Below are 57,671 nucleotides of genomic sequence, written 5' to 3' on the forward strand. Positions count from 1 at the left end.
AATTTCAACACTGTGATAGGCTTCCAATTCTTTCTCTGTTAGTTCTTTTGCGAACAAGCTCGAAAACCACCAGTAAATTTCAGCGCGTTTTTCATTAAAAGCTTTCACTTCTTGCATTTTGGGCTCCTGAATGATGCTTCAAGTCATGCATCACAAAGTCAATTAGGGATATCCCCTAAGTGTAATCAATTAAAATGAATAGCAGTAACTATAATTGTTATGTTTTATGGTCAAAAATGACCGTTTATTAATAGCAATGGGTAAGCTTGTTTTGAATCAATAAAAACGCTAAATCTTGCGTTTTAATGTATCTATGACTAGAAATGTTACTAGTTATGAATAGAATACGTCTTGGATAATAAGAAGACAGAAAAGTGGTGTAAATGAGCTATCACGTATTAGTCGTAGAAGATGATGTTGTAACTCGTAGTAAGCTTGCGGGATATTTCCAAAATGAGGGCTACCAAGTCAGCGAAGCAGAGAGTGGCGCAGAAATGCGTGAAGTTTTGCAAGCGGGCGATGTAGACCTGATCATGCTGGATATTAACCTGCCTGGTGAAGACGGCCTGATGCTTACTCGTGAGTTACGTAGCCAATCGGATATTGGTATCATATTAGTAACAGGACGCACGGATAGCATTGATAAAATCGTAGGCCTAGAAATGGGTGCTGACGATTATGTGACAAAACCTTTTGAACTGAGAGAGCTGTTAGTTCGCGTGAAAAACTTGCTGTGGCGTATTTCAGCAGCGCGCAGTGGCAGCTCGAAAGCGAATGAAACCAGTGAAGAGCACATTGTGCGCTTTGGGGAGTGGACATTCGACATTCAACGTCGCGCACTTAGCCGCAACGGTGAGCCAGTAAAACTAACTAAAGCAGAGTATGAACTTTTGGTGGCATTATCGTCTTACCCTAACCAGGTGTTAAGTCGTGAGCGTATTTTGAACATGATCAGCCATCGAGTGGATGCGCCGAATGACCGCACCATTGATGTTCTTATTCGACGTATGCGCGCAAAAATGGAGTTCGATCCTAAGAACCCACAGATTTTTGTAACGGTGCACGGCGAAGGCTATATGTTTGCTGGTGACTAGTTGGAACATAACTCAATCGTAAAAAGAAAAGGAGAGCTTCGGCTCTCCTTTTTTGTGGCTTCAAGATAATACTAGTTTGCTTCAACCATTGGTGTTTGGCCGACAGTATCACGCAACCTTTGCCAAATACTGCCCAAGTACTCATGCCAATAAAGCTCTGTTTGTTCTAAGTAACGCGCTTTAGGTGAGTATTTATCCCAAGGTTGACTTATCTCGCTAATAGCTAAGAAGTTGGTCGGGGCTGGGATTGGTTTAATGCCTGCTGCGTTGAACTCATACAATGCACGGCTCATGTGACTCGCGGAAGTGACTAACACAATCTCCTTTTGTTGAACGAATGCAGCCGCTTGACGCGCCTCTTCCCACGTATCTTTCGCATCTTCTAATAAAATGATATCGGATTTCGCGACTCCCAACGCAAGGGCAACGTTCGCCATCATTCGCGCGTGGCTAATTTCAGATCCGCCAGCATAGCCGGATAAGATTAATTTCGCGCCTGGATACATTCTTAAAATACGAATGCCCTCAGTTAAGCGCATTAATGCTGCACGGCTTAACTGCGAGGTGGGTGGAATTTCGTCATCGATAACATGACCATTCCCTAAAACCATCACGTAGTCGATGGTGCCAGAAACTGGCAAAAAGGCTTTATGCTCTCGCTCTAACGGCATAAGAAGCTTGGTTGAAACAGGTTGGAAGGCAACAAGAAAAATGCCAACAAAAGAGAATAGAACAACGAAGCAGCCAGTTTTACGTTTTGTAGTAAAACTAATGAGAGCAAGACCCAACAAGCCTATCAGCAGCAATGCCGGAAGGGGCATAAGCATGGCTGACACTACTTTTTTCAGCTCAAACATACATAAATAGTCCGAAAAAACATCAATTGATAATAAAAATGAGGGTATCCCTCTTTATTCCTGCTTTCCTTGTGCCAGAATAGCGGCACAATCCGTTATGATAACTCAGCAGAAGTGACAGAAGACCGCAATTTCGACGATATCGCCCACAAATTTGCAAAAAATATTTACGGCTCCGATAAAGGGGAGATCCGCCAAATCATTGTGTGGGAAGATTTTCTACAGATTCTAAGTGAATTAGATGCTGACCAGCAACCCCTAGAAGTGTTAGACGCTGGTGGTGGTTTGGCACAAATGTCGCAAAAGCTTGCTAAGCTCGGACATCGAATCGCTTTATGTGATCTATCTTCGGAAATGCTGCAGTTGGCTAAGCAGGATATTGAAAAAAACGGTTTGCTTGAGCAGTATCGCCTGATTCATTCGCCTGTCCAATCCATCGGTGAACATATGGATGGACAGGTCGATCTGGTTATGTTCCACGCTGTGATGGAGTGGCTGGTTGATCCTAAGGCCGCACTTGAAACAGTTCTAGAACAAGTAAAACCGGGAGGCATCGCATCAGTCATGTTCTACAACCACCACGGTTTAGTCTATAAAAACGTAGTTTGTGGCAACATTCCTCATATATTAGACGGCATGCCTCACCGAAAAAGATTTAAACTACAGCCGCAAAAAGGCTTAAAACCTGAAGAAGTCTACCAGTGGATAGAAAATTCAGGTTTTAATATTTGTGGCAAATCTGGTATTCGCTCATTTAGTGATTACATAGGCAATATGGAATACATGGGTGATTACGAGTTTGAAGATGTGTTGGCGCTAGAAAAACAACTTTGTCGACAAGAGCCATACCTCTCATTAGGCCGCTACATTCATGTGTGGGCTAAAAAGAACGATAAACAGGAATAACAATGAGTGAGATGACTCTCAATGCTGCAGAGCAACCAATCGATGAGCTGGTTGGCTGGGTTAAGCAGCACGATTTCTCGTTGAACCTGACCACAGAGCGATTGGCATTTTTGATAGCCATTGCCGTACTGAGTAATGAAAGGTTCGATGAAGAACTGGGTGAAGGTGAACTGCATGATGCATTTGCCATCGTCACTCGACTATTTGATGAGACCGGCGAAGCCTCCGCTTTTCGTGCGAACAATGCGATCAACGAGATGGTTAAGCAGCGTCTTATGAGCCGTTTTGTCAGTGAAATTACTGACGGAGCGAGCATTTACCGCTTGTCGCCATTAGCGATAGGAATAACCGACTACTACGTGCGTCATCGTGAGTTCTCAAAACTGCGTCTATCTATCCAGCTATCCATGGTAGCGGATGAAATGGCGAAAGCGATTGAGGCAGCACAAAAAGGTGGCACACCGGGTCACTGGAAGAAAAACGTATACGGTGTTTTAAAATATTCTGTAGGCGAAATTTTCGATCAAATTGACCTCAACCAACGTGTTATGGATGAGCAGCAACAGTCAGTGAAACAACAGATTGCTGACCTGCTTAACAAAGACTGGCGCGAAGCGATCAACAACTGTGAAGCACTTCTGTCAGAAACATCAAGCACGTTGCGTGAACTTCAAGATACGCTGCAAGCCGCCAGTGATGAACTGCAAACTCAGATCCTCGATATTCAAGAAATTGTTTACGGTGACCCTGAGCTGGAGTTTATCGAAGAAGCCTTGTTTGGTCTGCAAATGAAGCTGGACCGAATCACAAGCTGGGGCCAGCAAGCGATCGACCTTTGGATTGGTTACGACCGACACGTGCACAAGTTTATTCGTACTGCAATCGATATGGATAAGAACCGTGCGTTTAGCTCGCGTCTGCGTCAATCCGTCAAAGATTACTTCGATGCGCCTTGGTATCTGACTTATGCAGATGCGGAGAGGCTTTCTGACCTTCGTGATGAGGCCCTAGTACTGCGTGATGACGAGGTCACGGGTCAAGTTCCGATGGAAGTAGAATACGAAGAGTTTCAACAAGTCAATGATGAGCTGTCTGAACGAATTGGTGACATGCTAAAAGCGCATAAAGATCAAGGCACACCAATCGATTTGAGTGTGGTACTGCGAGATTACCTTGCACAGCACCCTTACACTCATCATTTTGATTTAGCTCGCATTATCGTCGATCAAGCTGTACGTCTAGGGTATTCAGAATCGGATTACCAAGCGATTCAACCAGACTGGAAAGCAATCAACGAATTTGGGGCAAAGGTACAAGCGAATGTCATCGACCGATACTAATGAATACATGTCAGAGAATCTGGCAAAAGCAATTTCTAACCCTCTGTTCCCAGCGCTAGACAGCATGCTTCGAGCAGGGCGTCATATCTCAAGTGAAGATCTAGACAATCACGCGTTGTTGTCGGATTTCGAACTTGAGCTTTCTTCTTTCTACCAACGCTACAACACCGAATTGGTGAAAGCGCCAGAAGGTTTCTTCTACCTTCGTCCACGTTCAACGTCTCTGATTGGCCGTAGTGTTCTTTCTGAACTGGATATGCTGGTGGGTAAGGTACTGTGTTTCCTTTATCTAAGCCCAGAGCGTCTTGCGCACGAAGGCATCTTCACTAACCAAGAGCTGTACGACGAACTGCTTGCTCTAGCAGATGAAAACAAGCTGATGAAGCTAGTGACGAACCGTGCGACTGGTTCTGACCTCGATAAAGAAAAGCTGTTTGAAAAAGTACGTACGTCACTTCGTCGTCTGCGTCGCCTAGGCATGATCATCAACATCGGTGAAACCGGTAAATTCAGCATCAGTGAAGCGGTATTCCGCTTTGGTGCCGATGTACGTATTGGCGATGACATGCGTGAAGCGCAGCTGCGTCTGATCCGTGATGGTGAAGCAGTAGTGCACACCAAAGAGCCAAGCCAAGGCAGCTTATTGTCTGAAGAAGATCAAGACGATCAAGCCCAAGAAGAAACAACAGAAGAGGGTGAAGTATGAGCATGATTGAACGCGGTAAATACCAATCGCTGACCATGGTCAACTGGAACGGCTTCTTTGCCCGTACGTTTGACATCGATGGTCTGGTCACCACGCTATCAGGTGGTAACGGTGCAGGTAAATCAACCACAATGGCGGCGTTCATCACCGCATTGATTCCTGACCAAACGCTGCTGCACTTCCGTAACACGACAGAAGCAGGCAGCAGCCAATCGTCTCGCGACAAAGGTTTGTACGGTAAGCTACAGCCGGGCGCATGTTATGCGGCGCTAGACGTGGTGAACTCACGTAACCAACGCCTGTTGTTTGCAGTAAAACTGCAGCAAGTTGCGGGTCGTGATAAGAAGGTAGACATCAAACCGTTTGTTATCCAAGGTCTTCCAAGCCATGTGAAACCAACGGATATCTTGGTTGAAAGCGTATCTGCGACTCAAGCTCGTGTACGTCAAATCAACGAAGTAAAAGAATCGATCGTGGAATTTGAAGGTGTTCAGTTCAAAGCGTTCTCTTCTATCGTGGATTACCACGCGCAAATGTTTGAATTCGGTGTGATTCCGAAGAAACTGCGTAACTCTGGTGACCGTTCTAAATTCTACCGCCTGATTGAAGCATCGCTTTACGGTGGTATCTCAAGTGCGATTACACGCTCGCTACGTGACTACCTTTTGCCACAAAACGGTGGCGTGAAGAAAGCGTTCCAAGATATGGAATCGGCACTGCGTGAAAACCGCATGACGCTAGAAGCGATCAAAACCACGCAAGCAGACCGTGACTTGTTCAAACACTTGATTACAGAGTCGACCAACTACGTGGCGGCGGACTATATGCGCCATGCCAACGAGCGCCGTAAAAAACTAGAACAGACATTGTCTTTGCGTTCAGAGTTATTTGGTTCTCGCGAGACCTTGATTGAGCAAAACAATCTGCTTAACCGCGTTCAAGAAGAGCTGGAACTGCTGATCGAGTCAGAATCTTCTTTAGAGCAAGACTACCAAGCGGCTTCTGATCACTTGCAACTTGTGCAAAACGCGCTGCGTCAGCAAGAGAAGATCGAACGCTACCAAGAAGATCTTGAAGAGCTGAGCGAGCGTCTTGAAGAACAAATGATGGTAGTCGAAGAAGCGCAAGAACGCGTGATGATGGCTGAAGAGCAAGCTACCGTTGCAGAAGAAGAGGTGGATAGCCTTAAGACGCAACTTGCTGATTACCAGCAAGCTCTTGACGTTCAGCAAACTCGCGCCCTTCAATATCAACAAGCAGTTCAAGCGCTGGAGAAAGCGAAGCAGCTACTTGGCGATGACAGCCTAACGGCGGAATCGGCTCAAGCGCTTGTCTCTGAGCTTAAGAGTAAAGAATCAGAAAGCACCAATGCGTTGCTATCGGTTAAGCACAAACTGGACATGTCTTCTGCAGCGGCAGAGCAGTTTGAAACCGCGCTTAAACTGGTACAAAGCATCGTTGGTCAAGTTGAGCGCAAAGACGCGTCTGAACATGCGAAAACCGCAATTGCGAAAGCGCGTGAGTCACAACAAATCGCACAAAACGAACAGCAATGGCGAGCACAACACCGTGATCTCGAACGCAGCCTTAACCAGCAGCGTCAAGCACGTGAACTGGTTGCTGAATACAAAAAGCAATATCACGTTGAACTAACCGATGAGATTACGTTTGAACAAGAACGTGAACGTCATGCGACGCAAATCGAATCACTAGAGATAGCTCAAGAAGAAGTTCGTGATCAGCGTGGTGAACAGCGCCGTCTAGAGCAAAACGCGGTGGCAGAAATCAGTAAGCTTGAAGCAATAGCACCAGCTTGGATTGCGGCGAACGATGCGCTAGAGAAACTGAGAGAGCAGAGCGGTGAAGAGCTTGAGGATCGCCATGCGGTAATGAACCACATGCAAGTTGTCCTTGAACAAGAAAGGGAGCTGTCTTTAGCTAAAGATAAGCTCGCTGAGCGCCGTAGCCAGCTAGACGCTGAGATTGAGCGCCTAGCTTCTCCTGGTGGTTCAAACGACCCTCGCCTGAAAGGTTTGGCAGATACGCTGGGCGGTGTATTGCTGTCTGAGATCTACGATGACATCACGATTGATGACGCGCCTTACTTCAGTGCGATGTACGGTCCGGCTCGTCACGCTATCGTTGTTTCTGACTTGTCAGGCATCGAAGAGAAACTGGTAGAGCTAGACGACTGTCCAGAAGACTTGTACATCATTGAAGGTGACATCGATGCCTTTGATGACAGCTCGTTCGATGCAGAAGAGTTAGAGGGCGCGGTTTGCGTTCGTATGAACGATCGCCAAATGCGTTACTCTCGCTTGCCTGAGATCCCATTGTTTGGCCGCGCGGCACGTGAGCAGCGTCTAGAGTTGCTGCGTAACGAACGAGAAGAAGTGGTAGAGAAACACGCAAAAGCGGCGTTTGATTCTCAGAAAATGCAGCGCTTGTACCAAGCGTTTAACCTATTTGTGTCTAACCACATTCAGGTTGCTTTTGACGCCGATCCAGAACAAGCACTGGCAACTATTCGTGATAAGCGTAACCAAATTGCTCGCGTGTTGGCGGATCTGGATGCGAAAGAGCAACAACAACGTTCTCAGCTTCAAACCAGCAAGCAAGCGTTGTCTTCTCTGGACAAGCTAGCGTCACACATGGTGCTTGTTGAAGATGAGTCATTGCAAGCGCGTTTTGATGAGCTAGAAGAGAAAATCGCTCAGCTTGCAGAGGCAAAAAACTTCTTAAACAACCATGCAAAAGCCGTCACGCAATTAGAGAATATTGCGTCTGCGCTTGATGCTGACCCAGAGCAATTCGATGCACTAGAAGCAGAATACAAAGCGGCAGACGAGCGGCTACAAGATCTTAAGAAGCAAATCTTTGCACTCTCGGATCTCGTTGAACGTCGTCACTACTTCGCTTACTCAGATTCAGTAGACCTACTGAACAAGAGTAGCGAACTGAGTGAGCAGCTAAAAGCTAAACTGGTTCAAGCTGAACAAATGCGTACTCGCTCTCGTGAAGAGTTGAAGCAATCGCAGGGTCAAATGAACCAATACAACCAAGTATTGGCATCATTGAAGAGTTCACACCAAGCGAAACTGGAAACGGTTCAAGAGTTCAAACAAGAACTTCAAGAGTTTGGTGTTAATGCGGACGAAGGTGCGGAAGAACGTGCAATGCGTCGTCGTGACGAACTGCACGAGCGTCTACACACGTCTCGCAGTCGTAAGAGCGAATACGAGCGCACGATCACCTCTACTGAACTAGAGATGAAAGGCTTGGCGAAACGTCTGAAGAAAGTTCAGAAAGAATACGTTGAGCTACGTACCTTCGTGGTTGCAGCGAAAGCTGGCTGGTGTTCAGTACTTCGTCTGGCGCGTGAGAACGATGTTGAGCGTCGTCTACACAAGCGTGAACTGGCTTATATGTCAGCGGATGAACTGCGTTCAATGTCGGATAAATCATTGGGTGCGCTGCGTCTCGCGGTTGCGAACAATGACGACCTGCGTGATGCGCTGCGTCTATCAGAAGACAACGCTCGCCCAGAGCGTAAAGTTCTGTTCTACATTGCGGTTTACCAACATCTTCGTGAGCGTATTCGTCAGGATATCATCCGTACTGATGATCCTGTAGAAGCGATCGAAGAGATGGAAGTAGAGCTGGCGCGTCTAACGGAAGAGCTAACGCAACGTGAAAACCGCTTAGCGATCAGCTCTGAGTCAGTAGCGAGCATCATCAAGAAGACGATTCAGCGTGAGCAAAACCGTATTCGTATGCTGAACCAAGGCCTGTCGAACATCTCGTTTGGTCAGGTGAAGGGCGTACGTCTAAACGTGAAGATCCGCGAAAGTCACGAAGTGCTACTGAACGGTCTAGCGACACAGCAAGAGCAGCACAAAGACCTGTTTGAATCGACTCGCTTTACCTTCTCCGAAGCAATGGCGAAGCTGTTCCAACGTGTGAACCCACATATTGATATGGGTCAACGTTCTCCTCAGGTTCTGGGTGAAGAGCTACTGGATTACCGTAACTACCTAGAGCTAAGTGTAGAAGTGAACCGTGGTACAGATGGTTGGCTACAGGCTGAGTCTGGCGCACTATCAACAGGTGAAGCGATCGGTACTGGTCAGTCAATCCTATTGATGGTAGTACAAAGCTGGGAAGAAGAGTCTCGTCGTCTACGCAGCAAAGACATTGTGCCTTGTCGTTTGCTTTTCTTGGATGAAGCCGCGCGTCTGGATGCGAAATCGATCGCGACATTGTTCGAATTGTGTGACCGTCTGGATATGCAGCTTCTTATCGCAGCGCCTGAAAACATCAGCCCAGAGAAGGGGACTACCTACAAACTGGTGCGTAAGGTGTTTAAAGATCACGAACACGTACACGTGGTTGGTCTGCGTGGTTTTGGTCAAACGGATAAGCCTAAGACTGAAGCACAAGAGATGATTGAAGAGTTTGAATCGTAAACTGCGAATCTAACAAAACGCCCGCAATGAACGCGGGCGTTTTTGTATCTATTTACGAGGTAGGCTTCGAACAACATAAGACAAGCCGAGACTGTAGGACGGCAGTCTCGGCTTATTAACGGAACTTAATGAGGAAGCGATGTTTATTCCTCTGGAATATCGTCCCTGACTTCGATCATTTCAGCAAGCTCTTCAAGTGCTTGGACAGAAAGCTCAGACAAGCGTTGTAGGTGTTGGTCTAAGCTCTCTTGTTCTTCAAGCTCTGGTTCATCATTATTTGTTTCTTTTATTAGCATTTCCCAACCTCTCAAGTTGAGTAAGGGGAGCTCTCATCATACTCAAAAGGCAAAGTAGAAAAGAAACGATCTATGTTGATTTTGTTAGCTCGATCATTGATTCAACTTATATATGAGAAGGATGTGTTTAATAAGGAGAGCAAGTGCAAGGTTTTTGGATGCGGGAACAAAAACGCCAGTAATCATGACAATTACTGGCGAGTAATAACGAACATTAGGTCGGAGGGTTAGAACAACGGCTTCACACCGAACTGCTCTGCTGCGTAAGCGACGCGTTCAATCGGTTTTGGATACTCAGCAGGTGTGCCAAGGCTCTCTATGTGTTTCAAACGAGGAAGCAAGCCTGCACCATTAGCGATTTGGATTGCCAGACCAGGGCGAGCGTTAAGCTCTAAAACCATAGGTCCTTCATCTTTATCCAGCACCATATCCGTACCCATGTATCCCAAACCTGTCATTTCCCAGGCACTTGACGCAAGCTCCAGCAAGCGCTCCCAATGCGGTACTTGAAGGGTCGAAAGGTCTTTACCTGTATCAGGGTGATGAGTAACTGGATGATCGAACTGCACCGCTCTGACGGCTTTACCTGTCGCGATGTCAATGCCTACTCCTACGGCACCTTGGTGAAGGTTTGCTTTGCCGTCGGAAGCCGCTGTAGAACAGCGCATCATCGCCATAACTGGATAACCTTTAAATACGATGATCCGAACATCTGGTACGCCTTCATAACTGAAGCCATCAAAACAGTCATCAAACTTGATTAAGTTTTCAACCACAGCAACGTCATTTTTACCACCAAGAGAGAAAAGGCCAGCAAGCGCATTACTAATGTGACGCTCGACCTCATCCCTACCAATTGTAGAGCCGGAGGGTTTGGTATATACCCCGTTTTTGTGAGACGTAACAACCAGAATGCCTTTACCGCCACTACCTTGTGCAGGTTTGATTACAAAACCAGGCCAGTTCTCAACCATTTTGTGGATAGTCTTAACTTCAGCTTGGTTATGAATGACACCGATCAGGGCAGGAACTGTTGCTCCTGCTGCCTGTGCAATAATTTTGGTCTTTAGCTTGTCATCGACAAGTGGGTATTTAGAACGATCATTGTAACGGCCAATATAGCTGTGGTTACGCTTGTTCATCCCCATAATGCCTTTATGGCGAAGCTTAGACGGCGAAGTAAAACTTTCGAACATCGTTTAGTCCTCCGCTAGTGGTTTGAAGCGTCGTAGCTCAGTGAGGCGGTAACCTGTGTAAGTACCTAGTAATAGAATACCGGCCAGAACAATCAACTGTAGACCAATGAAGTTAAAGGTTAAGTGTTGAATGTATGAGTTCGTCATTGCAAGGTAAACTAATACCGCTGTCAGCAATGAACCACCACCTTGCAGAGCAACTTCCTTCGCACCTTCTTCTTCCCATAGGATTGACATACGTTCAATCGTCCAAGACAAGATGATCATAGGGAAGAAGGTAATTGTTAGGCCTTCCGTTAAGCCCATCTTAAACGCAACAACGGTGAACACCGAGATGATCATAATAACGGTAATAATGACCGCAGATATCCTTGCTACCAGCAATAAGTTCAACCTAGACAAATAGCTTCGAATAATCAGGCCTGTACCTACAATTAGCAAGAAACCGACAATACCCGTTAATAGTTGAGTTTGAACAAAAGCAACGGCAATCAACACAGGCATGAAGGTACCGGATGTTTTCAGGCCGATAATCACACGCAAGAACACAACGATCAGAGCACCAATAGGGATGAGCATGATGGTTTTGAACATCGCTTGCTCTTCCAAAGGTAAGCTATGAATTGAAATATTCAGTAATCCATCTGCTTCTATTTTGTTGTTTGTAGCTTGTTGTGGTGTCATTTCTTGCTTAATCATCGAGAAATGCACTTGGCTATTTTTACCACCAACAAGGTCAAGTAAGGATACGTTTGATTCATCCCACACTAACAAGTTGGGTTTCACTGCTTTTTGTTCGGATTTTGGTGAAAACAGTACCCAATCTTTACCTGACCAAACCTGAACCATTGGTTGAATTGTTTGGCGTCGACGACCATCTTCTAGTTCGATAACACCGACGGTTTTGCTTTGTATACCTGCGGTAAGCAAAATATTATGCAGTGCATCAGTACGGCTGAAATCGTTCAGTAGTAGCGACGAGTTTTGGCTATCTGGGTCATTAAGTGCTTTGATAAGCTCACGAGTAAACGTCACATTATCGGCTGAGCGACTCATCGCACGTTCGATAAGGGCATTTGCCGCTGCTGCTTGTGGTGCTGATAGCGTTGGTGGAGTAATGTCTTCCGTTGGCGGTAACGGAGTGACTTTAGCCTGAGGGTCTACTAAGAACTGGGCTTTGTAGTATATGGTTTGTGGCCCTTGAGCTTGGCGAATTGACCATTCTGCACGACGGCCTGAATCGTCATTGATGTAGGAAACGCCATAACCTGATGAGGAAGCAGATTCACCGATAAGTGTGTAACCACTTTGTGTATGAGGTGCTGCAAGTGACGCTTTTACTTCGTTGCCGTTAGCATTGAACTCAATACGAGCTTCTACATCCCATACCTGGCGAGTTTCGCCTGGCGTCCAAGGCACGCCGTAGTTTTCATGTCTGAAAACACTCAGAGCAATGCCCGCAATCACCAATAAGATGATAGAAAGGTAAAACGGTATTTTTGACGTCATAATCTACCTTATTATTTTTTATCTTCGTCCGTTTGGATATAGGTACGACTTACATCGACAAGTGCTATGTCGCGCATAAATTCTCTACCCAGTAAAATAGGATGGTTCATATGTGAGCGATCTGCCAACGTAAATTGCGCTTTTTCATGAATTTTTCCAACGCGCACCCAAAGTTCTACCACAGCGCGGCGTTCTAACTCTTCACTGGTAACCTGGCGGATTTTGACGTAGCGAATGACAGGAGCTTCGATCCAAGTACTTTTCTCTTCTTCGGATTTACTGGTGTCTGCTAAGTGGAATCGGACCCATTTTTTGCCATTTCTTTCGAACTCTTCAATATCAACGGCATTTAAAGACGACGTCGCGGCACCAGTGTCGATACGTGCATCAAAAGTTTGCTTAATCGACTCTACAGTGACCTTTTCGATAGAGCCAAGGACAATATCGTGAGTTGGGGTTGGTTCCACAGGTGCGGGAGATTGGACAATAATCGGCTCTTTCGGTTTTTTTACTTCTGCCATTGCTTCATCGCGAAATGTAAGAAGTTCAACCTGTAGTTTATCGACTTGTTCTTCAAGGCTGTCGATATAGTCCGATTGGTTGCTGAGCTGCAGCTCTAGGTTGGTAATGCGATTATTGACATTCGCTTCTGAATTTTGAATCGCCGCTAACGTTTCTTGGTGGTACTGTTCGCCTTTGGTTAATGAGCATCCAGATAGTAAGGCGATGGCAACAATCGGGGTCAATCGTAATAACATTGAAAACCTTGGGATTGGATTAAGTTGTTTATTTTTTAGGAGTTTAGCTTATATCGATAAAGCCTCACAAGTAAGAATGTTTCTCTATTACTTATTGTTTGAGGAATAGTGATGAAAAGCCAAAAATCAAGGACATAAAAGCGCATCCTTATTTAGAGCGTGCTTATATTTTGACGTGAAAAATGGATTCAAAAAACAAACTCGCTCATTACGAGGAAAGAGGGTAATGTCTTAACTCGTAAAATGAGTTAAGACAATGTCAGGAATCTCAGCGAATTATGATTTGCGAGCGACAAGAACCGCGCGGCGAGGGGCAGGATAGCCTTCTACAGTTTTGCTTGGGTCGTTCGGATCTAAGTAGTCAGGTAGAGAGTTATGCGTCATCCAATCTGTGGTACGTTGTTCGTCTACGGACGTGATGTTTTCATCAACGATACGAACATCTTCAAAACCGACCAATTCTAGCCACACTTTTAGGGCTTTTGCTGAAGGGAAGAAATAGACATTACGCATTTGCGCGTAACGAGAAGTCGGGACCAGTACTGCATTCTCATCACCTTCAATCACGAGTGTTTCCAATACGAGTTCACCTCCAGATACCAATTGATCTTTTAGTTGCACTAAATGATCGAGAGGCGAGCGGCGATGGTAAAGCACGCCCATGCTGAATACCGTATCGAACGCTTCCAACTTAGGTAGTTGTTCAATGCCCAATGGCAGTAGGTGTGCACGTTGGTCATCGCCCATTAGTTTACGAATTGCTTCGAACTGAATCAGGAACAGGTGAGATGGATCGATACCGACAGTTAAGCGTGCACCTTCGCCTAGCATGCGCCACATGTGGTAGCCGTTACCACAACCTACATCGAGTACGCTGCGATTCTTTAATGGAGAAATATGTGGAAGCACGCGGTCCCATTTCCAATCACTGCGCCACTCAGTATCAATATGGATGCCGTGTACGTGGTATGGGCCTTTGCGCCAAGGATGGAATGTACGAAGTAAGCTTTCTAGCTTTTTAAGTTCCCCTTGAGGCATCGGCTCATTGTTTGAAATCGTGACAGAATCAACAATGTCGATGCTGTCCGGTCTACCCGCTGGGATTTTGTTCAGGGCTTTCAACCAGCGACCAAAGTCACCGTGCTCTGCATTTTGCCAATCCGTTAGCTGTTGTGGAAGCACATTAAGCCAAGGTTGAAGACGGGTGTCTTGGGCAATCAATTGGTAGAAATTTGCAAAGTTAAACATAGTTAGTTAATCGCTGAGTTGATGGGTATAAATTATTAACAAAAGCCGAAATCGGTATGGTTCAGGCTTTGTATGCATGGTCTATTTAATCGCGAACATGGAGCCGAAGTTAAAGCATTGGAACCAAACATCGTAGCTAGAAAAGCCAATTTTAGCGAAACGCTCTTTATGTTCTTTCTTTGAATCTGGGCGCATTACGTTTTCTATCGCGCTGCGCTTTTGGCTGATTTCTAGTTCGCTATAACCATTCGCACGTTTAAAGTCGTGGTGAAGGTCAATTAACAGTTCGTTCGAAACTTCATCTTCGAAGACGAACTTCTCCGATAGAATCAAAATGCCGCCTGGACGCAGGCCTGCGTAAATTTTCTCGAGCAAGGAGTAACGATCTTCTGGAGAGAGGAATTGCAAAGTGAAGTTCAACACCACCACTGACGCGTTTTCAATTTCGATATTGCGAATGTCTGCTTCTACTACATCCACAGGAGTGTCACTGCGGTAAGCGTTGACGTGAAGTTTACAACGCTCAACCATCGCAGGAGAGTTGTCCACTGCGATGATTTGGCAACCTTCTTGTTTGATATGGCGACGCATAGACAATGTTGCAGCACCCAAAGAACAGCCAAGGTCATAGATGTTTGAGTGAGGTTTTACAAAACGCTCTGCCAGCATACCGATTGCAGAAATGATATTGCTGTAACCCGGTACCGATCGTTGAATCATGTCAGGAAATACTTCCGCTACGCGTTCATCGAACGTGAAATCCCCAATTTTATCGATTGGAGCCGAAAAAATAGTATCTGGATTGCTCTTAGGGTTCATAACTAAGTCTCTGCATACAAGCCGCCTGAAAATGTCAGGCACCAAAAAAGGCGCGTATTTTATGGGAATTTCGCGCCTCTGTCATGTGTTGCGTTAGAACATCTGTAACTGCGAGTTGCCATCGTCAGCTGGGAAAGGTGATAACTCAGGGAGTGTGATACGCTTTTGTATGTCTTTATATAGGTTTGCGGCCAACTCTGGCGCAATTATATTGTCTGCGGTATGGATCATGACATATGGCTGTTTACCTTCGGCAATCCATTGTGGCAACTTGTTGAGCCATGGTTTAAAAAACTCGTAATTTTGCTGTTCTTCTGGATGACCAATAAAGCGAATCAAAGGGTGTGAAGCGGTAGCAATGGCGTGAACAGGGACTCGTGGTTTTTTCATTTGTGCATCAATAATCGCCTCATTGTCGGGCTTAGCGGCAAAGACTGGGCGGCTATCCATAATAATGCGGTCAATATTATTCTCTACTAACCATTGGTTAAGTGCTCGCTCTTCTTCGCCTTTGGAGAAAAATGCCATATGGCGAACCTCAACACCGAGAGGGAAGTTAGGTGGAAAGTTCGCACAGAACTTTTTCAGCCGATCAAGGTGCTCAGGACCAAATGCGGCTGGTAATTGAATTGTCCATTGGCCCACACGGTCATGCAAAGGCTCCATGACTTTCATGAAGTCTCTCAGTTGTTCGCTGCAACCTCTTAGCATTTGCTCATGAGTGATGGCTTTAGGAAGTTTGAAAGTAAAGCGAAAATCATCGTGGGTTGCGGCTCTCCAGTTTTGCACTGTATTGAGCGTCGGTGTGGCATAAAATGTCGTGTTGCCTTCCACGGTATGAAACACTTGCGTATACCTTTCTAAACGTTCAGCGGGCTTTGTCCCGCTGCCGTAAAAACTTTGTTGCCATTGATTGTGCGACCACATCGTCAATCCAAGTCGAAGAGGTAAGTTATCCATTATTCTTTACTGCTTGCTACTCGTGTGAATACTTTACGAGAGTTTTGCTGAAATAGGTAATTTCACGCTATAATCCTCCCCAATTTTTTCGCTTTGGTGCGCTTTTGAACATTTGTTGTACTAAAAAGCACCAGTGAATGATAAAACACACGTAATTGTATGTTGAGTAGTCGATTTTCGTGGACATTCAGCGTATAACTGAATCTTTACTCTGCTTAGCAATGAGGCTGACAGAGCGTAGTTAACAACATTTGAGAGATTGGGAATTTCATTATGCGTACCCATTACTGTGGTCACCTGAACAAGTCCCTTGCAGGACAAACTGTAGAACTTTGCGGCTGGGTTAACCGTCGTCGTGATTTAGGCGGTCTTATTTTTATTGATATGCGAGATCGCGAAGGTATCGTTCAGGTAGTTGTTGATCCAGATATGGCGGATGCGTATGAAGTGGCGAACACACTTCGTAATGAATTCTGTATCAAACTAACGGGTGAAGTGCGCGTTCGCCCAGAGAGCCAAGCAAACAAAGACATGGCAACAGGTGAAGTTGAGATCCTTGCGAAAGGTCTTGAAATCATCAACCGTTCTGATGTTCTGCCTCTAGACTTCAACCAAAAGAACTCTGAAGAGCAGCGCCTGAAGTACCGTTACCTAGATCTACGTCGTCCAGAAATGAGCGACCGCATCAAGCTACGAGCTAAAGCGTCTAGCTTTGTTCGTCGTTTCCTAGATGACAACGGTTTCCTAGACATCGAAACGCCAGTACTAACAAAAGCGACTCCAGAAGGCGCTCGTGACTACCTAGTACCTAGCCGTGTTCACAAAGGCAGCTTCTACGCGCTTCCTCAGTCTCCACAGCTATTCAAACAGCTTCTAATGATGTCTGGTTTTGACCGTTACTACCAAATCGTTAAGTGTTTCCGTGATGAAGACTTGCGTGCTGACCGTCAACCAGAATTCACTCAGATCGATATCGAAACGTCATTCATGACGGCTGACCAAGTTCGTGCAACGACTGAGAAAATGGTTCGTGAAATGTGGCAAGAGCTACTAAACGTTGACCTAGGTGAATTCCCAGTAATGCCGTTCAGCGAAGCGATTCGTCGTTTCGGTTCTGACAAGCCAGACCTACGTAACCCACTGGAACTAGTAGACGTTGCTGACCTAGTGAAAGACGTTGAGTTCAAAGTATTCTCAGGTCCAGCAAACGACGAAAAAGGCCGAGTTGCCGTTATTCGCGTTCCAGGTGGCGCTTCTCTGACTCGTAAGCAAATTGATGGCTACGGTGAATTCGTTGGTATCTACGGTGCGAAAGGTCTAGCTTGGATGAAGGTTAACGACCGTGCAGCGGGCATGGAAGGTATCCAATCTCCAGTCGCTAAGTTCCTAAATGAAGACGTGATCAACGGCATTCTAGATCGTACTCAAGCGGAATCTGGTGACATTATCCTATTTGGCGCTGATAAAGCGGGCATCGTTGCAGAAGCAATGGGTGCGCTACGTTTGAAACTAGGTAAAGACCTAGAGCTAACGGATGAGTCTGCATGGGCTCCACTATGGGTTGTTGACTTCCCAATGTTCGAAGAAGATGACGAAGGCAACCTACACGCGATGCACCACCCATTCACATCGCCTCTAGGTGTGACTGCAGAAGAGCTAAAAGCAAACCCTGCTGCGGCAAATTCTAACGCTTACGATATGGTTCTAAATGGCTACGAAGTGGGCGGCGGCTCTGTTCGTATCCACAACGCAGATATGCAAGAAGCCGTATTTGATATTCTAGGTATCACACCTGAAGAGCAACAGCTTAAGTTCGGTTTCCTGCTTGATGCGCTGAAATTCGGTACGCCTCCACATGCTGGTCTTGCATTTGGTCTAGACCGTCTAGTAATGCTGCTATGTGGTACAGAGAACATCCGTGATGTTATCGCGTTCCCTAAAACAACAGCAGCGGCGTGTCTACTAACAGACGCACCAAGTATTGCGAACCCAGCAGCGCTAGAAGAGCTAGCAATCGCAGTAACTGCAGCGAAAGAAAAAGACGCAGAATAAGCGCACAACATTTGAAGAAAACTCCCGCAACTGCGGGAGTTTTTGTTTAAATAAACCCAAGAAACTTCCAAAGCAATTTCCCAAGCAACGCTTTTTAGAACATGTTTTGTTATTAAGCGTCAAAATACATTAAAAGGTGAATTATGGCTGGTCATAGTAAGTGGGCGAATATTCGTCACCGTAAAGCAGCGCAAGATGCGAAGCGCGGCAAAATCTTTACTAAATTAATTCGTGAAATCGTTGTTGCGGCAAAAGAGGGGGGCGGTGAGCCAGAAAATAACCCACGTTTGCGAGCAGCAATTGATAAAGCACTGTCTAACAACATGACACGTGACACTGTCAACCGCGCTGTCAGCCGAGGTGCTGGTGGTGAAGGCGACGACAACATGGAAACCGTGATCTATGAAGGTTATGGTCCAGGTGGTACGGCGGTCATGGTCGAATGTATGACGGATAACCGAAATCGTACGGTATCTGGCGTACGCCATGCATTCTCAAAGTCAGGCGGTAATCTGGGGACGGATGGTAGCGTCAACTATCTTTTCGACAAGAAAGGCGTGATTTCATATGGCCCAGGTTTAGATGAGGATGCGGTAATGGAAGTGGCATTAGAAAGTGGTGCTGATGACATTGAAACGGCAGAAGATGGCTCGATTGATGTCTACACGGCCCCAGGTGACTTTGGACTCGTAAAAGATGCCCTTGATGCCGCAGGTTTTGAGGCAGAGAACGCGGAGGTGTCGCTGATCCCATCTACGAAAGCAGATTTGGACGCGGATACTGCGCCAAAACTACTTCGTTTGATTGACGCTTTGGAAGATCTGGACGACGTTCAAGAGGTTTATCACAATGGTGATATCTCTGACGACGTTGCGGCTACGCTAGATTAAACTCAAGGTGTCGGGAGCGGTATTTGCTCCGAAGTTAGCAAGTAATAATAAAAAGACTGAGGCCGAATTAGGCCTCATTTTTAGGAACATTCATGTCAATTATTTTGGGCATTGACCCAGGTTCGCGCATTACCGGCTATGGGGTCATTCGTCAAAATGGACGCCACTTGCAATACCTTGGTAGTGGCTGCATTCGTACTTCAGAAAAAGAACTTCCGGGTCGGCTTAAACAGATTTATGCAGGCGTCACGGAAATCATTACCCAGTTTCAACCGGACGTTTTCGCGATCGAGCAAGTGTTTATGGCCAAAAACGCGGATTCAGCGCTAAAACTTGGCCAAGCTCGTGGCAGTGCAATTGTTGCTGCGGTGAATGCGGAGTTGCCGGTATTTGAATACGCGGCTCGTCTTATTAAGCAAGCTGTCGTAGGCACTGGTGGCGCGGACAAAGCGCAAGTTCAGCATATGGTTCAGCAGATGCTTAAATTGCCCGCCAAGCCTCAAGCGGATGCGGCCGATGCTTTAGGTGTGGCGATTTGTCATGCCAATACTAACAAGACTCTCGTTGCCTTAGCGGGCAAAGCAACCAGTGCCAGAAAAGGGCGCTATCGATAAAATTAACTGGATGTCTATCCAGTTCTTTATTATCCTGTCGCAAATTCATTTCCAAAGAGTATTTATAGTGATTGGACGTCTTCGTGGCATACTGATTGAAAAGCAACCACCTGAAGTATTAATTGAAGTTAATGGCATTGGCTATGAAGTCCAGATGCCAATGAGCTGTTTTTACGAACTGCCAAATGTTGGCGAAGAAGCCATTATTTATACTCACTTTGTTGTCCGTGAAGATGCGCAATTGCTATATGGTTTCAACACGGTAAAAGAACGAGCACTTTTCCGTGAAGTGATCAAAGCCAATGGCGTTGGTCCTAAACTCGGTCTTGGTATTCTCTCTGGTATGACAGCAACGCAATTTGTTACTTGTGTGGAACATGAAGACGTTTCTACGCTGGTTAAGCTTCCAGGCGTTGGCAAGAAAACCGCAGAGCGATTGGTTGTTGAAATGAAAGACCGCTTGAAAGGGTGGGGCGCAGGCGATCTATTTACACCATTTACGGATGCTGCTCCTGCGGATTCTAGTGCGACATCCAACAACGCGGAAGAAGAGGCAATCAGTGCGCTTCTAGCTCTAGGTTACAAGCCGACTCAAGCGTCGAAAGTGGTATCTCAGATCGCTAAACCGGACATGAGCAGTGAGCAAATGATCCGTGAAGCTCTAAAATCAATGGTGTAACGCTGGTTGCACAGTGAACATTTGTTCAAGATAACTCATTCTCTAAGGTTAATGCCAATCGCTTAACGATGTTTTTTTGTGTCATTTCAGCGAGCCTGGCGAGACTGGGAATCTAATAGCAGCACGCTGAGCGGTTAATGAAACAATTTGACCATAAATCGCTCGGATAGAAGATCCTGTATCACGCTCCTTCGTCGCTGTACAGGATGACGAGATATAGAAATATGCCACTTGCTGTTAAACGAGCGGCATTATTCTCTCAGGTAACCATTTTTCAAGGTAAAAAGATGATTGAAGCCGATCGTTTAATCGCGCCAGAAAACCCTGCCTTTCGTGATGAAGATGTCATTGATCGTGCTATTCGGCCAAAAAAATTAGCGGATTACCAAGGTCAGGACCATGTCCGTGACCAAATGGAGATCTTCATTAAAGCTGCTCAGTTACGTAGCGAAGCACTTGATCACCTTTTGATTTTTGGTCCCCCAGGTTTGGGTAAAACCACACTTGCGAATATCGTTGCCAATGAAATGGAAGTGAACATTCGCACTACTTCAGGCCCTGTACTTGAGAAAGCAGGCGATTTGGCCGCGCTGTTAACCAACCTTGAAGAAAACGATGTGTTGTTCATCGATGAGATTCACCGCTTGAGTCCGATGGTTGAAGAGGTGCTGTATCCGGCGATGGAAGATTATCAACTGGATATTATGATCGGTGAAGGTCCGGCCGCTCGTTCTATTAAGATCGATTTACCACCGTTTACGTTAATTGGTGCGACGACCCGAGCGGGCTCTTTAACGTCACCATTGCGCGACCGCTTTGGTATTACTCAGCGCCTTGAGTTTTATAAGATAAAAGACCTCCAAGATATCGTGCAGCGAAGCGCGGATTGTTTAGGTTTATCAATGGAACCTGAAGGTGCATTGGAAGTGGCAAGACGTGCGCGTGGCACACCACGTATTGCTAACCGTTTGCTACGTCGTGTTCGTGATTATGCGGAAGTAAAAGGCAATGGTCACATTTGTGCCGATGTTGCCGATAAGGCGTTGAATATGCTTGATGTGGACGCCGAAGGCTTCGATTACATGGACCGTAAGCTACTACTCGCGATTATGGAAAAATTTGGTGGTGGTCCGGTCGGGCTCGACAACATGGCAGCGGCGATAGGTGAAGAAAAGGACACTATTGAAGACGTTCTTGAACCTTATCTTATTCAGCAAGGTTATTTACAACGCACTCCGCGTGGAAGAATCGCGACAGATCGTGCGTATTTGCATTTCGGAATTGAAAAATAAGATTCCCTCGCTGGGCCTTTGTTGCCCAGCGCTTCATTAAAGTTGACCAAACTCACATTTTTTGAATTTTTTCTCATACTGGTTTAGTAAGTAAAAAGCATTGATTGTTAACTCGATGTTTGCTTGCAACTGGTTAATTTCTCTCCTGATTACTCTCTCTTAACATCCGTATCCAATACTGGTTGATCTAGATCAATGTGATGGATTTTTGTGCAAATTCCGCGCATAAACATTGATGTATATCAAAGCGCGTTACGGCTATAAACCTTTTGAAACAATCTGTTTTTACAAGTAATATTAGCCCCAGCTATATTAGCTGATGCTTAACAATTAACTAACCAATGAAGCACATTTTTGCAACAATGAGTTGTGATAATTCAACATTTTTCAAGTGTAAATAACACCTGAATATGGATTGCAATATGTAGAGAGTGTCATTCAGCCGACACATAGGAGTTACCATGATTGACGTAGTTGATCTATCGCGGTTGCAGTTTGCACTGACAGCGATGTATCACTTCCTATTCGTACCATTGACCCTTGGTATGGCCTTCCTTCTGGCCATTATGGAATCGATGTACGTAATGACGAACAAGCAAATCTATAAGGACATGACCAAGTTCTGGGGTAAGCTATTCGGTATTAACTTTGCACTTGGTGTGGCGACAGGCCTTACCATGGAGTTCCAGTTTGGTACGAACTGGTCTTACTACTCCCACTATGTAGGTGATATCTTCGGTGCACCGCTAGCGATCGAAGCACTTGTCGCATTCTTCCTGGAGTCAACTTTTGTTGGTCTATTCTTCTTCGGGTGGGATCGTCTATCTAAACGCCAACACTTAGCGGTTACCTGGCTTGTGGCACTAGGCTCTAACTTCTCTGCTCTTTGGATTCTTATCGCAAACGGCTGGATGCAAAACCCAGTAGGCGCAGATTTCAACTTCGAAACCATGCGAATGGAAATGGTGAGCTTCTCTGAGGTTGTACTAAACCCAGTTGCTCAGGTTAAGTTCGTGCATACGGTTGCTTCTGGTTACACTTGTGGCGCAATGTTTATTCTAGGCATCAGTTCATACTACCTATTAAAAGGTCGTGACATTGCGTTTGCTCGTCGTTCGTTTGCTATTGCTGCTTCTTTCGGTATTGCAGCTATCTTATCTACCATCGTTCTTGGTGACGAATCTGGCTACGAGCTTGGTGAAGTTCAAAAAGTGAAACTCGCTGCAATTGAAGCAGAGTGGCACACTGAACCTGCACCTGCCGCATTTACGTTATTTGGTGTTCCTAACCAGGAAACGATGCATACCGATTACGCAATTAAGATCCCTTACGTAATGGGTATTATCGCGACACGCTCTTTTGATGAGCAAGTAACAGGTCTTCGTGATTTACGTGATGAACACGTCGATCGTATTCGTGACGGCATGTACGCTTATGAACTTCTAGAGAAGCTTCGTGCGGGCGACAAGTCAGAAGAAAACATGACTGCGTTTGATGAAGTGAAAGGTGACCTAGGTTACGGTCTACTTCTAAAACGCTACACAGACAATGTTGTTGATGCAACAGAAGAGCAAATCCAAGCTGCTGCGGACGACTCAATCCCAACAGTATGGCCGCTATTCTGGTCATTCCGTATCATGGTTGCTTGTGGCTTCATCATGTTGTTTGTCTTTGGTGCGGCGTTTATCCAAACGTGTCGTCAGAAGATTGAGCAGAAACCATGGATTCTAAAAGCTGCACTATTTAGCATTCCACTACCTTGGATTGCAATTGAAGCGGGTTGGTTCGTCGCTGAGTACGGCCGTCAACCTTGGGCTGTAGGTGAAATTTTACCAGTGCATGTTGCAGCTTCTGCACTAACTGCAGGTGAAATCTGGACTTCACTCTTCGCAATTCTGGCGCTATACACGGTATTCCTGATTGCAGAAGTCTACCTAATGTTGAAATTCGCTCGTAAAGGCCCAAGTAGCCTGAAAACGGGTCGCTACCACTTCGAGCAAAATGCTGACTCTGTTGAAGACAAAGTTAGTCGCCAAGTAGAAGCGTAAGGTAAGGAGATAACAAGATGTTTGATTACGAAATCTTGCGACTCATCTGGTGGGTACTAATCGGTGTTCTACTAGTTGGTTTTGCAGTAACAGACGGCTTCGATATGGGTGTAGGCGCGCTTGTACCTATCATCGGTAAAAACGACACGCAACGCCGTGTCATGATTAACTCAATTGCTCCTCACTGGGATGGTAACCAAGTTTGGCTTATCACTGCTGGTGGTGCACTGTTCGCAGCTTGGCCTTTGGTTTACGCAACGTCATTTTCAGGCTTCTACTTAGCGATGATTTTGACACTAGCAGCGCTATGGCTTCGTCCTCTTGGCCTAGACTACCGCTCTAAAATCGAAGATCCAAAATGGCGCAATAGCTGGGATATCTGTATCTCAATCAGTGGTTTTGTTCCGCCAATCATCTTTGGTGTAGCGTTTGGCAACCTTCTACAAGGTGTACCATTCCAATTGAGTGAGTTCTTGATGCCAACATACCATGGCTCATTCTTTGGTCTACTAAACCCATTTGCACTGTTGTGTGGTCTAGTAAGCTTGTTCATGATTTTGATGCAAGGTTCTACTTGGCTACAAATGAAAACAACAGGCGAAGTGCATGTGCGTGCGCGCAACGTTGCTCAGTTGGCTGGTTTACTGACGGTTGCTGCGTTTGTAGCGGCTGGTTTCTGGATCCAAAATATCGATGGCTACGTCATTGTTGGCGGTATCGACACTAACGCAGCTTCTAACCCTCTAAACAAAGAGGTTATCCGTGAAGCTGGTGCGTGGATGAAGAATTTTGAAAACTACCCATTACTATGGGCTGCTCCTGTACTAGGTGTTGCAATGCCGCTTCTCGCTGTATTGGCATCTCGTCTTGAAAAATGTGCGATTTCGTTCATTACTTCAAGCTTGGGTGTTGCTGGTGTTATCTTTACTGCAGGTTTTGCGATGTTCCCATTCATCATGCCTTCAGACTTAATGCCAAGCCACAGCTTAACAATGTGGGATGCAACGTCATCTGAGCTGACTCTGAACCTAATGACAGGCGTTGCGTTTGTTATGGTGCCAATCATCCTTGGCTACACATCTTGGACTTACTACAAGATGTTTGGTCGCCTTGATGACCAGTACATTGAAGACAACAAAAACTCACTTTACTAAGGAGCATTTACTATGTGGTATTTCGCATGGATTCTAGGTGTACTACTTGCTTGTGCATTCGGTATCATCAACGCTCTTTGGCTAGAGCACTCAGAAATGATGGATAAAGACAGTGAGTAACCTCGCTGATAAGGTAGCGAAACTTCACGCACCAATGGATAAGACTCTGCTACGAGTCTTATCTCTCATCCTTGGCTTTATGCACGTAGGATTGGTGATGTGGGACCCTGAAGCTTACCATCAAGCAATTGGTGGTTTTAACTCAATCATCGCACCAGCACTGATTTGGTCTGTATGTTCAAGCATGGTGTATGGGGTGGGCTTCAAGCCAAGAAACTGGTACTGGCAAGTTTTGTTTAGTCCTTATTTCTCGTTAGCTATCTTAATTTATCTAACGGCACTTTATTTCATTTAGGCTGAAATATGCTGTAATAAAGTCGGTTACTAAATCATCGAATAAAAGCTAGGTATCTCGCCTAGCTTTTATTTTTTCTACAAATTTCAAAAATATTTCCTTAGCTCGGTACCAATTGCTGTCGCTTCAGTTATAGTAATTACTTTAAAGAATTGAATATATTGGTACTCCCTTGCAAGGCACATCAAATCTCTTTCACTGGCCGATCACCGTGTACTATGAAGACACTGATGCGGGCGGTGTTGTATATCATTCTAATTATCTAAAATTCTTTGAGCGCGCACGGACAGAGATGTTACGTGCTAAAGGCATTTCTCAACATGTGTTACTGGAACAAAATATCGGCTTTGTTGTCCGACACATGGATATCGATTTCAACCAAGGGGCTAGGCTGGACGAGCATCTGACAGTCGTAACCCGAGTGTCAGAAATAAAACGTGCTTCTCTGCAATTCTGTCAAGAGTTGGTCAATGATCAAGGCAAGATATTGTGCAAGGCCTCGGTTAAGGTAGCATGTATCGATAATAAGAAAATGAAACCAATAGCTATTCCAACCTTTATAAATTCGGAGCTAACAAATAGTGACTGCTGATATTTCCATTTTAGATCTCTTTCTTCAGGCCAGTCTGTTGGTAAAGCTTGTGATGCTGACGTTGCTTGGCATGTCAATTGTGTCATGGGCAATGATCATCAAGCGCAGCAAAGTGCTTTCTCAAGCATCAAAAAATGCAGAGCAGTTTGAAGACAAATTTTGGTCGGGTACTGATCTTTCTCAGCTTTACCAAAAAGTAAAAGCGCGTAAAGACGAAATTGAAGGCACAGAAGAAATCTTCTACGCAGGTTTTACAGAGTTTGCTCGCCTACGTAAGAGCAACGCAAATTCACCAGCTTACATCATGGAAGGCACTGGCCGCGCAATGCGCGTTGCTGTTTCTCGTGAAGTAGATGAGCTAGAAACAAGCTTACCGTTTTTGGCAACAGTCGGTTCTATAAGCCCTTATATCGGCCTATTTGGTACCGTTTGGGGCATCATGCACGCCTTTATTGCGCTGGGTGAAGTAAAGCAAGCTACGTTGTCTATGGTTGCACCGGGTATCGCCGAGGCACTTATCGCGACAGCGATGGGGCTATTTGCGGCTATTCCGGCAGTAATGGCGTACAACCGCCTAAGCAATAAAGTGAGTAAACTAGAGCACACTTACGCAACATTTTCTGAAGAATTCCACAGCATCCTTCATCGTCAAGCGATGGCTGGCCGAGACAGCGCGGATAAGGAATAAAGCATGGCGGGTTATCAACCTAAAAAGCGAAAAATGACAGCGGAGATCAACGTTGTTCCGTATATCGACGTAATGCTCGTACTGTTGATCATTTTTATGGCGACCGCTCCATTTGTGACTCAAGGCGTCGACGTTGATCTTCCGAAAACATCGACCGCAGAATCTATGCAAGACCTTGCTGGCGAGACTGACAGTAGCTTTATTATCATCGAAATTGATAGCGAGGGTAATTTAGGCCTAAGCGTAAATGATGAAGAAGTTCAGCGAGGTTTGTCGTTGCAAGATGTTATTGTGCGAGTGAAAGCGGAGCGAGAGGTTAAGCCGGATTCACCAGTTGCGGTAGGTGGCGACGCGGCAACACCATATGCCGATGTTGTTCTATTGCTAGATGAACTAAGTCGAGCTGGTATCCCTAAGGTAGGTCTAATGACCGATATCAGGGAATAGACATCAATTATCTATGAAAGATCACAAGAAGAAACCCAACCAATACGCCAAACCGATAGCAATATCGGTTGGTTTGCATGCAATTCTAGTTGCAGCCCTGCTTTGGGGGACGGACTTCAACATGTCTAAACCAGAGCCTACAGGGCAAATGGTTCAAGCTGTTGTCATCGATCCAAAACTTGTGCAGCAACAAGCGAAAGAAATTCGCCAGCAACGCGAAAAGGCAGCGAAAAAAGAACAAGAGCGTCTTGATAAACTGAGACGCGAAGCAGAGCAGCTAGAAAAAAACCGCAAAGCTGAAGAAGAGCAAATTCGCAAGTTGAAAGAGCAGCAAGCGAAAGATGCTCAAGCGGCACGAGAAGCAGAAGCTGCACGTAAGAAAAAAGAGCAAGAGCGCAAGCAGGAAGAAGAACGTGTTCGCAAAGAAAAAGAGCGAGCTGCTAAGCTAGAAAAAGAGCGCAAGGCAAAAGAAGAAGCCGTGCGTAAAGCTGAGCAGGAGCGTTTAGCAAAAGAAGCGGCTATAGCAAAAGCTGAGCAAGAACGTTTAGCTCGTGAAAAAGCAGCAAAAGAAGCGGAAGAAAAAGCACGTCGTGAGCGTGAAGCTGCTGAAAAAGCTGAACAAGAGCGCATTGCAAAAGAGAAAGCGGCAAAAGAGGCAGCGGAGCGAGAGCGTAAAGCGAGAGAAGCAGCTGAGCGTGCCGAGCGTGAGCGTAAAGCTCAAGAAGCCGCGTTAGATGATATTTTTGCGGGTCTCGAGGATGAGGTCAGTAAAAACAGTGCTGCGCGCAATCAATTTATTGACGACGAACTTTCTCGTATGTCATCCATCTATACTCAAAATATTCAGCAAAAGCTGATTAAGGATGACTACTTGCTGGGAAAGGAGTGTAGGGTAAACATCAAATTGATTCCGACAGGAACTGATATGATGGTCTCTGGTGTTACCGTTTTGAGTGGTGATACTCGAGTATGTGCTGCGGCGAAGCGAGCAATAGCTCAGGTAGGGACGTTCCCTAAATCTTCAGAATCAGCGGTCAATGAAAGACTAAAAGACATCAACATAACTGTTGCTTTGGACTAAAAGGAATAAGACGTGATTAGACGCCTTTTACTAGGAATGTTTGTACTGTTTAGCAGTATGACAAATGTGGCGAATGCCGCATTAGAGTTGGTCATTACCGATGGTATTGATTCAGCACGACCAATTGCTGTTGTTCCGTTTAAGTGGGAGGGCACACAAGCGCTTCCAACGGATGTTTCTGCTGTTATCGCCTCGGATTTACAACGTAGTGGTAAATTTAGCCCAGTTCCAACGAGCAAAATGCCACAAACACCGTTCAGTGAATCAGAAGTTAATTTTGATGCTTGGACCAATTTAGGCGTGGATGCGCTATTGACTGGTTCAATCAAGCAAAACGACCAAGGTGACTACGTTATCAACTATCAACTTGTTGATATTGTGCGTGGTCAGTTAACGGGTGGGAAGAGTAAGGCGCTTGGTAGTGACGGTGAATTGGTTCTGTCAAAAGATCATGTGCTGTTCAATAAAGTAGCCACTGTTCAAGGGCCTCGTATGCGTGAGTACGCTCACCGTATCTCTGATTTGGTGTATGAGCAGTTGACTGGCGACCGTGGCGCTTTCATGACTCGTATCGCATATGTGGTAGTGAACGATAAAGACCGTTTCCCTTACCAACTTCGAGTCGCTGATTACGATGGCTACAATGAGCGTCTGGTTTTACGCTCTAAGCAACCATTAATGTCACCAGCGTGGTCACCAGATGGTAAAAAGCTTGCGTATGTTAGCTTCCAAAATGGCCAAGCAGAAATCTTCATAATGAACATCTACACCGGTGAACGTGAGAAAATTACTTCATACCCACGTCACAATGGTGCACCAAGATTTTCGCCTGATGGCAATAAGTTAGCGATTGTTCTTTCTAAAACAGGCTCGCTTCATGTTTATACGTTTGACCTTAACACTCGTAAACTGACGCAAATTACGCGTGGCAGATCAAATAATACGGAACCGTTCTGGCATCCGGATGGAAAATCGTTGATTTTCACATCGGATAGGGGTGGTAAACCACAGATTTATCAAGTAAATTTGGGCAGCGGTTCTATTGACCGTTTGACTTGGCAAGGCAGCCAAAATTTGGGTGGTCAGATTACTCCTGATGGGCGATTCCTAGTTATGGTGAACCGCAGCAACGCAGGATTTAATTTGGCGAAACAAGATTTGGAAACTGGTGCTCTTCAAGTCTTAACTAAGACCTTGCTTGATGAGTCTCCTAGTATTGCCCCAAACGGTGGCATGGTTGTGTATAGCTCGATTTACAACAAGAAAAACGTACTATCGATGGTGTCAATTGATGGTCGATTCAAAGCTAGATTACCGGCAACAAATGGGCGTGTTCGAGCGCCTGCATGGTCACCGTTTTTGTAGTAATAAGTTTGATTAATAAAGGAAAATAAGATGCAACTGAACAAGGTTCTAAAAGGGCTACTAATCGCGCTTCCTGTAATGGCTGTTACAGCGTGTAGTTCAAGCGACGACGCTGCTTCTAACACTGGTGCAGCAACAAACAACAATGGCGCAGTGGAAACAACAGTAGCTACGCCAATTGATCAAAGCGGTCAGTTGACAGAGCAAGAGCTAAAAGAGCAAGCGCTACGTGAAACTCAAACAATCTACTTTGCTTTTGACAACTCAACAATTGCAGCAGATTACGAAGAGATGCTAGCGGCTCACGCTTCTTACCTAAGCAAGAACCCAGCACTTAACGTAACTATCGAAGGTCACGCTGATGAGCGCGGTACACCTGAGTACAACATTGCTCTAGGTGAGCGTCGTGCACAAGCAGTAGCGAACTACCTACAAGCACTAGGTGTTCAAGCTGACCAAATCTCAATCGTTAGCTACGGTGAAGAGAAGCCACTTCTTCTAGGTCAATCAGATGAAGTTTACGCTAAGAACCGTCGCGCGGTTCTAGTATACTAATTCGAGGTAATCCTCATGTTCAGTAACACTAAGCGCGCTGTTGCGCTTACGTTACTGGCAAGTGCAGCGAACTTTGCGTTCGCTGCACCAGCTCCAGTATCCGATCTCAACAGCACATCATCCGTCTCTAAGAGCCGTTCATCTGAAACGGAAGTAGAACGTCTAGAACGTTTGCTACAAAATCGCAATCGCGTTCAGCTCCAAATGCAACAGCAAATTGACCAAATGTCACAAGAGATCAGTGAATTGCGTGGTCAATTAGAGCGAAATAGCTACGAAATGAAACAAATGTTGCAACGTCAACGTGAGTTGTTTGTCGAGCTGGATCGTGTTCGTGGAGAGATAAAATCCACACCTGCACAAGAAGCACAACCTGTGAAAACAGGTGGCCAGTACACTCCAAATGTTGATGAGCAAACGGCATATCAGAATGCAGTTGACCTCATTCTCAAAAAGCGTGATTACACTGGCGCAATTGCAGCGTTCCAGCAGTTCCAGAAAGATTATCCTGATTCTACATATTCAGCGAATTCTCACTACTGGTTAGGTCAGTTGTACTTCGCTAAAAAGCAGGATGAGGATGCAGTGAAAAGTTTTGCCGCTGTTGTGTCTTATAAAGACTCCAACAAGCGAGCCGATGCGTTGCTTAAGTTAGGCGAAATCGCTGAGCGTAATAACAATGCAGCTCAAGCGAAAAAGTACTACCAACAAGTGGTTGATGAATACCCAGGTAGTGCATCTGCAAAACTTGCCAGCTCTAAGCTGTAAGACGTTATGTTTTGAAAAGGAAGCCTCGGCTTCCTTTTTCTTTTCCATTTTCTGTTGGTGCAGAACGGCTAAGTCGATAGCAATGATGCAGAGCCTCTGACCTTGTGTTGCACCGAATTTCGCTACTCGGAAATGCTACCTGTAACAAAGATATACGGCTAGACCGCTAGAAATCCCCGCGACAAGTTGGTTTTTGAAAATTAACGAGGTTACAATACTCGGATTAAAGGAAGTTGCGTAGAGCAAGAGCAATGAGCCATATATTAGATAAAATCGACACTGTTTACCCATTCCCACCGAAACCAGTTCCATTAAGCGAAGAAGAAAAAGCATCTTACATTGAGCGTATTAAAAAGTTACTCAAAGAAAAAGATGCGGTACTTATCGCACACTATTATACCGACCCTGAGATTCAAGCCCTAGCTGAAGACACTGGCGGGTTTGTTGGTGACTCGTTGGAAATGGCGAAGTTTGGTAATCGTCACCCTGCAAGTACATTGATTATTGGTGGTGTTCGCTTTATGGGCGAGTCGGCCAAAATTCTGACACCAGAAAAGCGCATTCTAATGCCAACGTTGGAAGCGGAATGTTCGCTTGACCTTGGCTGTCCTGCGGATAAGTTCAGCGAGTTTTGTGATGCTCACCCTGATCATACGGTTGTAGTTTACGCAAATACTTCAGCAGCGGTTAAAGCCCGTGCCGACTGGGTCGTTACATCGAGCATTGCGCTTGAAATCGTGGAACACTTAGACGCTGAAGATAAGCCAATTATTTGGGGACCAGACCGTCACCTAGGATCGTACATCGCTAACAAAACTGGCGCAGATATGCTGCTTTGGCAGGGTGAGTGTGTGGTTCATGATGAGTTCTCTGCTGATGCGCTACGAAAAATGAAGAGCGTGTATCCAGATGCGGCTATTTTGGTTCACCCTGAGTCACCAGCAAGCGTCGTAGAACTTGCCGATGCCGTTGGATCAACGAGTCAGCTGATCAAAGCAGCGAAAGAGCTTCCTCACAAACAAATGATCGTTGCGACAGACAAAGGCATTTTCTTTAAAATGCAGCAACTTGTGCCAGAGAAAGAACTTATCGAAGCGCCAACCGCAGGTGCAGGCGCAACATGTCGCAGCTGTGCACACTGTCCTTGGATGGCAATGAACGGTTTGAAAGCAATTGAGAAAGCGCTTAGTGAAGGTGGTGAAGAGCACGAAATTTTTGTTGATGAAGCGCTACGTGTGAAATCACTTATCCCACTGAACCGCATGCTAGATTTTGCTGAGCAGCTAAATATGCAAGTGAAAGGTAATGCTTAAAAGTAGGCGTAACTGAAAGTAAATCTCAAAAACCAGCCGAATATGGCTGGTTTTTTTGTGTCTTACTATCAATGAGTTACTATTGATGCAATCAATGAATATCGAGGTCATAAATTTATGGCGGTGTGGTTAGTAGTTAAAAAGTGGCTTAGTTCCCACCTTTTTAAATTGAGCAACCGAAGCCTTCTCATCTTTAGTGGCTTATATGTGAGCCTTTCATGGTGGCTGCTGGTTCTCGCTGGTGAAACAGCATTAACAGACAGTTTCGCTAACTTTATCTATTACCTCATGGTTACGGCGAGTACGGTGGGTTATGGCGACCATTCTCCAGTAACAGATATGGGTAAATGGGTTGTCGTACTATTTGTAATCCCCGGCGGTTTGAGCTTATTCGCCGCATTATTGGGGCGTGTCGCTGGAGCAGCGATGGACTATTGGCGAGCGGGTATTTTAGGAAAACGGAGAGTAAGAGTGGAAAACCATATTGTATTGTTGGGCTGGAATGGATCGAGAACGATGCACCTTATTCGCATGTTACAACATGAAGAAGAGGGAAAGCGCCCGATTGTTTTATGCAGCCGTTCAGAAATAGAGAACCCGTTACCTGGCGAAATCAGTTTTATCAAAGTGACCAGTTATACCGATTCGCAAGAGATGAAAAACGCCAATATTGCCGAAGCCGCTTGCATTATTGTGGATAATCTCTCGGACGACATTACCTTGTCAGCCGCTCTATACTGCGCATCTGTAAACCCTTCCGCTCATTTGGTCGCTTACTTTAAAGATGAAGCGCTAGGCCGACTTCTAAGTCAGCATTGCCCGAAAGCGGAATGCATACCTGCTGTTGGCGCAGAAATGTTGGCAAAAGCGGCGGTTGACCCGGGCTCAAGTGCGCTTCATCAGGAGCTTTTGGCTTCAACACGAGGTATGACGCAATACTCAGTTATTTATCCTGAGGGGCAGTCTGCCACCACTATTGAGAATCTCTTCGTTTTTCTCAAAAGACGCCATCATGCCACGCTGATTGCTTTTGATATTGGCGATGGTATTCAACTCAACCCAGATTTAGATGCTGAAGTACCCGCGAGTACCAAGCTGTTTTACATTGCAGATGAACGTATTGAAGATTTTGCCTGGAAAGAAATGAACAAGGAACAATAATGCACATGATTGCCGGCCTGTTAGCAGGCTTCCCAAACTTTTTACTCTATTTCTCTGTTTCTATTATTTTTGTATTGGCGTTTAAGTTCATCTACGTCAAGTTGACGCCATACGATGAGTGGCATCTGATTAAAGAAAAACAAAATACAGCAGCAGCGATTGCGCTAAGTGGGGCTTTCCTTGGTTACTGTCTCGCGATTTCGGGGGCGGCAAAAAACTCAGTCAATATCGTCGATTTTATGGTTTGGGGCGTTGTCGCAATGCTTGCTCAAATTATCGCATTTGCAATTGTACGCTTTATTTTACTTCCGAAAGTGGCAGAGCGTATCGAAAAAGATGAACTGCCAGCCGGTATCGTATTAGCAGCAGTTTCTGTTTCGGTCGGCGTATTGAATGCCGCTTGCATGACTTACTAGGAGGAACGATGAAGCGGAGTTCTAACGTTAAACGTTCTTCCATGGACAAAAGCTTAAAGCTTGGGAAAATTCTTCCCTTTGCTGCCTTTGGTGGTATTTTCTTCTTTGCTACGTACGAGTCAAAAACAGAAGGGTACATTTTTTCTGATGCCGATGAGTGTAAATCTAACTCGCCTGAGTTTAGTGAACAGTGTGACATTGCATACCAAGAAGCTTTAGCTCGTGCCGAACAAAATGCCCCTCGCTACCGCAGCGAGTTCGAATGCGAGAATGATTTCTACGAGGATGATTGTTACTACAGTTCCAGTTCCCGAGCTTATGTACCTAACTTTGGCGGTTTTTTTTACAGTCGCTCATTAAGCGGGTTGAAAGGTTATAACAAGAGCTATTACTCAGAGCCGATGTACCGTTATAAATCCAAATTCTATAATGGAGCAGGACAATTCTTTGGCTCCTACCGAAATCAGCCGACCAAAGTCGCGACGAATAGCCTTAACAAACGTGGTGGCGGCACCATTGGCAGGGCGATGTCTCGAGGCGGGTTTGGTAAAGCGGTGTCGGTCAGTCGAGGCGGTTAAAAAGCACTATGTTTCGACGAGAAATACAAGAGCGCGAAAACTGGCGTGAATTAGCACGCCAGTTTGGTTTTGGTTTCCATACCATGTATGACCAACCGTATTGGGATGAGAGTGCTTACTATCAATTCACGCTGGAGCAAATTGAGCGCGATATAGAAGCGCCCACTGAAGAGCTGCATCAGATGTGCCTGGCTATTGTGGATGAAGTCGTTCGGAGTGAGCGGTTGCTGACGCAATGTGCGATCCCTGAATCTATGTGGGAGCAGGTCGCTTCTTCATGGAGACGAAGCGAACCTTCGCTTTATTCGCGGCTGGATTTCGCGTACAACGGGACCTCGCCAGCAAAATTACTGGAAAACAATGCGGATACGCCAACCAGCTTGTTTGAAACTGGCTTTTGGCAGTGGGTGTGGCTAGAAGATGTTGTAAATAAAGGTCGAGTTCACCAGAGCGCGGATCAATTCAATATTCTTCAAGACTTTTTGATCGAGCGCTTTGCCGAAATAGCAAAATACCAACCAGGACAAACACTTCACTTTAGCTGCTGCAAGTACACTGAAGAAGATAAAGGGACTGTCCAGTATTTAGAGGATTGCGCGCGAGAGGCAGGGTTAGCAACGGCATTCGTGCATGTCGAAGATATTGGAGTGACGGAAGATGGTCTGTTTGTGGATGCTGACGACAGAGCGATTCGTTGGATGTTTAAGCTTTACCCTTGGGAGTTTATGTTTGAAGAGGAATATGCGAAGTACTTAGCGACTGCGAACGTAAACTGGTTAGAACCGATGTGGAAGTCGATTCTATCCAATAAAGCACTTTTACCGTTATTGTGGGAGCGCTTTCCTAACCACCCGAACCTTTTGCCCGCTTATTTTGCTAACGATTCAAAAGCGAACACTATGAGAGATTATGTCATCAAGCCACTATTTTCTCGAGAGGGCGCGAACATCGAGATCGTCATCGATGGAAAACGTTTTGTTAAAACGTCAGGGCCTTATGAATCTCAATTCAATATCGTCCAGCAATACCATCCACTACCTAAGTTTGGGCAAAACCATACGTTAATTGGCAGTTGGTTGGTCAATGATAGAGCTGCCGGTATTTCGATTAGGGAAGACAGTAGCTTAGTGACTCAAGATATGGCGCGGTATATTCCACATGTAATTTTAACATGATCAAAAAAGCTCTCCATTTGGAGAGCTTTTTGTCTATTCAGCCGTTCAATCTTGATGGTCGACAGCGTTGCGTCTATTGTTCTTCAGCTAATGCAACACCGCGCTGGGTAAGACCACATAACATCACTGGCATTGCATTGAAGATTTCCTCAAACTGCTCTAAGCCTTCCATACCTTGTTCGGCCAATGTTTCAATGGTCGTTTCTGGGTCGTAAAGCATAGTAAGAGAAAGTAAAACACCACCGAGTAGGGCATTATCTTCGCTATCCTCAGGCATCAACGTTTCCCAGTCATCACGCGCAAGTTGCCAGCCTTGTAATACACCTTCACAGAAATCGCGAGCCTGACTTGTTACAATGTCTTGCTCATCTAGCGCGCACCCTGCAGGCCACTGCCAAGTGCCTTCTAGGAGAGCGGGACGAGTTTGGTTCCACATTTGTACAATCTCGTCAATGTATTGCTCTAGTTGCTCACCGTCAGTAAATGGCGCTGTTTCTTCTCCACCCCATAAGAATGGCAACCACTCTTGAGGCATTAATACGTTTGGCGCTGCAGCCATCGCTGTTACAAAGCCTTGAGTTTTTGCTAGGTTTAGTAGTTTACCGTCAAGTTCTGGGAGAGAAAGGATGTCTTGTAGTTTCAAAATAGAATACCATTTGTTAATGGGCTGGTTGATTGCGCTCATCTTACCAATCAATTAGTGATAAATCGATATTAGGGAATGATTCACACATCTATGGAAATTCGCTCATCACTTAGAAAAAAAAGCATTCTCGCCCTAACACTTTACCTGTGCTTCTTTATCGCCACTATCGGTTCTGTCGCCTATTTGGTTGTTGAGCCACCGGTTAGACAAAAGCTAGAGCAAAACCTAGAGTTACGTACCCAACTCCTGGCTCTTGAGATAAAAGAGCCCCTCCTCAGTTCTACAGGTGTATTGAGCAGCTTAGTAGGGCTAGCCCAAGGGACTGAAAATATTCAATCTCTCAACACAATAATTCCACATATACTTCAATTGAGTGACAAGATGCTTGTTAGTGGTGGCGTATGGCCTAAACCCGAACTCAAAGCAGAACAATGGAGATATAAAAGTCTATTCTTCAATAAAAACAGTGATAGTGGTATTGACCAAATTCACTCCTACAATAACCCCGAATCTGGCGGTTATGATAATGAACCCTGGTATGTCGCTGCCGCCGATGCTCCGGTAGGTTCTGTTAGTTGGTCTACGGTTTACATCGACACCTTTACTCAGGTCCAGATGATTACCGCATCTTCTCCATATTACCAAAACGGTCGATTCGCTGGAGTTGTAACGGTAGACCTATCACTAGATGCACTTTTTCAGTTTATTCGAGAGCACACGAACCAGCATTCTTTGGGGGTAGTGGTTCGCGATGCTGACTCAAACGTGATTATTGAACACAACTTTCAACTGACGGACGAAATTTATGTCAGCGAGCTTGATTTCGGAGAGTTCGACTGGCGCATGGAAGTTGTCAACGCAAAAGCTAAAGTCGCCGATCAAGTGTTTGAACAAGTGATGAGCGTTGAGGGGAGGATCATTCCATTTTTGCTCTTGTGTGTCTTGGTCGGTTACTACTTACTGAATCGCTATATTGTTGAACCAATTGTTCGCATTGCCGCTAAGATTGATGACTCGAAAACTGGTGGGATCATAGATATTGACTACGATAGCGATGACGAAATCGGACAGCTTATCGAGAAGTTCAATGAAAAGACGATCTATTTAGAGCAGGAGAGAATAAAAGCTCAGGCTTCGACAAACGCTAAAACGGCATTCTTAGCCACATTGTCCCACGAGATTCGCACACCAATGAACGGTGTACTAGGAACTGCCCAGATACTGTTAAAAACACCACTTACCGATGAGCAGCGTAAGCACCTGAGAACACTTTATGATTCAGGTGATCACATGATGACATTACTCAATGAGATTTTAGATTACTCAAAAATTGAACAAGGGCATGTTGAGTTTGAAAATAAGCCTTTCCCAATTGAGTCGATTATCGGCAGTATCAAGAGTGTTTATCAAACTCTATGTGCAGAAAAAGGTCTTCGCTTTAGAGTAGTCTCGCATTTACCAACGGGTCGTTGGTACAACAATGACAAAGCCCGTTTGCGTCAAGTACTGTTCAATCTACTCAATAACGCTGTTAAGTTCACCGATCGTGGCATCGTAGAGGTAGAGCTAGCCGAGAAATCGAGTAAGGCAGGCACCAAGCTGATACTAAAGGTAAAAGATACAGGAATTGGTATTTCAAAAGAGGCACAAAAACGCATTTTTCGTCCTTTTGAGCAAGCGGAGTCATCAACGACTAGGCGGTTTGGTGGTACAGGGCTTGGTTTAGCAATAGTCAAAGAAATCGCGGAACATATGGGTGGGCAAGTGGTTGTAGAGAGTCAGGAGGACGCTGGAACGACTTTTACTGTCGAAATTGCCCTTACACCTTGCAAGCCAGGTAAAGTAGAGTCAATCAATACACATAAATTGAACTGTAAAGGGTTGAAAGCACTCATTGTTGAAGACAACCGAACAAATGCGATCATTATGGAAACTTTCCTCCGAGCCAAGGGCTTTGAGTGCACAAGTGTCGAAAATGGTCAGCTTGCAGTCGATGAGGTTGCGATCAAACCATTTGATTTGATACTGATGGATAATCATATGCCTGTTCTAGATGGCGTTGGGGCCATATCAGCCATTCGAGCAATGAGTTCACCTGCTAAGTCGGTACTGATTTTTGGCTGTACAGCGGATGTGTTCAAAGAAACACAAGAGCGTATGATTAATGTAGGAGCAGATCACATAATAGCGAAACCAATAGTGGAGTCTGAATTAAATGATGCACTGTATCTTCATGCGACACAGTTATATCAGTACCAATCGGACTTTGATGGAAATGCAGCAGATAGCTTTAATGCTGAAAAGTGGTTACTCAACTTCTATGTCGCTCTAGATAATGGACATCTTAATGAAGCACTTGAGGCTATTTCAGCGATCATTGCGGAGGCTCCCCTTGAACTCAGTGACGACGTTTCTTCAGTCGCTGAACGGATAAGAAGTAACTTAAAGCGTCAGCAATCCCCAGACCAAGATGATATCGATACATTAACGATTTTGCTGGCCTCACCATAACTGAATCAATATGGCGCAACTGTGAATTGTTCTTACTATTCATACGTCATCCAGCTTCGTGACAAACTCTTCTAACCTGCAATGAACAGGCTTGCAGTTTTACTTTTACGAGTAAAGCAGCAAGACCTTCTACTGTGATTATATCGGTAATACTCTGAATTTTCGCAGCTTGGTAGCATAAGCTATAGGAGTGACTGTTTACAGTCCGAGTTTTGTTCTAACTTTACGCCAAAATAATTATCGTAACCCCTTTTTATGTAAGTGAAATCCGTGTTTTTGTACCATTTTTACGTAATTTTAGGCGTTTTTACTCGCCATTGGTGAAAAAAACTACTTTTACTTTAAAAGTTGGTTATAAATTTACAACTTAATTTTAAATACAGAACCATAAGCTAGTTTTTGTGTGTTCTAATTGCATCATTAGCTGGCTTGATGTCTTTTTAGTGGTTAATAGTTTTATTATTTTTATTAATTGCAGTGTTTGATTTTAAGGGTTTTGTAAATGAAGTCTCGTGGACCATTTTGTATTCGTCACGCCGCAGCGGATACCTTTGCTATGGTTGTTTTTTGCTTTATCACAGGGATGATTGTCGAGATTTTGATTTCAGGGATGACATTTGAGCAATCTCTAGCATCGCGTACGCTATCGATTCCAGTGAATATCGCTATTGCTTGGCCGTATGGGGTTTTTCGTGATTGGGTGCTGCATCAAGGTAGTAAGGTGTCACCGTCTTCCTTTATGAAAAACATCTCCGATCTGGTCGCTTATGTACTATTTCAATCTCCAGTTTATGCGGGTATCTTATTCGCAGTTGGCGCGTCTACAGATCAAATTGTGACCGCAGTGGCAAGTAACGCTGTTATTTCTTGTGGCATGGGTGTGTTGTATGGGTACTTCTTGGATATGTGCCGCCGTTGGTTCCGTGTTCCCGGTTATTCTCAAAGCATGTAAATGCCCCAGTTTTGCTCAATTTAGTTACTTAGTGAGCAATCGATTCGAAAAGGGCGCTTTTTTTTATGTTTAGCCTTGACCATCAGGCACATAATCATTAAATTAGCGCCTCGTTAGCCAATAATGCTAACCAAAATTTGATTCGGTGAGTTGTCCGAGTGGCTGAAGGAGCACGCCTGGAAAGTGTGTGTACGGCAACGTATCGAGAGTTCGAATCTCTCACTCACCGCCATTTCTTAAAAAAAGACGTCTTAGAGCGTCTTTTTTTACGCCTCTAGATATTACAAATCAATAAGTTACGTCCAAAGATGTCTAGTGTTGCTCTACACCATATACATTTTGGGTGTAGGTTAGATAGTACGCAGATTTTTTCATCTATCTAACCACCTACACTTTGCATCTTATTTTACCCTAAAAGTCGCATTCATTTACGGTTGTTTTTCAATGTTTATAAGTTACTTAAAGCATTGAAAATCATAATTATAAAACCGAAAAGTGTAGGTGGATTTTTTTGACGAGATTCGACCACTTAATCCACCTACATTTTTGACTAAGGAGGTGCTCGTGGCGAACTTAAATAAATTGACTGCAAAGCAAGTTCAAACTCTTAAAGCGGATAACAATAAGCAGGTTCGATTTTCGGACGGCGGGGGATTATACCTTTGCATTAGACCATCGGGGTCACGATATTGGGAGTTTAGATATACACGACCAGTATCTGGAAAGAACACCTTTATGGGGATTGGGCCTTACCCAGACATAACTCTTGCTAAGGCGAGAGAAAAAGCTCAAGAAATGCGTAGGCTTCTGCTTGACGGAATTGATCCGAAGATAGATAAATTTGAGAAAAAGGCGCAAGTGAAACTGACACAAGCGCAAACCTTATGTCAAGTCGCGCTGGAATGGCGAGATTTTAAATCTAGCCAACTAAAGCAAAAAACACTTCACGATAACTGGCGTAAACTCGAGATTCATGCGTTCCCAAAGCTGGGAAATATACCCCTAAAGTCGATTAAAGCTCCAATGGTGATTGAAGCTTTAAGAAGTCTAGAGAGCAAAGGTAAGCTCGAAACAGTAAAGCGAACGGCGCAATTGCTCAATGAGGTGATGAACTTTGCGGTAAACAGCGGTTATATCGAAAATAACCCATTGAGTGGAATTCGTGATGTTTTTAAAAAGCCAATTGTTGAGCACATGAAGGCGCTTAGCCCTGACGAAATTTCCGATTTAATGAGAGCGCTTGGTCACGCGAATTTATATATAACAACACGCTGCCTTATCGAGTGGCAACTTCACACGATGACAAGGCCATCAGAGGCTGCGGGTGCTCGCTGGGATGAGATCGATTTCAATACCAACACATGGATAATCCCAAGTACTCGGATGAAAATGAAGCGCGAGCATCGAGTGCCGCTGACAACAGAGACCTTATCGATACTGGAAAACATAAGGCCGTTATCGTCAAACAGCCCATATATTTTTCCATCCAATCGCAGTTTAAGCCGTCATATCGATTCTGAATCAATCAACAAAGCTCTGGGACGAATTGGCTTTAAAAATCGAACAACTGCGCACGGATTTCGTTCACTAGCAAGTACCACGTTGAATGAGTGGGGGGAAGATCCAGATTTAATTGAAGTCGCTTTAGCACACGTCGGTCGAGATAGAATTCGAAATGCCTACAACCGGACAGACTACTTGGAACGTCGCCGAGAAATGATGCAGAAGTGGAGTTCTTATATTTCAGAGAATTCGGTGGGTTCGTTCTCGGTCTTAAACGTTATGCAAGTCAGATAAGTGTGAAAATTGTTCATCTAAATGGTCTTCAGACAAAACTGTGCTTTGTAGACTATTAATGAGTCTAAATAAGGAGATGATTATATGACGGTACGAATTATAAGAATGCCTGAGCTCAGTGAGAAAACTGGCTGTGCTCGTAGTACGATCTACGCTTTTATCTCAAGAGGTGAATTTCCTAAACCAATCCCGCTAGGTATGAGAGCGGTGGGCTGGAAAGAGAGTGAAGTTGATGAGTGGATAGAGAAACGGCAGTCTTTGCGAGATAGCCAATAATCACGTGGTATCGCGTAAAATGAAATTTTTTGATGATAATTTTGACCCTATGGCTCTTTGCTCTAGGGTCATTTTTTTCGCTGATAAGGTAGAGGATACAGGCCAAGTTTTACGATTATTGAAGGCCCAGCCCTAGTTTTGATTTTAATGATTGTTTACGTGATTCTGCTTTGGGTTCTGGCGCTGTACTCATAGAAGTAACTTCACCATCCGGTGCAAGGCCATCCACCGGTACAGATGTCGTGGATAGATTGGCTTGGCTCATTTGAATTAAGCCAAAGGTGGCCAGCATCCGCAGGCGCTCAGCGCGTTCCCGTGGCGGCGTCTTTTCCAATTCTTTGAGCAGTTCAGGGTGGCTCCCTGGGGGAATGTTGACCACAACTCTCATAATCATGCCCCATAAAACCAGAAGCCTCGGACGTTCGCCAAAACAGATTGTTCCGGCACGATGATCTTGCTTCGTGAAAAAATCTCCTTGGCCGCTTCCTTATAAGCCATGGCTCCACCTCCGGCGATCAATACCAAGTCCGCATTGATGCTTTCGTCACGCATGGATTGGCGCATGGCTGTAAGAGCAACAGGCGCTACCTTTTTCATGGCAGCATTCAGATAAGGTGAAATATCGACCTTTTCTCCAAATAGCAGCACCTGCAAGTCGCCGGTTCTCATGGCTTTCTCAAGTCGATCCATACCCACTTTGGCGCCATGATCTTCTGAAATCAGCTTATCAATGGTTTCCAGTAGCACGGACATTGCCTGAAGACTGGTTCCTGATGAGCTGTAGCGAATTTCTCCGGCTTCAAGGGCAACCCAGTCAACAGAAAAGAAGCCGGGATCGATGACGACGACACGACCTTCTTCAATTAAGCCCAAATCACCACCTGTTTGAACCAGATCCATATAGGCACCGGCAGGCTGCGGCAGCACTTTGACGTCATGAATGGTGATGCTGCGCTTAGGCGTCACTTGATGGACACCTTTTAAACGCTGCACAAGATCAGACTTACGTTGTGGTTCATGAAACTGGGAAACCGGTAATCCAGTGACAACCAAATCGATGGACTCAGTTTCAGCCATTAACAAGGCGGCATGAAAAAGCGCCTTATAGGTTTTTGTGGTCGGATATTCCGGGTGAAGCTCTCGTTCCCAGCCTTGAAGGCGTCCAGCAGGAACACCAGCGGCCCAACGCTCATTATCGACAGACACATACAAACAAGTGTCATCATGGCCTCCACCGATACGCTCAGGCATACGATCCGCAGGACCGGCACCCGCAGGTAGAATAATGGTTTTCGGTTCACTGCCTGATTGGCCAATTGCCAGCTTCAGGTTTGAGTAACCGATATCTACGCCTAGTATAAACATACTTATCTCCTGTGCACTCAAAGTGCTCTAACAGTTTTCAATCAACCGCGCTGTTCACGCTTGGGCATTTCCAAGTGCTCTGGCGGTTCACTCAAATGTCATTATCAGGATTTGGTGCACTGGCGGTGGGCAGAAAGGTGACAAATCCTTTCATCTATCTGCCTATTGCATTTTCGAAAAAGTATGAGAATAGGCTCTGTTTGGCGGCGGATGAATGAGCCAAAAAAATCGAGACGCCAAACGTCGTTTGCATTCTGGCCTGAACTCGCCAAACGGTTTGTATCTTCATGACGATACGTCTTTTTAGGCGTTTTTAAGTGAAATCGGGCTGTATCCCTTGTCAGATATGGGATTGCGCGAGTCGATTTATATCGAGACGCCAAACAGTGATTGCTACGGCAGTTTTACGTTTGGCGTTTCGATCCAAAAGCCAAACGGATAGTGGTTTTGGCTTTTGGGGTTAATTGGATGGGGAAATTGGTTTGGTAGAAATCGTCAATGAACAATGGAAAGCAGAGGTATCAGATTTACTTCAGCAAGAAACGGACAGACTAAAAGCGCTGGCACGAGCTGAAGTTGATGACTTTTGGGTTACCCATTACAAGGTTCGAGAGAATGCGCCCTTTAAAGACTGGGGTCTGCTTGGTGTCCGTATCAGAGATTTTAAGTATGGCTTTGGCATAGAGTGGTACATCAACAGTTTTTACGGTCAACGAGGCAAGCGCGTGATCTTTAGCAAGGGACTGCGTATTTCAAAGACGAAGCTGAGATACGCATTTTTGGACTGCCAAGGTCTAGCCAAAGAATGGGAGTTAGCGCTGGCCATGGAGAAAGAAGAATTCTTCAGTGATGTTCGATTCCAAGTTGATAAGCTCAACATGCTGCGTCGCAGAGTGAATGCCTACTGAGTTAACTGCGCTACTTAACTCGCGGTAATTGGTCCCAGCGTGTTGTATAAGCGGGAGATAAATGCTCTCGCTTCATCGACCAATCTTTCTTCGTACCTTGTCCAGCAAAGAAAACCTTTCCGGCACCGCTTTGATTAATGGTGTCCAATACAGACATTAACTGTTGGCTATTGGAGCGGGTCGATACGTCATCGAATAGTCCTGGTTGAAACATGCCAGGATCGTAAAAGTCAGACAGCATGACGCCCGCTTTGGCATAACGAAAACCATCCTTCCAAATTCGCTTGAGTAAGTGATTGGCCAGCTCGATAAAATCCCGCGTATCGCAACTGGGGATTAGCAATTCACCCGATGCAGAGTTGCTGTACTGCGGCTCGTTGTCCTTAAAGGGGCTGGTACGTATAAACACGGTCAGCACTTTGGCTTGCTGCTGTTCTTTGCGAAGCTTCTCAGTGGCGCGGGTTGCGTATTCGCATACGGCTTCACGTAACAATTCAAAGTGCGTCACTTTTACGCCAAATGAACGGCTACAGACGATTTGTTTCTTGATTGGCGGGATCTCTTCTAGTTCAATGCACGACTCACCATTGAGTTCTCTGACGGTTCTTTCTAAAACCACCGAGAACTGGTCTCTGATGGCTCTAGGAGAGGCATTGGCTAGGTCTAAGGCTGTGGTGATACCCAACGCATTTAAACGCTTAGAAAGCCGTCTACCAACGCCCCAAACATCATCAACCGGGACTAATGCGAGCAATCGACGTTGCCGATCTGGATTGGTCAGGTCTACAACCCCCTGAGTGGCTGGATATTTTTTGGCGGCATGGTTTGCCAGTTTGGCGAGTGTTTTTGTCGGTGCAATGCCTACACAGACGGTGATCCCAATCCAGTGGCCTATGCGCTCTCGCACTTGTTGTCCGAACTCGACAAGGGATATGGCAGACTCAATTCCGGTTAAATCCAGAAACGCTTCGTCAATGGAGTAAACCTCTACTCGTGGTGCCATCTCTTCCAAAGTGCGCATCACTCGACTGCTTAAATCTGCGTACAGCGCATAGTTGGACGAGAATGCCAAAATGCCATGGCGCTGCATTTCAGCTTTGATTTGAAAAACGGGTACGCCCATTTTAATACCGAGTAACTTAGCTTCACGTGAGCGTGCAACCACGCAGCCGTCATTGTTGGACAGCACCACAACCGGCGTATCTTTTAAATCAGGACGAAACAGCTTCTCACAACTGGCGTAAAAGTTGTTGCAGTCCACCAAGGCAAATACAGGCATGGGCTAGTCACGACTTACGGCGCATGTTTCGCACCACATTGGTAACCACGCCAAATATCTCTAACTCTGCCCCTTCAGGAATATGAATGGGCTCATACGCCGGGTTTCTTGGGATCAGCTTGACGCACGGCCTGAGTTGAAGCTCCTTTACCGTGAGTTCACCATGGATGCCCGCGATGACAATGTCACCGTGTTCTGCTTGGACAGAGCGATCAACCACCAAAATATCATCTGGGTGAATCCCGGCATCAATCATTGAATCACCTTCAACACGCACAAAGAACGTTGCAGCCGGTCGCTTGATGCACAGCTCGTTGAGGTCGAGCGTTTGCTCAACATAATCCTGCGCTGGTGAGGGAAAACCAGCAGAAACACGTTCCATGAACAATGGAATACGAAGGCGCTTGGCTTTGATGAAAGCAAGTGCGCCGCTACGGCCTATCAGCGAGACACTCATGACGAACCTCGAAAAATCATAATTAATACTGTTTGTTTATACAGTATCTAATGCTATGCTGATTTCTACAAGTAAAATTGTAGGTAAAACTGGTGTTGTTCGAGTAAGACGCTGTGTTGTCGGTGATTTATTTTTTGTGTTGAAAAGCTTGATGTGGGGATTGCTTGCCCTCGTCAAAGCCTGCAAGGCTTGGACAATACTGCTTCTGCCTACTGCTCTTGTTTCTGTTACTGATCCTGTTACTGCTACTGGTTAACGCATGGGTCAAGTAACCGTCAGACAAGGCTTGTTGAACCCTTTGCAAAGGGTTTAAAAACAGTTAGTAAAATTCTGCTTCGTATTGAATTTACTGGCTTAAAGCGAAGTTAGGAGCACCATTAAAATGCTCAGTCGAACTCAGTTCAAGCCTTTTGCAACCGTTTGAAAAGGGGTTGGCTAAGCCATACGTAAAGGGTATCGGTAAGGGTTACCTAAAGGGTTTAGCTAAGGCTTTCTGAAAGGCTTAGCCAAAGCCTTCATACATGGGTTCACCCAGTAGAAAGATTAAAAAACGCTGAGGTATCCAAGGTGCATTTTGTACAAATGCGTTTATAAACGAACAGGGCACAATGAAATAACCCAAAGCGAACAATAAAATTGAAGAGGAACCATCAATGACAAGAGCCCCAGCGCCATTTCCGCTAGAGCGCCTCGCGGATATCCCAGACAGGCCAGAAGATTTTAGATTGCTGGAACGGATTCCATTAACGCGTGAGTCGCAGACTTGGCCACTTGAACTTTCTCCTATGGTCGGTGATGAACAGCCAATGGTGCTGCTCGATACAGAGACAACCGGACTGTATGCCGATGATGAGTCCATTATTGAGCTTGGTATGGTTAAGGTGCTTTACAGCCCCTCTGCTCAGCGGATTGTGTCGATTGTTGATGTGATCAGCTTGTATGAAGATCCCGGTAAGCCTATCCCTGACCTGATTACCGAGTTAACCGGTATCACCGATGATATGGTGCAAGGCCAGCACATTGATGATGCACTGGTTGCGAGTTGGTTATCCGATGATCCGCTGGTGGTTGCACACAATGCACAGTTTGATCGCCCTTTCTTTGAAAAGCGGTTTGCTGCATTAGGACATCTATCTTGGGCCTGTTCAGCCAGTGGCATAGATTGGAAGGCGCTGGGTTTTGAAAGTCGAAAACTTGAGTACCTGCTGCTTCGCTTAGGTTGGTTCTATGAAGGACACCGAGCTGCAACTGATTGTTTCGCGATGGCCTGGTTGTTCCATTTGTTGCCCGAGTCCGTTGCAAACTTGTTGTCTGAAGCAGACAGGCGAACTGTGTTAGTTCGTGCGTTTGGTGCGCCGTTTGACGTAAAGGACTATTTAAAAGAACGCGGTTACCGCTGGCATGACGGTGTGAAAGGTGCCAACAAACATTGGTGGCGCGAAATCAGCGAAGACGAGTTGCCGCAGGAACAAACTTACCTGGATGATTTGTACCATCGTGGCTCAGAACATGCCCACTATGACTACAAAGATGCCCGCAATCGATTTAAAGCTTTGTAGCTCTCTACAAGGTAAGCCTTGCATATTTGAAAACCTCTGGAAAATGAACTTACGTTATACCCAAACTACTTGGTGTTGCAGCTAGGCGGCAAGTGAGCGAATGCCCATGAGCATAGATCTTCTATGTGATGGGGGTGAGCGAATGCAGGTAACACCGCTGCGGCTGCAAGTAGGCAGGGTACATCGTGGTGCCATTGGTTCGGGTAGCGCATTGATAGCGGCTATCAACAATGGCACAAAACAATGTCTTTGCGCCCATACCTGAGCGGCAATTGCAATCCAGATCAAAAAGTTGCCGCTTAGTCTTCCCTACAAAATAATTTGTGATAGGATGACACCTAATAAAATTAATTAGGTTGAAGCCTATTCAGTGTTTTATGGCCATCTGTCTAGCTTCAACCAATAGAGATTGATTAGTCATTGCGGATAAAGAGCAGCATTGAGTGACGCTTTTCAATGTGATGACGCGATGTCGGTCCGTACTTTATAAACAGAGTTTTAAGAACCTGGTTGAATTGGATAAACAAGACGCATGACAAATGATGGTCTGAAACAAACGGTACCAGCGAGTTCACTCGCTAAAGAAGGCGCGAAAGGAAAGCCAGATAGGCTTTCGCAGATAGCGCAGTTGCCACAAGCAACCAGGGATCGCATTGCCCACATCGATTTCACCTTATTATTTAAGGGCGAAGCGGTGCGAGCGGATTTAGTTGATCGCTTCAGTATAGCCGCCGCTCAGGCAACGAAAGACTTCACAATGTACCGAGAGCTTGCACCAAGCAACATTGAGTATGACCAAAAGCTCAAGTTGCATAAGCGTGGTGAAGCTTTTGAGCCCTTGTTCGACTATGACGTCGTGAGAACACTGGCAACCATTAGCCAAGGGTACGGTGATGGCTTTACTGGAAAGGTAAAACCACCTCTTGCGTGTGAAGCGCTTTATCACCTTAACAAGCCGAGCTTATCGATAGTGGCGAAAGTCACCGAGGCTATACACAAAGGCAAAGCCTTGAGTATCACCTATGTGTCGTTATCGAGCGGTGAAACCACGCGTGAAATTGTACCGCATACGCTGGTGGACAATGGCCTGCGTTGGCATGTTCGTGGTTTTGACCGCAAACATGGTGAATTCAGAGACTTTGTACTGACCCGAATTAAAGCAGCGGTTGTGGTTGAAGACTCCACTTTATCTGAAACCGAGCTCGAAACCCAAGACCGGCAATGGAACCGCTTTGTAGAGCTGGAGTTAGTGCCGCATCCTCGTATTGAGCACAGCGAAGCGATTGAACTGGATTATGGTATGGCGGGTGGCGTTCTAAAGGTTGAGATTAGAGCGGCAACGGCAGGCTATTTACTCAGACAATGGCATGTGGATTGTTCTTCCAACGCCACACTAAAAGATGGTGGAACTCAATTGCATTTAAAGAACAGAGCAACACTTTATGGAGTTAAAAACATCATGCTAGCTCCAGGGATTGAAAAAGAACTTGGTAACTAATGCACAAAAACGAACTTGGCGCAGGGAATAAATTTTGATGAAAATAATCGATAACCTTAACAATCTATTAGGTGACGAGCTTCAACAGACGCTGACACCGAATACAAAGTTAAAGATTGCTGCGTCTTGCTTTTCTATTTATGCGTATGAGGCTCTCAAAAAGGAGTTAGCGAAGATAGACTCACTTGAGTTCATCTTCACATCACCTACTTTTGTCGCAGATGAAGTTACCGATAAATTCAAAAAAGAAAAACGAGAGTTCTTTATTCCCAAAGCAGGGCGTGAACGCAGCCTTTACGGAACTGACTTTGAAATACAGTTAAAGAACAAGCTCACTCAAAAGGCGATCGCCAAAGAGTGTGCAAACTGGATCAGAAAGAAAGCGACATTCAAATCAAACAAAACTGATTCTCCAATGCAGTCGTTTGTTGTGACGGAAGCGTCTAGACAGCAAGCAGATGCAATAAGTGCAGTTTTTGCTCCGGTTAGCGGTTTTACGGCGGTTGATCTAGGGTATCAGCGAGGCAATGCTATTTCGAATTTTGTGCAAAAAATCGATGAGCCAAATTTCACAGCGCAGTACTTACAGTTATTCGACCAAATTTGGAAAGATCCTGCGAAACTTCAAGATGTTACTAAAACCATTTGCGAGCATATAGAATCTGTCTACCAAGAAAACTCGCCCGAAAAAGTCTATTTCATTATTTTGTATAATATTTTTAATGAATTTCTTGATGATATTACAGAGGATGTATTACCAAATGATCGAACCGGCTATCAGGACACCTTGATTTGGAACAAGTTATTTAACTACCAAAAAGATGCCGCGACTGGGATTATCAATAAGTTAGAGACCTATAACGGCTGCATTCTGGCTGATAGTGTTGGTCTTGGTAAAACATTTACAGCGTTAGCCGTCATCAAGTATTACGAGCTCAGAAACAAATCTGTGCTGCTTCTATGTCCGAAAAAGTTAGCGGATAACTGGCTCAACTTTAATCGAAACTTAAAGACAAATATCTTTGCTAAAGACCGTTTTAGTTACGATGTTTTGTGTCACACAGATTTGAGCAGAACCTCTGGCGAATCCTTCGGTACTCCGTTAAATAGAATCAACTGGGGTAACTATGACTTGGTCGTCATTGATGAGTCGCATAACTTTAGAAATAACGATGCAGTGAAAGATCGAGAAACTCGATATCAGAAACTGATGAATAAAGTTATTCGCGCTGGCGTAAAAACCAAGGTGCTGATGCTATCAGCGACACCAGTGAATAATAGATTTACTGACTTAAGAAACCAGCTTGCGCTAGCTTATGAAGGCGAGTCGAGCAATCTCACAAAGCATCTTAAAACCACAAAAAGCGTGGAACAGATATTCAACCAAGCACAAGCCGCATTTAACGCTTGGTCCAAACTAGACCCAGAGACGCGAACAGCTAAAGCCATTCTCGATGCCTTGGATTTTGACTTTTTTGAACTGCTTGATAGCGTCACTATCGCTCGCTCACGAAAGCACATCACAACATTCTACGACACAACAGATATTGGCCATTTCCCTGAACGTAACAAGCCAATCTCGTTTCATTGTCCGCTTACTACTCGTTCGGATGTAGTTAGCCTGAATGAGATCTTTGAACAGCTTAAGCTACTCAAACTATCTGTTTATGCGCCAGTGAGTTATATCCTCCCGAGTAGATTGAAGAAATACGAGGAGATGTATGACACGCAAGTTGAAGGCGGAAAAGGTAAGTTAAAGCAAAGCGACCGTGAAAAAAGCTTAGTTGCACTGATGACAACCAACCTTCTAAAGCGTCTTGAGAGCTCCGTATACTCGTTCAGAAGCACCTTGCAATCTCTCCATGATAACCATGTTCGTGTTCTAGGTATTATCGACGAATTCTATAAGCGAGACGGGCAAACCGAAGTGAGCAGTCTCGTTGAAGCGCTAGAGTCTATTGAAGCAGATGAAGACGATTTGCCTTCTTATCACGATATGGAAATCGGTAACAAAATCAAAATTAAGCTAATGGATATGGATCTTCCATCCTGGCAGCAGGATTTAGATGGCGATTTGGAGCTGATCAAAGGGTTACTAGATTCTGTTAGCAAAATTAAGCCAGAAGAAGATGCCAAGTTGCAGCATCTGAAATCACATATTGCTGCAAAAATAAATAATCCGATAAATCCTGGAAACAGGAAAATCATTGTGTTCACGGCGTTTGCGGACACCGCTCAATATCTGTACGAGCAGTTGTCACCTGTGATGTTAAGCGAGCATAGAATCCATACTGCGATGATCACTGGTGGTGCCAGTTTACCTAAGACCACCTTAAAAACCGGACGAAAAGGTTACGACACACAAGAAGTGCTCACCTTGTTTTCGCCAGTTTCCAAATCGAAAGCCAGTGTATTACCCGATGAACCCGCTGAAATCGATTTGTTGATTGCTACAGACTGTATCTCTGAAGGACAGAACTTACAGGACTGCGATTACTTAATTAACTTTGATATTCACTGGAATCCAGTTCGGATTGTACAGCGCTTTGGGCGAGTTGACCGTATTGGCTCGCCGAATAAATGCATTCAGTTAGTTAACTACTGGCCTGATATATCGCTGGATGAGTACATCAACTTAAAAGAACGTGTTGAAAGTCGAATGACGATTGTTGACGTGACAGCGACCGGTGATGATAACGTCTTAAGTAGTCAAGCTAACGATGTGTCGTATCGTAAAGAGCAGTTAAAGAAGCTGCAAGAAGAAGTCATTGAGCTTGAAGATTTAAAAACGGGGGTTTCTATCACCGATCTAGGTCTAAACGAATTTCGGATGGACCTACTTAATTTAATGAAACTCTACGGCGAACCAAGAAACGCACCAAGTGGCATGCATGCGGTGGTTGAAGCTAAGCCAGAATTAGGGTTATTGCCTGGCGTGGTGTTTGCGCTGAAAAACGTCAATAACAGTATCGATAGAGATCTGCAAAACAGGCTCCACCCTTATTACCTTGTCTATGTATCGAATGAGGGGCACATCGTCGCTAATCATTTTGAGGTAAAGAGATTATTAGATTTAATCCGCAGTAGCTGCAAAGGGCAAACAGAGCCGCTCAGTGATATTTGTGCGTTATTTAATCGCCTAACACAAGACGGTCGAGATATGCAGCGTTACTCTCACCTTCTAACCGATGCCATAAAAAGCATGGTTGAAGTTAAAGAAGAAAAAGATATTGATAGTTTGTTCAGTGGTGGCGCTACCTCTGCTTTAGTGAATACATTTGCCGGGCTTGATGACTTTGAATTGCTGGCATTTATTGTGATCCAGCAAAAGCATCTGATGGAGAATAGTGCTCAGGATGAGGTTAGCTAGTTTATGAACTCACCTTGGATATTTCCTGACAACGCAAAGTTCGGTCGAGTCGTGCCTAAGAACAAAATATATGAGCACAGCGCGGCAACCACTGGGTTGAAGTCACTTTTTGTTGAGCAAGTAGATCAAATTCTTTGGGCTTACAAGCTATCGCCTAGCACGCTGAATATTCCCCAAACCAGTGAGGTCAGTGAAATACAGGTTTTCAGTGTGAAGCTTAAAGGTGACTCGATAGACGACAGCGTACTTAAAGCGATTGATTTGGCCATACCTTTTCCCATTCTATTTGAGGTATGGGGTGCTAGTGGTGAGCAAGGCCATTACGCCGCTTGCTATAAGCGTAAGGCAGAGAACGATCAGGCCAAATGGGTTTGTAGCCGTTATTTGTTCTCAGAAACGTTCTATTTAGTTAATGCATCAACAGTAACTTCTGAAGTATTGGGTTTGCCAACTGCAATCGATATGGAAGAGCTGTATCAAAAGCTTCTTGCTCGCTTGTTACCCATACCCAAACGAACCGCAGAGAGTATTGAAGAGGTCATTGAACGCTTGATGGCAATTCAGGCATTGGAAAAGCAAATCTCGCAATATAAGAAGAAGGTTCATGCTGAGAAACAGTTTAACCGCAAGGTTGAGCTCAATAAGCAGTTAAAGAATTTAAGGTGCGAGCTTGAAGAATTACTCGCATAAAGAATAAACAATTTTAATCAGTTAAATAGTGCCCGCTTTCATTATGGCCTAAATAGTTGGTGTGGTAGCTAGTCGACAAGTGAATGAACCCCTGAGCATAGTTTTTCTATGTGATTGGGGTGAATGAACGAAGTCAACAACGCTACCGCGACAAATATGACGGCGATATGTAAGGCATCACGCAAAAGGTAAAACACATGGATAAATTAAAGATGCACAGCCCCGACATGACGCAGCAAAACATAGAGAAAATTCAGGCGTTGTTTCCAAACTGCGTGACGGAATCAAAAGGGGCTAACGGAGAAGTAAAGCTAGCCATTGACTTTGACCAAATTAAACAAGAGCTGTCAAATTCAATCGTTGAAGGGCCGCAAGAACGTTATCAGCTGAACTGGCCCGGTAAGCGAGAAGCACTACTAACAGCGAATGCACCTATTGCAAAAACCTTAAGACCTTTTCGAGAAGAAAGTGTCAATTTTGACACCACTGAAAACCTCTTTATTGAAGGTGATAATCTTGATGCGCTAAAGATGCTGCAAGAAACCTATTTAGGCAAGGTTAAAATGATTTACATTGATCCACCATATAATACCGGTAATGATTTTATCTATGAAGATGATTTTTCCGAAAATTCTGAATCGTTCTTAAAAAAATCGAACCAGGTAGACGAGACTGGCAATCGGCTACAGGCTAATACTGAGACTAATGGTCGGTTCCATTCCGATTGGCTCAGCATGGTTTATTCTAGATTACGGCTAGCTAAAAATTTGTTATCAGATGATGGTGTGGTATTCATCAGTATCGATCACAACGAAAATCACAATCTAAGAAAAATATGCGAGGAGGTTTTTGGAGAACAAAATTTCCTTTCAGAGCTAATATGGCATCTCTCAAGTGGGCCTCAAGCCGGTCACTTCACCCGCTCACATGAATCAATAGTCGCCTTTTCAAAAAGTAAGTCAAATCTGCAATTTTTTATTGATAAGTCAGGCGGCACTATCAAGCATGGAGCTTTGAAGAAAATTTCAGCCGCCAATCCAGCGAGTGAAATTTTTTTTCCGAAGGGTACTATCGAGTGTGAAGAAAGCGATATTACATTTGAAGATGAACTTGGAGGTTCAGAAAAGCAGTATGTTACGTCTGGGAAATTAAGATTTGAAAATGGGATTTTAGCAGAAGATGTAACACTAAAAGCTGGATGGGCAATGAAGAATCAAGTATTACAGTGGTTAAAGGGTCAAGACACTGTTGATTCAAAAGGGCAAAAGGTTATTCGTTTTTACTTTAATTCGAAAGGTATTTTATTTTATGAAAAAGAGAGAGGAACTGTTCATCCTAAAACGGTAGTCTCTTCTTCAGAGGTGGGCGGTACGAAAGCTGGTGGTGATGAAGTTACAACACTATTTGGCTCTAAGGTAATGAGTTTTCCGAAACCTACAAAACTTATCAAGTTTCTGTTAAGTCTGGTTTCAAATACTAAGCAAGATATTGTGTTAGATTTCTTTGCTGGTTCTGCCACAACAGCCCATGCAGTAATGCAGCTTAACGCTGAAGATGGCGGTAGCCGAAAATTTATCATGGTTCAGTTGCCCGAAGAGTGTGATAAAAAGTCAGAAGCCTACAAAGCAGGCTATAAAACCATTGCTGAGATTTCTAAAGAACGCATTCGCCGAGCTGGCGCAAAAATATTAGAAGGCGAGTGCCACAAAGACTGGAATAAGGACGTTGGATTCCGAGTACTTAAAGTGGATACATCTAATATGGCAGATGTTTACTACTCTCCAGATCAAGTTACTCAGGGTTCGTTAGACTTATTGGTGGATAATATTAAAGCAGACCGCACTGATGAAGATTTACTCTTTCAAGTTCTACTTGATTGGGGCGTCGATTTAACCTTGCCAATTAGAAAAGAAACGATTCAAGGTAAATCGGTATTCTTTGTCGATGATGATGCACTGGTGGCCTGTTTTGACCTGCGCATAAATGAAGCTTTGATTAAAGAGTTAGCCACAAAAGAACCACTTCGTGTGGTGTTCCGTGACGACGGCTTTGAGTCTGATGCAGTAAAAATCAATGCTGTGCAGATTTTCAAGCAAGTGTCGCCACATACTGAAGTTAAAGCGATATAAGGAGGGAGCATGAAGTTAAAGTTCAAAGTCCAACCTTATCAAACTGTTGCCGTAGAGTCGGTTGTTGACTGCTTTGCGGGGCAATCTAATACCTCCGGCGTAACCTACCGAATCGATCCTGGTGTTGCCAAAGATAAATTTGGTAATGCTGGCTGGGATATGAGCGACCAGGATGGTTTTAAAAATGCTGAACTCGCGATCACTGAATCGCAGTTATTGCAAAATATACATGGTGTTCAAAGTAGGCAGAACCTCCCTGTTTCAGAAGCGTTAGTCAGCAATGCCAGCTCTAAGATTAATCTCGATGTTGAAATGGAAACCGGTACTGGTAAGACATATTGCTACATCAAAACCATCTTTGAGATGAATAAGCGCTATGGCTGGAGCAAATTTATTATCGTTGTGCCTAGCATCGCCATTCGTGAAGGTGTTTACAAGTCGCTGCAAATCACAGGTGAGCATTTTGCTCAAAACTATGACGGTAAAAAGGCACGGTTCTTTATCTATAACTCGAAACAATTGCACCAGTTAGAGAGTTTTTCTTCTGACAGTGGCATCAATGTCATGGTCATTAATATTCAAGCCTTTAATGCGTCAGGAAAAGACAATCGACGTATTTATGAAGAGTTGGATGACTTCCAGTCTAGGCGTCCTATTGATGTTATTAGTGCAAACCGTCCAATCCTGATTTTGGATGAGCCGCAGAAGATGGAAGGCAAGAAGACATTAGATGCCTTAGCCAAATTCAAACCACTGATGGTACTTCGATATTCGGCCACGCATAAGACAACACATAATAAAGTGCATCGCTTGGATGCGCTTGACGCTTATAACAATAAGCTGGTTAAGAAAATTGCCGTTCGTGGTATTTCAGTAAAAGGCTTGGCGGGAACGACAGCCTATCTATATCTGGAATCCATCGAGATCTCGAAAAAAATGCCAGTGGCTCGCATTGAGATCGAAGTTAAACAACAAAATGCCATTAAACGTTTACCTAAGAAGGTCACTAAGGGCGATAATCTTTTTGATCTTAGCAATGGTCTGGACCAGTACCGTGACTTTGTGGTTACTGATGTCAACGCGATTAACGACACGGTTGAATTCAAAAATGGCCATGTTTTAACCGCGGGCGATGCCACGGGAGACGTGACCGAAGAGACCATTCGCCGAATACAGATCCGCGAGACAATTAAAGCGCACCTAGAAAAAGAAAAAACTCTTTTCAGCCAAGGTATAAAGGTTCTCTCTCTATTTTTTATTGACGAAGTCGCAAAGTATAGAGACTACTCTCAAGCCGATGAGAAAGGTGATTATGCTCGTGTCTTTGAAGAAGAGTACTCTTTACTTGTACAGGAGTATCTTGATGAGTTGTCTCTTTTACCCAGTGAGCAGACTGATGCCTATAAAGCCTATCTATCGGCCATTGAAGGCTCTAGAACGCATAATGGTTACTTCTCAATTGATAAGAAATCAAATCGTCTTCAGAACCCAGGCTTTAAAGTCCGTGGTGAAGATGCCGGGCTATCAGACGATGTAGATGCCTATGATTTGATTTTAAAAGATAAGGAAAAGTTACTTTCGTTTGAAGAGCCTACTCGATTTATCTTTTCACACTCGGCTTTGCGCGAGGGGTGGGATAATCCAAACGTATTTGTCATGTGTATGTTGAAACACAGCGACAATACTATCTCTCGTCGTCAAGAAGTTGGACGTGGTTTACGTCTGGCCGTCAATAAACATGGTGACAGACAAGATCATCCGGCAACTGTGCATGAAATTAATGTCTTGTCGGTGATTGCAAGTGAAAGCTATAAAGACTTTGTCACGAATCTACAAAAAGAAATCAGCGAGTCTCTCTCAGCGAGACCTAGAAAAGCAGATGAAGCTTATTTTACGGGTAAGACAATTACAACTGCTGATGGACCTGTAGAAGTAACACCTGTCATGGCTAAGCAAATTTATAAGTATTTGCTTAAAAATGATTATACCAATGAAGCTGACGATTCAATCGCGTCATCATTCCACCAGGCTAAGGCTAGTGGACAGTTAGCGCCAATGCCTCTTGAGTTAGAGCCTTACCGAGAGCAAATATTGACGCTGATAGACGGTGTTTATAGTGAAGCGCAATTGCCAGGTGTTGGTGATGATCGTAAACCTAAAAACAATCCGTTGAATGCTAATTTTGATAAGAAAGAGTTTCAGGAGCTTTGGCACAAAATCAATCGCAAAGCGGTTTATAAGGTTGATTTTGATTCATCTGAGTTGATTAAAAATTGTATTCGGGTACTCAATAAAGAACTTAAGGTAACGCCTCTTCAATACACCATTCAAGATGGTGTTCAATTGGATGGCATTACCGACGAACAACTCAAAGCTGGACAAAGTTTCAAGGTGAAAAACACTGAGACTGAAACTCATCAATCGAGCATTCATTCTGCTGTTCGTTATGACTTGGTTGGTAAGTTGGCTGAAAATTGTGTGCTGACTCGCAAAACAGTCGCCGAAATACTGATGGGTATAGAACCTGTAGTATTTGCACAATTTAAGCAAAACCCTGAGCATTTTCTCGCTGAAGCTTCACGCCTTGTGAAAGAGCAAAAGGCATCTGTGATTATCGAGAAGCTATCATATGATCCAACGAACGAATCTTATGATGTTGATATATTCACGGCAGAGCAAAAAATCACAGATATGACAAAAGCCGTTAGTGGCGTTAATAAGCATATTTATGATTATGTAGTCGTCGATTCACAAGGTATTGAGCGGGACTTTGTTACCGAGCTCGATACAAGCAAA

General features: G+C 44.7%; 52 protein-coding genes and 1 tRNA gene (2 of these 53 cut by a window edge). 39 read left to right on the plus strand and 14 right to left on the minus strand.

The window, feature by feature from the left end; translation table 11 throughout:
- A protein-coding gene (gene torD, locus R8O11_RS06415) for a molecular chaperone TorD (RefSeq protein ID WP_005378369.1) crosses the window boundary here: on the minus strand, window positions 1-117 show its beginning. Its footprint begins 531 nt before the window's first position; only the first 117 of its 648 coding nucleotides appear in the window; its start codon is at window positions 115-117; its stop codon lies beyond the left edge, outside the window.
- 266 nt (window positions 118-383) lie between these two features.
- Here torD and torR point away from each other — a divergent pair, with 266 nt between their 5' ends.
- A complete protein-coding gene (gene torR / locus R8O11_RS06420; RefSeq protein ID WP_005378370.1) occupies window positions 384-1,094 on the plus strand; it encodes a two-component system response regulator TorR in 711 nt (236 codons plus the stop codon).
- A gap of 71 nt (window positions 1,095-1,165) precedes the next feature.
- On the opposite strand, the gene elyC is transcribed toward torR, so the two are convergent.
- On the minus strand, window positions 1,166-1,951 hold the full coding sequence (elyC, locus tag R8O11_RS06425) for an envelope biogenesis factor ElyC (RefSeq protein WP_005387893.1): 786 nt from the start codon (window positions 1,949-1,951) through the stop codon (window positions 1,166-1,168).
- A gap of 114 nt (window positions 1,952-2,065) precedes the next feature.
- On the opposite strand from elyC, the gene cmoM reads away from it, so the two are divergent.
- The 4 genes from cmoM to mukB are packed head-to-tail and all read left to right on the plus strand — an operon-like array spanning window position 2,066 to window position 9,369.
- Window positions 2,066-2,857 carry a tRNA uridine 5-oxyacetic acid(34) methyltransferase CmoM gene (gene cmoM, locus R8O11_RS06430; RefSeq protein ID WP_025766915.1) on the plus strand — a complete coding sequence of 264 codons (792 nt, stop codon included), beginning with the start codon at window positions 2,066-2,068 and terminating at the stop codon, window positions 2,855-2,857.
- Window positions 2,858-2,859: 2 nt separating this feature from the next.
- On the plus strand, window positions 2,860-4,197 hold the full coding sequence (mukF, locus tag R8O11_RS06435) for a chromosome partition protein MukF (protein WP_017634722.1): 1,338 nt from the start codon (window positions 2,860-2,862) through the stop codon (window positions 4,195-4,197).
- The gene (mukE, locus tag R8O11_RS06440; protein WP_064376612.1) at window positions 4,178-4,903 is read left to right on the plus strand and encodes a chromosome partition protein MukE; all 726 of its coding nucleotides are present in this window, start codon (window positions 4,178-4,180) and stop codon (window positions 4,901-4,903) included. The genes mukF and mukE overlap by 20 nt, the downstream gene beginning before the upstream one ends.
- A 2-nt stretch (window positions 4,904-4,905) precedes the next feature.
- On the plus strand, window positions 4,906-9,369 hold the full coding sequence (gene mukB, locus R8O11_RS06445) for a chromosome partition protein MukB (protein WP_318194032.1): 4,464 nt from the start codon (window positions 4,906-4,908) through the stop codon (window positions 9,367-9,369).
- 143 nt (window positions 9,370-9,512) lie between these two features.
- Here mukB and R8O11_RS06450 read toward each other — a convergent pair whose 3' ends face one another.
- From R8O11_RS06450 to R8O11_RS06480, 7 genes are all read right to left on the minus strand, one after another.
- The gene (locus R8O11_RS06450; RefSeq protein WP_005378381.1) at window positions 9,513-9,665 is read right to left on the minus strand and encodes a hypothetical protein; all 153 of its coding nucleotides are present in this window, start codon (window positions 9,663-9,665) and stop codon (window positions 9,513-9,515) included.
- A 227-nt stretch (window positions 9,666-9,892) separates the two neighbouring features.
- Entirely contained in the window at window positions 9,893-10,861 is a 969-nt protein-coding gene (locus R8O11_RS06455; protein ID WP_005378387.1) for an alpha-L-glutamate ligase-like protein, read from the minus strand.
- Window positions 10,862-10,864: 3 nt separating this feature from the next.
- Window positions 10,865-12,370 (minus strand): inactive transglutaminase family protein, encoded by a 1,506-nt coding sequence (locus tag R8O11_RS06460; protein ID WP_005378389.1) that lies wholly within the window; start codon window positions 12,368-12,370, stop codon window positions 10,865-10,867.
- Between the two features lie 11 nt (window positions 12,371-12,381).
- A complete protein-coding gene (locus R8O11_RS06465; RefSeq protein ID WP_005378391.1) occupies window positions 12,382-13,128 on the minus strand; it encodes an ATP-dependent zinc protease in 747 nt (248 codons plus the stop codon).
- A gap of 276 nt (window positions 13,129-13,404) precedes the next feature.
- Window positions 13,405-14,376, minus strand: coding sequence for a tRNA 5-methoxyuridine(34)/uridine 5-oxyacetic acid(34) synthase CmoB (gene cmoB, locus R8O11_RS06470; RefSeq protein ID WP_054700774.1), 972 nt, complete (start codon window positions 14,374-14,376; stop codon window positions 13,405-13,407).
- A gap of 81 nt (window positions 14,377-14,457) precedes the next feature.
- A complete protein-coding gene (gene cmoA, locus R8O11_RS06475; RefSeq protein WP_017635063.1) occupies window positions 14,458-15,195 on the minus strand; it encodes a carboxy-S-adenosyl-L-methionine synthase CmoA in 738 nt (245 codons plus the stop codon).
- A 93-nt stretch (window positions 15,196-15,288) separates the two neighbouring features.
- On the minus strand, window positions 15,289-16,155 hold the full coding sequence (locus R8O11_RS06480) for a DUF72 domain-containing protein (protein WP_225495527.1): 867 nt from the start codon (window positions 16,153-16,155) through the stop codon (window positions 15,289-15,291).
- Between the two features lie 273 nt (window positions 16,156-16,428).
- Between R8O11_RS06480 and aspS the strand changes: the two genes are divergently transcribed.
- The 21 genes from aspS to R8O11_RS06585 all read left to right on the plus strand — a co-directional run bounded on the left by aspS (window position 16,429) and on the right by R8O11_RS06585 (window position 35,438).
- Entirely contained in the window at window positions 16,429-18,207 is a 1,779-nt protein-coding gene (aspS, locus tag R8O11_RS06485) for an aspartate--tRNA ligase (RefSeq protein WP_005378401.1), read from the plus strand.
- Window positions 18,208-18,350: 143 nt separating this feature from the next.
- Window positions 18,351-19,097: a YebC/PmpR family DNA-binding transcriptional regulator gene (locus R8O11_RS06490; protein WP_005378402.1), complete on the plus strand. Its 747-nt coding sequence runs from the start codon at window positions 18,351-18,353 to the stop codon at window positions 19,095-19,097.
- A gap of 92 nt (window positions 19,098-19,189) precedes the next feature.
- On the plus strand, window positions 19,190-19,711 hold the full coding sequence (gene ruvC, locus R8O11_RS06495; RefSeq protein WP_005387909.1) for a crossover junction endodeoxyribonuclease RuvC: 522 nt from the start codon (window positions 19,190-19,192) through the stop codon (window positions 19,709-19,711).
- A 67-nt stretch (window positions 19,712-19,778) separates the two neighbouring features.
- Window positions 19,779-20,390, plus strand: coding sequence for a Holliday junction branch migration protein RuvA (gene ruvA, locus R8O11_RS06500; protein ID WP_017820041.1), 612 nt, complete (start codon window positions 19,779-19,781; stop codon window positions 20,388-20,390).
- Window positions 20,391-20,677: 287 nt separating this feature from the next.
- Window positions 20,678-21,682: a Holliday junction branch migration DNA helicase RuvB gene (gene ruvB, locus R8O11_RS06505; RefSeq protein ID WP_005378312.1), complete on the plus strand. Its 1,005-nt coding sequence runs from the start codon at window positions 20,678-20,680 to the stop codon at window positions 21,680-21,682.
- A 461-nt stretch (window positions 21,683-22,143) separates the two neighbouring features.
- Window positions 22,144-23,730 (plus strand): cytochrome ubiquinol oxidase subunit I, encoded by a 1,587-nt coding sequence (cydA, locus tag R8O11_RS06510; protein ID WP_213868327.1) that lies wholly within the window; start codon window positions 22,144-22,146, stop codon window positions 23,728-23,730.
- Between the two features lie 17 nt (window positions 23,731-23,747).
- Entirely contained in the window at window positions 23,748-24,884 is a 1,137-nt protein-coding gene (cydB, locus tag R8O11_RS06515) for a cytochrome d ubiquinol oxidase subunit II (protein WP_005387923.1), read from the plus strand.
- 12 nt (window positions 24,885-24,896) lie between these two features.
- Entirely contained in the window at window positions 24,897-25,004 is a 108-nt protein-coding gene (gene cydX, locus R8O11_RS06520) for a cytochrome bd-I oxidase subunit CydX (RefSeq protein ID WP_000270284.1), read from the plus strand.
- Window positions 24,997-25,299: a cyd operon protein YbgE gene (gene ybgE, locus R8O11_RS06525; RefSeq protein WP_005378304.1), complete on the plus strand. Its 303-nt coding sequence runs from the start codon at window positions 24,997-24,999 to the stop codon at window positions 25,297-25,299. The genes cydX and ybgE overlap by 8 nt, the downstream gene beginning before the upstream one ends.
- 172 nt (window positions 25,300-25,471) lie before the next feature.
- On the plus strand, window positions 25,472-25,891 hold the full coding sequence (gene ybgC, locus R8O11_RS06530; RefSeq protein ID WP_017820044.1) for a tol-pal system-associated acyl-CoA thioesterase: 420 nt from the start codon (window positions 25,472-25,474) through the stop codon (window positions 25,889-25,891).
- Entirely contained in the window at window positions 25,881-26,579 is a 699-nt protein-coding gene (gene tolQ / locus R8O11_RS06535) for a protein TolQ (RefSeq protein WP_005378301.1), read from the plus strand. The genes ybgC and tolQ overlap by 11 nt, the downstream gene beginning before the upstream one ends.
- Before the next feature lie 3 nt (window positions 26,580-26,582).
- Window positions 26,583-27,026 carry an ExbD/TolR family protein gene (locus R8O11_RS06540; RefSeq protein ID WP_005378298.1) on the plus strand — a complete coding sequence of 148 codons (444 nt, stop codon included), beginning with the start codon at window positions 26,583-26,585 and terminating at the stop codon, window positions 27,024-27,026.
- A gap of 13 nt (window positions 27,027-27,039) precedes the next feature.
- Window positions 27,040-28,107 carry a cell envelope integrity protein TolA gene (tolA, locus tag R8O11_RS06545; protein ID WP_017820045.1) on the plus strand — a complete coding sequence of 356 codons (1,068 nt, stop codon included), beginning with the start codon at window positions 27,040-27,042 and terminating at the stop codon, window positions 28,105-28,107.
- A 12-nt stretch (window positions 28,108-28,119) separates the two neighbouring features.
- On the plus strand, window positions 28,120-29,472 hold the full coding sequence (gene tolB / locus R8O11_RS06550; protein ID WP_005387925.1) for a Tol-Pal system beta propeller repeat protein TolB: 1,353 nt from the start codon (window positions 28,120-28,122) through the stop codon (window positions 29,470-29,472).
- Between the two features lie 30 nt (window positions 29,473-29,502).
- On the plus strand, window positions 29,503-30,027 hold the full coding sequence (gene pal / locus R8O11_RS06555) for a peptidoglycan-associated lipoprotein Pal (RefSeq protein ID WP_005378293.1): 525 nt from the start codon (window positions 29,503-29,505) through the stop codon (window positions 30,025-30,027).
- A 15-nt stretch (window positions 30,028-30,042) separates the two neighbouring features.
- Window positions 30,043-30,795 (plus strand): tol-pal system protein YbgF, encoded by a 753-nt coding sequence (ybgF, locus tag R8O11_RS06560; RefSeq protein WP_005378285.1) that lies wholly within the window; start codon window positions 30,043-30,045, stop codon window positions 30,793-30,795.
- Window positions 30,796-31,046: 251 nt separating this feature from the next.
- Window positions 31,047-32,108, plus strand: a complete 1,062-nt coding sequence (nadA, locus tag R8O11_RS06565) for a quinolinate synthase NadA (RefSeq protein ID WP_017820046.1) — start codon at window positions 31,047-31,049, stop codon at window positions 32,106-32,108.
- A gap of 117 nt (window positions 32,109-32,225) precedes the next feature.
- Complete coding sequence (locus R8O11_RS06570; RefSeq protein WP_017820047.1) at window positions 32,226-33,269, plus strand: potassium channel protein; 1,044 nt, start codon at window positions 32,226-32,228, stop codon at window positions 33,267-33,269.
- Window positions 33,269-33,685, plus strand: a complete 417-nt coding sequence (locus tag R8O11_RS06575; RefSeq protein ID WP_005378281.1) for a DUF350 domain-containing protein — start codon at window positions 33,269-33,271, stop codon at window positions 33,683-33,685. The genes R8O11_RS06570 and R8O11_RS06575 overlap by 1 nt, the downstream gene beginning before the upstream one ends.
- An 8-nt stretch (window positions 33,686-33,693) precedes the next feature.
- Window positions 33,694-34,263: a DUF1190 domain-containing protein gene (locus R8O11_RS06580; protein WP_025766906.1), complete on the plus strand. Its 570-nt coding sequence runs from the start codon at window positions 33,694-33,696 to the stop codon at window positions 34,261-34,263.
- Between the two features lie 8 nt (window positions 34,264-34,271).
- Window positions 34,272-35,438 carry a glutathionylspermidine synthase family protein gene (locus R8O11_RS06585; RefSeq protein WP_033905056.1) on the plus strand — a complete coding sequence of 389 codons (1,167 nt, stop codon included), beginning with the start codon at window positions 34,272-34,274 and terminating at the stop codon, window positions 35,436-35,438.
- Window positions 35,439-35,511: 73 nt separating this feature from the next.
- On the opposite strand, the gene R8O11_RS06590 is transcribed toward R8O11_RS06585, so the two are convergent.
- Window positions 35,512-36,123, minus strand: coding sequence for a YecA family protein (locus R8O11_RS06590; RefSeq protein ID WP_005378278.1), 612 nt, complete (start codon window positions 36,121-36,123; stop codon window positions 35,512-35,514).
- Between the two features lie 51 nt (window positions 36,124-36,174).
- On the opposite strand from R8O11_RS06590, the gene R8O11_RS06595 reads away from it, so the two are divergent.
- From R8O11_RS06595 to R8O11_RS06615, 5 genes are all read left to right on the plus strand, one after another.
- Window positions 36,175-38,595 carry a hybrid sensor histidine kinase/response regulator gene (locus R8O11_RS06595; RefSeq protein WP_033905057.1) on the plus strand — a complete coding sequence of 807 codons (2,421 nt, stop codon included), beginning with the start codon at window positions 36,175-36,177 and terminating at the stop codon, window positions 38,593-38,595.
- A gap of 502 nt (window positions 38,596-39,097) precedes the next feature.
- A complete protein-coding gene (locus tag R8O11_RS06600) occupies window positions 39,098-39,547 on the plus strand; it encodes an L-alanine exporter AlaE (protein WP_005378276.1) in 450 nt (149 codons plus the stop codon).
- A 144-nt stretch (window positions 39,548-39,691) separates the two neighbouring features.
- Window positions 39,692-39,779 (plus strand) — tRNA-Ser (locus tag R8O11_RS06605).
- A 332-nt stretch (window positions 39,780-40,111) separates the two neighbouring features.
- Window positions 40,112-41,344 (plus strand): tyrosine-type recombinase/integrase, encoded by a 1,233-nt coding sequence (locus R8O11_RS06610; RefSeq protein WP_256956469.1) that lies wholly within the window; start codon window positions 40,112-40,114, stop codon window positions 41,342-41,344.
- Window positions 41,345-41,428: 84 nt separating this feature from the next.
- Window positions 41,429-41,620 (plus strand): helix-turn-helix transcriptional regulator, encoded by a 192-nt coding sequence (locus R8O11_RS06615; RefSeq protein WP_065274308.1) that lies wholly within the window; start codon window positions 41,429-41,431, stop codon window positions 41,618-41,620.
- A gap of 115 nt (window positions 41,621-41,735) precedes the next feature.
- Here R8O11_RS06615 and R8O11_RS06620 read toward each other — a convergent pair whose 3' ends face one another.
- Window positions 41,736-42,008, minus strand: coding sequence for a hypothetical protein (locus tag R8O11_RS06620; protein ID WP_276464230.1), 273 nt, complete (start codon window positions 42,006-42,008; stop codon window positions 41,736-41,738).
- A gap of 2 nt (window positions 42,009-42,010) precedes the next feature.
- Window positions 42,011-42,985, minus strand: a complete 975-nt coding sequence (locus R8O11_RS06625) for a ParM/StbA family protein (protein ID WP_318194002.1) — start codon at window positions 42,983-42,985, stop codon at window positions 42,011-42,013.
- A gap of 464 nt (window positions 42,986-43,449) precedes the next feature.
- Here R8O11_RS06625 and mobI point away from each other — a divergent pair, with 464 nt between their 5' ends.
- Complete coding sequence (mobI, locus tag R8O11_RS06630; RefSeq protein ID WP_318194003.1) at window positions 43,450-43,893, plus strand: conjugative transfer protein MobI(A/C); 444 nt, start codon at window positions 43,450-43,452, stop codon at window positions 43,891-43,893.
- Between the two features lie 10 nt (window positions 43,894-43,903).
- Here the strand turns inward: mobI and umuC are convergent, their stop codons facing one another.
- Window positions 43,904-45,172, minus strand: coding sequence for a translesion error-prone DNA polymerase V subunit UmuC (umuC, locus tag R8O11_RS06635; protein WP_318194004.1), 1,269 nt, complete (start codon window positions 45,170-45,172; stop codon window positions 43,904-43,906).
- A 7-nt stretch (window positions 45,173-45,179) separates the two neighbouring features.
- On the minus strand, window positions 45,180-45,629 hold the full coding sequence (gene umuD, locus R8O11_RS06640; RefSeq protein WP_318141906.1) for a translesion error-prone DNA polymerase V autoproteolytic subunit: 450 nt from the start codon (window positions 45,627-45,629) through the stop codon (window positions 45,180-45,182).
- Window positions 45,630-45,684: 55 nt separating this feature from the next.
- Between umuD and R8O11_RS06645 the strand changes: the two genes are divergently transcribed.
- The 7 genes from R8O11_RS06645 to R8O11_RS06675 all read left to right on the plus strand — a co-directional run.
- Window positions 45,685-45,885: a hypothetical protein gene (locus R8O11_RS06645; RefSeq protein WP_318194034.1), complete on the plus strand. Its 201-nt coding sequence runs from the start codon at window positions 45,685-45,687 to the stop codon at window positions 45,883-45,885.
- Window positions 45,886-46,282: 397 nt separating this feature from the next.
- Window positions 46,283-47,188 (plus strand): 3'-5' exonuclease, encoded by a 906-nt coding sequence (locus R8O11_RS06650; RefSeq protein WP_318194005.1) that lies wholly within the window; start codon window positions 46,283-46,285, stop codon window positions 47,186-47,188.
- 532 nt (window positions 47,189-47,720) lie between these two features.
- A complete protein-coding gene (locus R8O11_RS06655) occupies window positions 47,721-48,686 on the plus strand; it encodes a WYL domain-containing protein (protein WP_318194006.1) in 966 nt (321 codons plus the stop codon).
- A 37-nt stretch (window positions 48,687-48,723) separates the two neighbouring features.
- On the plus strand, window positions 48,724-52,056 hold the full coding sequence (locus R8O11_RS06660; protein WP_318194007.1) for a helicase-related protein: 3,333 nt from the start codon (window positions 48,724-48,726) through the stop codon (window positions 52,054-52,056).
- A gap of 3 nt (window positions 52,057-52,059) precedes the next feature.
- The gene (locus R8O11_RS06665) at window positions 52,060-52,746 is read left to right on the plus strand and encodes a DUF4391 domain-containing protein (RefSeq protein WP_218529098.1); all 687 of its coding nucleotides are present in this window, start codon (window positions 52,060-52,062) and stop codon (window positions 52,744-52,746) included.
- Window positions 52,747-52,943: 197 nt separating this feature from the next.
- Entirely contained in the window at window positions 52,944-54,875 is a 1,932-nt protein-coding gene (locus R8O11_RS06670; RefSeq protein ID WP_318194008.1) for a site-specific DNA-methyltransferase, read from the plus strand.
- Window positions 54,876-54,884: 9 nt separating this feature from the next.
- Window positions 54,885-57,671, plus strand: the 5' portion of a protein-coding gene (locus tag R8O11_RS06675) for a type III restriction-modification system endonuclease (RefSeq protein ID WP_318194009.1). 291 nt of this gene lie beyond the right edge of the window; the window shows 2,787 of its 3,078 coding nt (coding positions 1-2,787); it begins with the start codon at window positions 54,885-54,887; its stop codon lies off the right edge, out of view.

It is taken from the genome of Vibrio sp. 1288 (assembly GCF_033344475.1).

Coding starts and splice junctions, on each gene's coding strand:
- mukF (WP_017634722.1), top strand. CDS start 2,860: ATGAGTGAGATGACTCTCAATGCTGCAGAGCAACCAATCGATGAGCTG.
- umuC (WP_318194004.1), bottom strand. CDS start 45,172: ATGCCTGTATTTGCCTTGGTGGACTGCAACAACTTTTACGCCAGTTGT.
- R8O11_RS06450 (WP_005378381.1), bottom strand. CDS start 9,665: ATGCTAATAAAAGAAACAAATAATGATGAACCAGAGCTTGAAGAACAA.
- elyC (WP_005387893.1), bottom strand. CDS start 1,951: ATGTTTGAGCTGAAAAAAGTAGTGTCAGCCATGCTTATGCCCCTTCCG.
- R8O11_RS06480 (WP_225495527.1), bottom strand. CDS start 16,155: ATGGATAACTTACCTCTTCGACTTGGATTGACGATGTGGTCGCACAAT.
- umuD (WP_318141906.1), bottom strand. CDS start 45,629: ATGAGTGTCTCGCTGATAGGCCGTAGCGGCGCACTTGCTTTCATCAAA.
- R8O11_RS06455 (WP_005378387.1), bottom strand. CDS start 10,861: ATGTTCGAAAGTTTTACTTCGCCGTCTAAGCTTCGCCATAAAGGCATT.
- R8O11_RS06580 (WP_025766906.1), top strand. CDS start 33,694: ATGAAGCGGAGTTCTAACGTTAAACGTTCTTCCATGGACAAAAGCTTA.
- R8O11_RS06595 (WP_033905057.1), top strand. CDS start 36,175: ATGGAAATTCGCTCATCACTTAGAAAAAAAAGCATTCTCGCCCTAACA.
- R8O11_RS06465 (WP_005378391.1), bottom strand. CDS start 13,128: ATGTTATTACGATTGACCCCGATTGTTGCCATCGCCTTACTATCTGGA.
- R8O11_RS06600 (WP_005378276.1), top strand. CDS start 39,098: ATGAAGTCTCGTGGACCATTTTGTATTCGTCACGCCGCAGCGGATACC.
- R8O11_RS06575 (WP_005378281.1), top strand. CDS start 33,269: ATGCACATGATTGCCGGCCTGTTAGCAGGCTTCCCAAACTTTTTACTC.
- R8O11_RS06460 (WP_005378389.1), bottom strand. CDS start 12,370: ATGACGTCAAAAATACCGTTTTACCTTTCTATCATCTTATTGGTGATT.
- mukB (WP_318194032.1), top strand. CDS start 4,906: ATGATTGAACGCGGTAAATACCAATCGCTGACCATGGTCAACTGGAAC.
- pal (WP_005378293.1), top strand. CDS start 29,503: ATGCAACTGAACAAGGTTCTAAAAGGGCTACTAATCGCGCTTCCTGTA.
- cydB (WP_005387923.1), top strand. CDS start 23,748: ATGTTTGATTACGAAATCTTGCGACTCATCTGGTGGGTACTAATCGGT.
- R8O11_RS06660 (WP_318194007.1), top strand. CDS start 48,724: ATGAAAATAATCGATAACCTTAACAATCTATTAGGTGACGAGCTTCAA.
- R8O11_RS06645 (WP_318194034.1), top strand. CDS start 45,685: ATGCTGATTTCTACAAGTAAAATTGTAGGTAAAACTGGTGTTGTTCGA.
- R8O11_RS06625 (WP_318194002.1), bottom strand. CDS start 42,985: ATGTTTATACTAGGCGTAGATATCGGTTACTCAAACCTGAAGCTGGCA.
- R8O11_RS06615 (WP_065274308.1), top strand. CDS start 41,429: ATGACGGTACGAATTATAAGAATGCCTGAGCTCAGTGAGAAAACTGGC.
- cydX (WP_000270284.1), top strand. CDS start 24,897: ATGTGGTATTTCGCATGGATTCTAGGTGTACTACTTGCTTGTGCATTC.
- cydA (WP_213868327.1), top strand. CDS start 22,144: ATGATTGACGTAGTTGATCTATCGCGGTTGCAGTTTGCACTGACAGCG.
- torR (WP_005378370.1), top strand. CDS start 384: ATGAGCTATCACGTATTAGTCGTAGAAGATGATGTTGTAACTCGTAGT.
- R8O11_RS06670 (WP_318194008.1), top strand. CDS start 52,944: ATGGATAAATTAAAGATGCACAGCCCCGACATGACGCAGCAAAACATA.
- tolA (WP_017820045.1), top strand. CDS start 27,040: ATGAAAGATCACAAGAAGAAACCCAACCAATACGCCAAACCGATAGCA.
- R8O11_RS06490 (WP_005378402.1), top strand. CDS start 18,351: ATGGCTGGTCATAGTAAGTGGGCGAATATTCGTCACCGTAAAGCAGCG.
- R8O11_RS06590 (WP_005378278.1), bottom strand. CDS start 36,123: ATGAGCGCAATCAACCAGCCCATTAACAAATGGTATTCTATTTTGAAA.
- R8O11_RS06665 (WP_218529098.1), top strand. CDS start 52,060: ATGAACTCACCTTGGATATTTCCTGACAACGCAAAGTTCGGTCGAGTC.
- mukE (WP_064376612.1), top strand. CDS start 4,178: ATGTCATCGACCGATACTAATGAATACATGTCAGAGAATCTGGCAAAA.
- R8O11_RS06650 (WP_318194005.1), top strand. CDS start 46,283: ATGACAAGAGCCCCAGCGCCATTTCCGCTAGAGCGCCTCGCGGATATC.
- R8O11_RS06540 (WP_005378298.1), top strand. CDS start 26,583: ATGGCGGGTTATCAACCTAAAAAGCGAAAAATGACAGCGGAGATCAAC.
- ruvC (WP_005387909.1), top strand. CDS start 19,190: ATGTCAATTATTTTGGGCATTGACCCAGGTTCGCGCATTACCGGCTAT.
- R8O11_RS06585 (WP_033905056.1), top strand. CDS start 34,272: ATGTTTCGACGAGAAATACAAGAGCGCGAAAACTGGCGTGAATTAGCA.
- cmoB (WP_054700774.1), bottom strand. CDS start 14,376: ATGTTTAACTTTGCAAATTTCTACCAATTGATTGCCCAAGACACCCGT.
- R8O11_RS06570 (WP_017820047.1), top strand. CDS start 32,226: ATGGCGGTGTGGTTAGTAGTTAAAAAGTGGCTTAGTTCCCACCTTTTT.
- nadA (WP_017820046.1), top strand. CDS start 31,047: ATGAGCCATATATTAGATAAAATCGACACTGTTTACCCATTCCCACCG.
- R8O11_RS06655 (WP_318194006.1), top strand. CDS start 47,721: ATGACAAATGATGGTCTGAAACAAACGGTACCAGCGAGTTCACTCGCT.
- ruvB (WP_005378312.1), top strand. CDS start 20,678: ATGATTGAAGCCGATCGTTTAATCGCGCCAGAAAACCCTGCCTTTCGT.
- R8O11_RS06620 (WP_276464230.1), bottom strand. CDS start 42,008: ATGAGAGTTGTGGTCAACATTCCCCCAGGGAGCCACCCTGAACTGCTC.
- ybgF (WP_005378285.1), top strand. CDS start 30,043: ATGTTCAGTAACACTAAGCGCGCTGTTGCGCTTACGTTACTGGCAAGT.
- cmoA (WP_017635063.1), bottom strand. CDS start 15,195: ATGAACCCTAAGAGCAATCCAGATACTATTTTTTCGGCTCCAATCGAT.
- aspS (WP_005378401.1), top strand. CDS start 16,429: ATGCGTACCCATTACTGTGGTCACCTGAACAAGTCCCTTGCAGGACAA.